This window comes from Pantoea sp. Cy-639 (assembly GCF_011752525.1).
Classification (GTDB): Bacteria; Pseudomonadota; Gammaproteobacteria; order Pseudomonadales; family Pseudomonadaceae; genus Aquipseudomonas.
The window spans coordinates 1-56590 of the sequence record NZ_VWXI01000014.1 but is presented as its reverse complement, the minus strand read 5'-3'; the positions used below and the strand labels follow the sequence as shown (position 1 = coordinate 56590).

At 65.9% G+C, this 56590-nt stretch carries 52 protein-coding genes (1 of these 52 cut by a window edge); 24 read left to right on the top strand and 28 right to left on the bottom strand.

What is annotated here, in order from left to right; genetic code table 11:
* A protein-coding gene (locus F3J43_RS17340; RefSeq protein WP_166889213.1) for an AraC family transcriptional regulator crosses the window boundary here: on the top strand, positions 1-144 show its 3' portion. 693 nt of this gene lie to the left of the window's left edge; 144 of the gene's 837 nt are visible here — the last part of the coding sequence; the start codon falls outside the window, past its left edge; its stop codon occupies positions 142-144.
* Here F3J43_RS17340 and F3J43_RS17335 read toward each other — a convergent pair.
* Complete coding sequence (locus F3J43_RS17335) at positions 101-910, bottom strand: AraC family transcriptional regulator (RefSeq protein WP_166889209.1); 810 nt, start codon at positions 908-910, stop codon at positions 101-103. The two genes, F3J43_RS17340 and F3J43_RS17335, sit on opposite strands and share 44 nt — an antisense overlap.
* Positions 911-1010: 100 nt before the next feature.
* On the opposite strand from F3J43_RS17335, the gene F3J43_RS17330 reads away from it, so the two are divergent.
* Together F3J43_RS17330 and F3J43_RS17325 are read left to right on the top strand one after the other, a co-directional pair.
* Positions 1011-2144: an MFS transporter gene (locus tag F3J43_RS17330; RefSeq protein ID WP_166889206.1), complete on the top strand. Its 1134-nt coding sequence runs from the start codon at positions 1011-1013 to the stop codon at positions 2142-2144.
* Positions 2145-2222: 78 nt separating this feature from the next.
* Positions 2223-2450, top strand: coding sequence for a hypothetical protein (locus F3J43_RS17325; RefSeq protein ID WP_166889203.1), 228 nt, complete (start codon positions 2223-2225; stop codon positions 2448-2450).
* A 96-nt stretch (positions 2451-2546) separates the two neighbouring features.
* Here F3J43_RS17325 and F3J43_RS17320 read toward each other — a convergent pair whose 3' ends face one another.
* The 5 genes from F3J43_RS17320 to F3J43_RS17300 form a co-directional block, all read right to left on the bottom strand.
* Entirely contained in the window at positions 2547-3029 is a 483-nt protein-coding gene (locus F3J43_RS17320) for a copper chaperone PCu(A)C (protein WP_166889200.1), read from the bottom strand.
* Entirely contained in the window at positions 3030-3638 is a 609-nt protein-coding gene (locus F3J43_RS17315; RefSeq protein ID WP_166889197.1) for an SCO family protein, read from the bottom strand.
* Positions 3639-3931: 293 nt separating this feature from the next.
* On the bottom strand, positions 3932-4516 hold the full coding sequence (gene nfuA / locus F3J43_RS17310; RefSeq protein ID WP_134691968.1) for a Fe-S biogenesis protein NfuA: 585 nt from the start codon (positions 4514-4516) through the stop codon (positions 3932-3934).
* Between the two features lie 57 nt (positions 4517-4573).
* Positions 4574-5608 carry an acyltransferase family protein gene (locus tag F3J43_RS17305; RefSeq protein ID WP_166889194.1) on the bottom strand — a complete coding sequence of 345 codons (1035 nt, stop codon included), beginning with the start codon at positions 5606-5608 and terminating at the stop codon, positions 4574-4576.
* Between the two features lie 141 nt (positions 5609-5749).
* Positions 5750-8050, bottom strand: coding sequence for a fatty acid cis/trans isomerase (locus F3J43_RS17300; RefSeq protein ID WP_166889191.1), 2301 nt, complete (start codon positions 8048-8050; stop codon positions 5750-5752).
* Between the two features lie 188 nt (positions 8051-8238).
* Here F3J43_RS17300 and metH point away from each other — a divergent pair, with 188 nt between their 5' ends.
* Both metH and F3J43_RS17290 read left to right on the top strand, forming a co-directional pair.
* Complete coding sequence (metH, locus tag F3J43_RS17295; protein ID WP_166889187.1) at positions 8239-11946, top strand: methionine synthase; 3708 nt, start codon at positions 8239-8241, stop codon at positions 11944-11946.
* A 189-nt stretch (positions 11947-12135) separates the two neighbouring features.
* A complete protein-coding gene (locus F3J43_RS17290; RefSeq protein ID WP_166889183.1) occupies positions 12136-12756 on the top strand; it encodes a TetR/AcrR family transcriptional regulator in 621 nt (206 codons plus the stop codon).
* Here the strand turns inward: F3J43_RS17290 and F3J43_RS17285 are convergent, their stop codons facing one another.
* Positions 12757-13686 (bottom strand): LysR family transcriptional regulator, encoded by a 930-nt coding sequence (locus F3J43_RS17285; protein ID WP_166889180.1) that lies wholly within the window; start codon positions 13684-13686, stop codon positions 12757-12759.
* A 90-nt stretch (positions 13687-13776) separates the two neighbouring features.
* Here F3J43_RS17285 and F3J43_RS17280 point away from each other — a divergent pair, with 90 nt between their 5' ends.
* Both F3J43_RS17280 and F3J43_RS17275 read left to right on the top strand, forming a co-directional pair.
* On the top strand, positions 13777-15132 hold the full coding sequence (locus F3J43_RS17280; protein WP_166889176.1) for an MFS transporter: 1356 nt from the start codon (positions 13777-13779) through the stop codon (positions 15130-15132).
* The gene (locus F3J43_RS17275; RefSeq protein WP_166889173.1) at positions 15125-15529 is read left to right on the top strand and encodes a DUF4440 domain-containing protein; all 405 of its coding nucleotides are present in this window, start codon (positions 15125-15127) and stop codon (positions 15527-15529) included. The genes F3J43_RS17280 and F3J43_RS17275 overlap by 8 nt, the downstream gene beginning before the upstream one ends.
* Before the next feature lie 65 nt (positions 15530-15594).
* Here F3J43_RS17275 and preA read toward each other — a convergent pair whose 3' ends face one another.
* From preA to hydA, 3 genes are all read right to left on the bottom strand, one after another.
* On the bottom strand, positions 15595-16869 hold the full coding sequence (gene preA, locus F3J43_RS17270) for an NAD-dependent dihydropyrimidine dehydrogenase subunit PreA (RefSeq protein WP_166889170.1): 1275 nt from the start codon (positions 16867-16869) through the stop codon (positions 15595-15597).
* Positions 16870-18237 carry an NAD(P)-dependent oxidoreductase gene (locus F3J43_RS17265; RefSeq protein WP_166889167.1) on the bottom strand — a complete coding sequence of 456 codons (1368 nt, stop codon included), beginning with the start codon at positions 18235-18237 and terminating at the stop codon, positions 16870-16872.
* Positions 18238-18386: 149 nt separating this feature from the next.
* The gene (gene hydA, locus F3J43_RS17260) at positions 18387-19826 is read right to left on the bottom strand and encodes a dihydropyrimidinase (RefSeq protein WP_166889164.1); all 1440 of its coding nucleotides are present in this window, start codon (positions 19824-19826) and stop codon (positions 18387-18389) included.
* Positions 19827-20243: 417 nt separating this feature from the next.
* On the opposite strand from hydA, the gene F3J43_RS17255 reads away from it, so the two are divergent.
* The 3 genes from F3J43_RS17255 to F3J43_RS17245 all read left to right on the top strand — a co-directional run bounded on the left by F3J43_RS17255 (position 20244) and on the right by F3J43_RS17245 (position 23519).
* Positions 20244-21734 (top strand): NCS1 family nucleobase:cation symporter-1, encoded by a 1491-nt coding sequence (locus F3J43_RS17255; protein ID WP_166889161.1) that lies wholly within the window; start codon positions 20244-20246, stop codon positions 21732-21734.
* A gap of 70 nt (positions 21735-21804) precedes the next feature.
* Entirely contained in the window at positions 21805-23091 is a 1287-nt protein-coding gene (locus F3J43_RS17250; protein WP_166889158.1) for a Zn-dependent hydrolase, read from the top strand.
* 143 nt (positions 23092-23234) lie between these two features.
* Positions 23235-23519: a hypothetical protein gene (locus F3J43_RS17245; RefSeq protein ID WP_286184716.1), complete on the top strand. Its 285-nt coding sequence runs from the start codon at positions 23235-23237 to the stop codon at positions 23517-23519.
* Here the strand turns inward: F3J43_RS17245 and F3J43_RS17240 are convergent.
* On the bottom strand, positions 23461-24003 hold the full coding sequence (locus tag F3J43_RS17240; RefSeq protein WP_166889155.1) for a P-loop NTPase family protein: 543 nt from the start codon (positions 24001-24003) through the stop codon (positions 23461-23463). The two genes, F3J43_RS17245 and F3J43_RS17240, sit on opposite strands and share 59 nt — an antisense overlap.
* A gap of 110 nt (positions 24004-24113) precedes the next feature.
* Here F3J43_RS17240 and F3J43_RS17235 point away from each other — a divergent pair, with 110 nt between their 5' ends.
* From F3J43_RS17235 to F3J43_RS17225, 3 genes are all read left to right on the top strand, one after another.
* A complete protein-coding gene (locus F3J43_RS17235; RefSeq protein ID WP_166889151.1) occupies positions 24114-24593 on the top strand; it encodes a cysteine hydrolase family protein in 480 nt (159 codons plus the stop codon).
* A 435-nt stretch (positions 24594-25028) separates the two neighbouring features.
* Positions 25029-26537 (top strand): MDR family MFS transporter, encoded by a 1509-nt coding sequence (locus tag F3J43_RS17230; RefSeq protein WP_166889149.1) that lies wholly within the window; start codon positions 25029-25031, stop codon positions 26535-26537.
* Between the two features lie 101 nt (positions 26538-26638).
* Entirely contained in the window at positions 26639-27553 is a 915-nt protein-coding gene (locus tag F3J43_RS17225; RefSeq protein ID WP_166889146.1) for a YncE family protein, read from the top strand.
* Positions 27554-27559: 6 nt separating this feature from the next.
* Here F3J43_RS17225 and F3J43_RS17220 read toward each other — a convergent pair whose 3' ends face one another.
* The 4 genes from F3J43_RS17220 to F3J43_RS17210 all read right to left on the bottom strand — a co-directional run bounded on the left by F3J43_RS17220 (position 27560) and on the right by F3J43_RS17210 (position 33344).
* A complete protein-coding gene (locus F3J43_RS17220) occupies positions 27560-30340 on the bottom strand; it encodes an amino acid adenylation domain-containing protein (RefSeq protein ID WP_166889142.1) in 2781 nt (926 codons plus the stop codon).
* A 230-nt stretch (positions 30341-30570) separates the two neighbouring features.
* Entirely contained in the window at positions 30571-30696 is a 126-nt protein-coding gene (locus tag F3J43_RS24450; RefSeq protein WP_502706618.1) for a PA0050 family protein, read from the bottom strand.
* Positions 30697-30751: 55 nt separating this feature from the next.
* Positions 30752-30895: a PA0050 family protein gene (locus tag F3J43_RS17215; RefSeq protein ID WP_166889139.1), complete on the bottom strand. Its 144-nt coding sequence runs from the start codon at positions 30893-30895 to the stop codon at positions 30752-30754.
* Positions 30896-31145: 250 nt separating this feature from the next.
* Positions 31146-33344, bottom strand: coding sequence for an OsmC domain/YcaO domain-containing protein (locus F3J43_RS17210; RefSeq protein WP_166889135.1), 2199 nt, complete (start codon positions 33342-33344; stop codon positions 31146-31148).
* 193 nt (positions 33345-33537) lie between these two features.
* On the opposite strand from F3J43_RS17210, the gene F3J43_RS17205 reads away from it, so the two are divergent.
* The gene (locus F3J43_RS17205) at positions 33538-33825 is read left to right on the top strand and encodes a hypothetical protein (RefSeq protein WP_166889132.1); all 288 of its coding nucleotides are present in this window, start codon (positions 33538-33540) and stop codon (positions 33823-33825) included.
* 34 nt (positions 33826-33859) lie between these two features.
* Here F3J43_RS17205 and F3J43_RS17200 read toward each other — a convergent pair whose 3' ends face one another.
* Positions 33860-34120 (bottom strand): DUF1652 domain-containing protein, encoded by a 261-nt coding sequence (locus F3J43_RS17200; protein WP_166889130.1) that lies wholly within the window; start codon positions 34118-34120, stop codon positions 33860-33862.
* Positions 34121-34419: 299 nt separating this feature from the next.
* Between F3J43_RS17200 and F3J43_RS17195 the strand changes: the two genes are divergently transcribed.
* Positions 34420-34647 (top strand): DUF6555 family protein, encoded by a 228-nt coding sequence (locus tag F3J43_RS17195; protein ID WP_166889127.1) that lies wholly within the window; start codon positions 34420-34422, stop codon positions 34645-34647.
* On the opposite strand, the gene F3J43_RS17190 is transcribed toward F3J43_RS17195, so the two are convergent.
* The 10 genes from F3J43_RS17190 to F3J43_RS17145 all read right to left on the bottom strand — a co-directional run bounded on the left by F3J43_RS17190 (position 34616) and on the right by F3J43_RS17145 (position 43344).
* Positions 34616-35557: a DNA-3-methyladenine glycosylase family protein gene (locus F3J43_RS17190; protein ID WP_166889124.1), complete on the bottom strand. Its 942-nt coding sequence runs from the start codon at positions 35555-35557 to the stop codon at positions 34616-34618. The two genes, F3J43_RS17195 and F3J43_RS17190, sit on opposite strands and share 32 nt — an antisense overlap.
* 33 nt (positions 35558-35590) lie before the next feature.
* A complete protein-coding gene (locus F3J43_RS17185; RefSeq protein WP_166889121.1) occupies positions 35591-36496 on the bottom strand; it encodes a LysR family transcriptional regulator in 906 nt (301 codons plus the stop codon).
* Between the two features lie 1243 nt (positions 36497-37739).
* On the bottom strand, positions 37740-38366 hold the full coding sequence (gene ureG / locus F3J43_RS17180; protein ID WP_166889118.1) for an urease accessory protein UreG: 627 nt from the start codon (positions 38364-38366) through the stop codon (positions 37740-37742).
* Between the two features lie 11 nt (positions 38367-38377).
* A complete protein-coding gene (locus tag F3J43_RS17175) occupies positions 38378-39052 on the bottom strand; it encodes an urease accessory protein UreF (RefSeq protein WP_166889115.1) in 675 nt (224 codons plus the stop codon).
* Positions 39052-39597: a HupE/UreJ family protein gene (locus F3J43_RS17170; RefSeq protein WP_166889112.1), complete on the bottom strand. Its 546-nt coding sequence runs from the start codon at positions 39595-39597 to the stop codon at positions 39052-39054. Before F3J43_RS17170 ends, F3J43_RS17175 begins: the two co-directional genes overlap by 1 nt.
* Positions 39598-39612: 15 nt before the next feature.
* Entirely contained in the window at positions 39613-40092 is a 480-nt protein-coding gene (gene ureE / locus F3J43_RS17165; protein ID WP_166889109.1) for an urease accessory protein UreE, read from the bottom strand.
* Between the two features lie 78 nt (positions 40093-40170).
* Positions 40171-41874 (bottom strand): urease subunit alpha, encoded by a 1704-nt coding sequence (ureC, locus tag F3J43_RS17160; protein WP_166889105.1) that lies wholly within the window; start codon positions 41872-41874, stop codon positions 40171-40173.
* The gene (locus F3J43_RS17155) at positions 41871-42188 is read right to left on the bottom strand and encodes an urease subunit beta (protein WP_166889513.1); all 318 of its coding nucleotides are present in this window, start codon (positions 42186-42188) and stop codon (positions 41871-41873) included. The genes ureC and F3J43_RS17155 overlap by 4 nt, the downstream gene beginning before the upstream one ends.
* Before the next feature lie 10 nt (positions 42189-42198).
* A complete protein-coding gene (locus F3J43_RS17150) occupies positions 42199-42501 on the bottom strand; it encodes an urease subunit gamma (protein WP_166889100.1) in 303 nt (100 codons plus the stop codon).
* A gap of 9 nt (positions 42502-42510) precedes the next feature.
* Positions 42511-43344 (bottom strand): urease accessory protein UreD, encoded by an 834-nt coding sequence (locus tag F3J43_RS17145; protein ID WP_166889097.1) that lies wholly within the window; start codon positions 43342-43344, stop codon positions 42511-42513.
* 285 nt (positions 43345-43629) lie between these two features.
* Here F3J43_RS17145 and F3J43_RS17140 point away from each other — a divergent pair, with 285 nt between their 5' ends.
* The 9 genes from F3J43_RS17140 (at position 43630) to F3J43_RS17100 (ending at position 53251) form a co-directional block, all read left to right on the top strand.
* Positions 43630-44001: a glyoxalase superfamily protein gene (locus F3J43_RS17140; RefSeq protein WP_166889094.1), complete on the top strand. Its 372-nt coding sequence runs from the start codon at positions 43630-43632 to the stop codon at positions 43999-44001.
* A complete protein-coding gene (locus F3J43_RS17135; RefSeq protein ID WP_205297932.1) occupies positions 44001-44351 on the top strand; it encodes a hypothetical protein in 351 nt (116 codons plus the stop codon). Before F3J43_RS17140 ends, F3J43_RS17135 begins: the two co-directional genes overlap by 1 nt.
* 208 nt (positions 44352-44559) lie before the next feature.
* Positions 44560-46140 (top strand): ATP-binding cassette domain-containing protein, encoded by a 1581-nt coding sequence (locus F3J43_RS17130; RefSeq protein WP_166889091.1) that lies wholly within the window; start codon positions 44560-44562, stop codon positions 46138-46140.
* Between the two features lie 122 nt (positions 46141-46262).
* Positions 46263-47312, top strand: a complete 1050-nt coding sequence (locus F3J43_RS17125) for a branched-chain amino acid aminotransferase (protein ID WP_353618241.1) — start codon at positions 46263-46265, stop codon at positions 47310-47312.
* Between the two features lie 301 nt (positions 47313-47613).
* Complete coding sequence (locus F3J43_RS17120; protein WP_166889085.1) at positions 47614-48294, top strand: response regulator transcription factor; 681 nt, start codon at positions 47614-47616, stop codon at positions 48292-48294.
* Positions 48272-49663 (top strand): sensor histidine kinase, encoded by a 1392-nt coding sequence (locus tag F3J43_RS17115; protein WP_166889082.1) that lies wholly within the window; start codon positions 48272-48274, stop codon positions 49661-49663. Before F3J43_RS17120 ends, F3J43_RS17115 begins: the two co-directional genes overlap by 23 nt.
* An 86-nt stretch (positions 49664-49749) precedes the next feature.
* Positions 49750-50526 carry a ParA family protein gene (locus tag F3J43_RS17110; protein WP_166889079.1) on the top strand — a complete coding sequence of 259 codons (777 nt, stop codon included), beginning with the start codon at positions 49750-49752 and terminating at the stop codon, positions 50524-50526.
* A 94-nt stretch (positions 50527-50620) separates the two neighbouring features.
* On the top strand, positions 50621-51028 hold the full coding sequence (locus F3J43_RS17105) for a DUF2946 family protein (protein ID WP_166889076.1): 408 nt from the start codon (positions 50621-50623) through the stop codon (positions 51026-51028).
* A 51-nt stretch (positions 51029-51079) separates the two neighbouring features.
* The gene (locus F3J43_RS17100; RefSeq protein ID WP_205297931.1) at positions 51080-53251 is read left to right on the top strand and encodes a TonB-dependent receptor; all 2172 of its coding nucleotides are present in this window, start codon (positions 51080-51082) and stop codon (positions 53249-53251) included.
* A gap of 18 nt (positions 53252-53269) precedes the next feature.
* Here F3J43_RS17100 and F3J43_RS17095 read toward each other — a convergent pair whose 3' ends face one another.
* Together F3J43_RS17095 and F3J43_RS17090 are read right to left on the bottom strand one after the other, a co-directional pair.
* Complete coding sequence (locus F3J43_RS17095; RefSeq protein ID WP_166889075.1) at positions 53270-55429, bottom strand: ATP-binding protein; 2160 nt, start codon at positions 55427-55429, stop codon at positions 53270-53272.
* A gap of 96 nt (positions 55430-55525) precedes the next feature.
* On the bottom strand, positions 55526-56155 hold the full coding sequence (locus tag F3J43_RS17090; RefSeq protein WP_166889071.1) for a LysE family translocator: 630 nt from the start codon (positions 56153-56155) through the stop codon (positions 55526-55528).
* Positions 56156-56590 lie beyond the last annotated feature (435 nt).

Sequence of the window (56590 nt, the reverse complement as noted above, 5' to 3'; positions counted from 1 at the left end):
GAGTTGCTCAAGCGCGGCCTGCCGGCACTGGAGGTTGCCCTGCACCTGGGCTTCGCCGATCAGAGCCACCTCAATCGACAGTTCAAGCAAGCCTACGGCGTCACCCCGGGCGCCTATCGCCAGGCCTGCCTGAACCTGGCGTAGCACTGCGCCCCCAAGCCCCGGGCGTCACCCCGGTCATGCCACGAAAGAACGCGATGAAGGCGCTGTCCGTGGCAAAGCCCAGGGTCTCGGCGATTTCCCCCTGCGGGCGCTGCAAAGCCAGTTGCTCCACGGCACGCAGCAGGCGCCATTGTTGCCGCCATTGCTGGTAGGACATGCCCGTGTCCCGCCGCAGCACACGGCTGATGGTCCGTTCGCTGGCCCCGACATGCCGCGCCAGCTCGCCCAGGGCAGGCGGCAGGCGCTCCAGGCTTTGCACCAGGCCCTGCAGGCGCCGGTCCTCAGGCAACGGCAGGAACAACGGCTGACGTGGCGCCTGGCCCAACTCACTCAGGCACAAGGCCAGCAGATGGGCGCTCGCGCCTTCCTGCCAATGGCAATCGAAGGGCGCCTCGGCCATCCGCTCGAGCAACGCGCGCAGCAATGGATTGACGCCGAGGATGGTGATCTCGACAGGCAATGCAGCGCTCAGCGCCGGGCTGAAATACAGCGAACGGTAGTCGACGGTTTCGCGCATCCGCGCCCGATGCATCAGGCCTGCCGGAATCCAGGCCGCCTGGGTCGGCGGCAACAGGCACAGACGACCGGGCGCCTCGATGCGCACGCAGCCCTGACGAGTGAACAGCAACTGGCCACGCGCATGCCGGTGCGAGCCGGAGTCATGATCGCCCAATGCCGAGCAGATGCCGACCACCGGCGCACTGAAACTGTCCGGATCAAAACGCGCGTCAGGTTCGAGCCATGCCATGCTTGTCCTATTTCGACGATAAATGAACACAATCGCGATAATACGCACTTCCAGCGACTGTCTACCATGGCGCCCTTTCGCTTACCTGGGCTCCATCACCATGCTTTCACGCTCCTGGCTGGCGCTGGCCACCGCCCTGCTGATATTTCCTCAAGTGGCCGAAACCCTCTACAGCCCTGCCCTGGTATCGATCGCCGAGGCTTTTTCGATCAGCGCGGCCGATGCCTCGCTGACCCTCTCCCTGTACTTCGTCGCCTTCGCTGTCGGTGTGTTGGCCTGGGGGCGCCTGAGCGATCTCCGGGGGCGGCGTGCGGCGATGCTGGCTGGCTTGCTGCTGTACAGCATCGCAGCGCTGGCCGCCCTGCTGGTGACGGACTTCGTCCAGTTGCTGACCGCGCGGGTGGTCGCGGCGTTCGCGGCGGCCGTCGGCTCGGTGGTGACGCAGACCGCCCTGCGTGATCGCCACCATGGCGCGCAGCTTGCCCAGGTGTTCTCGTTGATCGGCGCCTGCCTTGCACTGAGCCCGGCACTGGGGTTGGCCAGTGGCGCCTGGCTGGATCAGGCATTCGGCTATCGGGGGGTGCTGGCCGGGCAATTGGCGATGGCATTGCTCCTGCTTGCCTGGGCCTGGTTCGGCCTGGCGGAAAGCCGTCCTGCCTTTCAGGCCGCGCGCCCCCTCAGCCACATCCTGGGGCGCCTGCTGCGCGACCGACGCGTGCACCTGGCCAGCGCCCTGGTCGCAGTGTTCAACATCAGCGTCTTCAGTTGGTACAGCCTGGCGCCGTTCATCTTCGAGCGCCTGGGTCTGGGCACATGGATGGGCTACTCGGGGCTGGCGCTGGCCGCAGGCTCACTCCTGGGTGCGCGTCTGAACGCCTGCCTGCTGCGCCACGGCTCAGCGCCCGGCCGACTGCTGGCACTGGCCTGCGCGATCGACCTGCTGGCCACGCTGGGCATGCTGGTGATGGATGAAGGCATCTGGCTGGTGGTGGGCATGACACTGGTCATGCTGGCATTCGCCATGGCCATCCCGGTGCTGCTGAGCAGCGCATTGGTGGAATATGCCGAATGTCGCGGCACCGCCGGGGCGCTGTTCGGCCTTTACTACTACCTGCTGATCGGCCTGGGGTTGCTGCTGGTGGGGGCCGGCCAGGCCCTGAGACCAACCTTGGCTGGCTGCGCCGTGATCGCTTGTGGATTGGCGCTGGGCTACCGGAGGGGGCTCAAGCCCTGACGGCAGGGTGCGGCTTTCGGTCCCGGGCAGCCGACCGGGGCACTGCTACACTCAAGTGGCTGAACGGAGGATACCGCCATGTCCGAACGAGAGCTCACCACCCTCCTGTCGCTGATGAGCCAGCGCCAAGCCTGCCTGAGCAGTGCCTGCAAGGAGATCGCCGACTGGATCGACCGCCAGGGCGACGTGCCTGCGGCCGGCAAGATCCGCGCCAGCCTCAAGGCGTTGGAAGCCGACGAGGCCCAAGTCCGCAAGACCCTGACGTCGCTGAACATCGAGCGGCCGCTACCCAGGTTTCGTAGCTGACCACTAGCAGGCCAGCCCGCCCCGCCACTTCAATCCACGCCAACCGCGGCGCCTGGGCAGGACGGCTGCCTGCACAAGCCCCGCGACGGCCTCGGATCAATGGTTCATGTGCATGTGATCATGCCCACCGCCGGCCTCGGCGTTGAGCGCACGCACCGGTGCCTGGACCTGCAGGGTTTCCTGGGTGCCCTTGGCATCCTCGATGGTCAGGGTCAGCGGCACTTGCTCGCCTTCCTTCACCTGTTGCTTCAGGCCCATCAGCATCACGTGGAAGCCGTTCGGATCCAGGGTCACCGCCTTGCCGGCCGGCAGTTCGACAGCCTTGACTTCACGCATGCCCATCACGTCGCCGTTCATGGTCATCTCGTGTACCTGCACGGTCTTGGCCACCGGCGAGGCGACGCTGACCAGCTTGCTGTCGCTGCTGGCGGTCAGGGTCATGAAGGCACCGGTAGCTTGCTGGTGCGGTACGCTGGCGCGAACCCAGGCGTCGCTCACGGTGGTCTGGGCGAAGGCCGGCAGGGCCATGCCCAGCAGCGCCAGGGCGGCCAGGCCGCGTTTGATCGGTTGCATCGACATTCAGCAGATCTCCATCAGGGTGACCAGGTCTTCGGCGCATTCCTTGGCGTTCAGGGAATGGCCCAGGCTCAGGCGCAGGGTGCCACGTGTATCGTAGACGTAGCTGGTGGACGAGTGAGAGATAGTGTAGGTGTCGCCGGCCGGGACCTTCTCGTAGAACACCTTGAACTCCCGGGCCACCTCGGCGATTTCCTCGGGCGTGCCGGTCAGGGCGACGATCGACGGGTCGAAGGCCTTGACGTAGGCGTCGAGCACCTCGGGGGTGTCGCGCTCCGGGTCGAGGGTGATGAACACCGGCTGGAACAGGTCACGGTCACGGCCACGGAGGATCTTGCGGATCTGCGCCACCCGCGCCATGGCGGTCGGGCAAACGGCCGGGCACTGGGTGAAACCGAAGAAGATCATCGGCATCGAGCCGTAGAAGCTCGACAGGGTGCGTTCGTTGCCCCGGGTGTCCTTGAGCTTGAACTTGCGCCCGAGGATCTCGTTACTCATGTTCTTGCCGTACTTGAAGTCCAGGCCTCGTGCCGGGCTGCAGCCCGCCAGCAGGCCAAGCCCCAGTACGCCCATCCCGGCGACGACCGCGCGCCGGGTCAACAGATCATTCATGGAACCATCCTTTACAGGGAAGGTGCCGACCCCTGGGATGGGCCGACGAGAAAACCGGGGCATTCTGTCACGCCCCCCCCTGCACCATCCACCCGACAGATGGCCAATCGGTCTGCAGCCCTTTGAATACGGGGCGCGACCGGTTGTCGCAGGGGTTGAATCCGTAACATTTTATTGCTAGGGATCAATACGCGAAGCCTGAAAAGCATCGCGGGGCAAGCCCGCTCCCACGCCTTGGCACGAATGCAGTACAGGCGTGGGAGCGGGCTTGCCCCGCGATGGAGAAACGCGCCTTAGTAGTAGGCGTTTTCCTTGTTGCTGTGGTCAGTCACGTCACGCACGCCCTTGAGCTCGGGAATGCGCTCGAGCAGGGTACGCTCGATGCCTTCCTTCAGGGTCACGTCGGCCTGGCCGCAGCCCTGGCAGCCGCCGCCGAACTGCAGCACGGCGATGCCGTCGTCGACCACATCCACCAGACTCACGGCGCCGCCGTGGCTGGCCAGACCCGGGTTGATCTCGGTCTGCAGGTAGTAGTTGATCCGCTCGTTGATCGGGCTGTCTTCGTTGACCATCGGCACCTTGGCGTTCGGCGCCTTAATAGTCAGCTGGCCGCCCATGCGGTCGGTGGCGTAGTCCACCAGCGCGTCTTCGAGGAACGGCACGCTGACGGCATCCAGGTAGGCGGTGAAGCTCTTCAGGCCCACCGGCTCGTCGTCGGGTTTCTCTTCGCCCGGCTTGCAGTAGGCGATGCAGGTCTCGGCGTACTGGGTACCCGGCTGGGTGATGAAAATACGGATGCCGATGCCAGGCGTGTTCTGCTTGGAGAGCAGATCGGCCAGGTAATCATGGGCGGCGTCGGTAATGGTTATAGCGCTCATGGAAGTTCCTCACAGACTTGCCGGCAGTGTACGCCAACCCGGCCTTCGAACAAAGTCCTAGCATTTGACTCGGGATAGCGCCAGCGGCGATGCCTGAGCCTCGCGCGCCGCGAACACAGCCTTGAACCAGGCATACAGGCCGCGCTCGAGCCATCGGTAGCTGAGCCACGACATTAGTCCGATTGACGGCACGCAGATAGCGAACACCAGGTACGGGCTCAAGCGCAGGCGCTGGCTGACGAACAGGCCGGCGTACAGCACCAGCACATGCACCAGGTACACCGAATAGGAACAGTCGCCGAGCGCCTTGAGCACCCGGTTGCCCTCGAAATACGGCTCCAGGGCGATGAACGCCAGCACCACCAGTGCACTGGGCAGCCCCCAATGCAACAGACGTTGCGAGGCGTCCAGGTGATAAAGCGCCAGGCCCGCCAGGGCCAGCAAGCCCAGCGGCAGCCACAGCCCCTGGCGAATCAGGCCGCGCCGGTACAGCACGCCCAGCCCGATGCCGAGCAGGAACTCGTAGACGATGTCGTTGTTGTAGAAACGACTGAGCACGCCCAGGCGCCCCAACAACTCGCTGACCAGCAGCAACACCGCGGTGACCAGCAACAGGTGGTGGCGCTGGCGTACCAGGAACGCCAGGCCGAACAGCAGGTAGAAGAACATCTCGAAGTTCAGCGTCCAGCCGACGTTGAGGGTCGGGTACAGCCCGTAGCCACCAGGATTCTCCGCCGGGATGAACAGCAGCGACAGCAGCAGGTGCCGCGCGTCGAACACCTGATGCGGCATCCAGCGACTGGCGACCAGCATCAGCGCCGCCATCAGCAGGCTGTAGAACCAGTAGGCAGGGACAATGCGCAAGGCGCGATTGAGCAGGAACTGCCCGGGAGCGATGTCCTTGTCGCGGGTCGACAGGTAGATCACCAGCCCGCTGATCACGAAGAAGATATCCACCCCCACGGCCCCGCGGTCGCTGAGCAGCTGGCCGATGGGGCCAGTGGCGTGGAAGTCGAAGAAGATCTGCATGAAGTGGTGGCAGACCACCACCCAGGCGGCGAACGCCCGGAGAGCCTGAAGCGAATACAGCATGGAATACCCTGCGCTTGCCGGTGCGTTGAGGCATCGGCGATCAGGCCCGGCGATGCACGCCGGACCCTCTCGACCGAAACCGCTCACCGGTTCCGACCGCAGGATGCCGGGAAAGGTCAGGCGCCCTTCCCGGCCGGCCGATCAGAGGTTCTCGTAGCGGTTCATGTCGAGCACGCCCGCTTCGACCGGATCGGTTTCCTGGATGTAGCGGTCAAGGTCATGGAAGTAGCGCCAGAACTCGGGGTGGCTGCGCCGCACGCCCCAACGCTCGACGATGACCTCGAACTTCGCGGTGTCATCGCGCGCAGCCTCCATGTCCTCGACGAACTCCGGCACTTCGGCCGCCGGGATGTTGAAGATGAAGTTGGGGTAGCTGCTGAGCACGCCCGGGTACAGCGTCAGGCTGTCCAGCCCCGGCTGGTAGCGGTAGGCCTCGCCGAGCAGGAAGGCCACGTTGCTGTGGGCATGGTTGCGCAGCAGGCTGTAGACCTGGCGCTTGCCGTCCCGGCCCTCGATGCGCAGCATGGTCGCCTCGGGCAACTGGCCGATCACCTTGAGCCCTGCGGCCGGACGCGACACCAGACGGCTCAGCGACTGCTCGGCATCACGGAACTCCACCGGCATCTGCGCGCGGGAACAATGCGCGCCCTTGCAGCGGTTGATCGGATCGGGCGCGGCGTTGAGGCTGCCGGTGCGCTGCAAAAGCTTCAGGCCGAAGTCGCGGGTAGGATCGCGCCGGTCCAGCTTCAGGCCGCTGGCGGTACTGGTGTCGATGTCCTCATAGTCCATCCACATCTTCACCTTGCCGCTGTTCTGGTACCAGTTGCCGAGGATCTCGCCGCGCTGGGCGGCAGGCATCAGGCGCAGGAAGTTGATTTCGGCGCCGTTGCGGATCAGGTCGAAGTAAAGGCGGGTCTGCAACTGGTGCGAGACATTGCCGAACACATCGAAGTTGACCGCCAGCTGGTAGTAGGTGCGCTCGAACAGCGGGTAGTCGAACAGCCACATGGTCAACGGCACATCGCCAATCAGGCCCTTGGTCACCGAGGCGCTGTCGAAGTGGCGGAAGATGCTCAACAGGGCGTTGTCGTTGCCCGCCCACAGCGTCGACCAGCTCGGTGCCGGCTGCGCGGCATAGGCTTCGCGGCGCAGCACCTCGTAGTCGTTGCGCTTGTCACGGTAGGCATGCCACAGGCTCAGCACGCTGCCGACATCGTCGATCTGCCCCGGCATCGCCAGCAGCGGCGTGGCCTCGCCACGGTACTGGGCGTCGGTGACGTAGAGATCGTGGGCCGGCTCCTGGAACAACGCCCAGAAGTGGTCGCGGATCACATCGGTGGCGATCTGTCCGCGGCACACCGGGCCACGGATGAAGGTACGCACGAAGTACTCGGCGTTATCCAGCATGAACTGATAGCGGGCCACCGCCGGGATCGCCTCGAAGGTCTCGAACGGGTTGGCCCGGTGGCGCGGGCCATAGCCCGGCAAGGCGGTGGCGTGCCAGTCGCCGCTGTAGAACAGCTGCTTGACCCGCTTGAGCTTCTGCGGCCCCATCGGGTAGGTGATGTGGGTCTTGTGGACGATCACGCCCTGGACCGGGATCAACCGGTAGTAGAAGTCGGTGCCCGGCGGATCGTTCGGCCGGCGGGTAGCGATCAGGTCGACCGGCTGGCCGCTTGGCGTGCGCGAACGCACCCACTGGAAGAAGTGGCCCTGCTCGCCACCGACGAAGTAGATGTGGGCGAGGAACAGGTGCTCGTACAACCAGCGGCCAACCAGCGCCTCGGTCGAACCCGGACGGTTGAGCAGTTCTTCCCATTCGGCAATCTGCGAAGCCTCCACCGCACTGGGCTGGATCGCGGCCTTCTCCACCGGCGCGCCAGCGTCCAGCCAGCGCCGCAGGGTCTGGTACTCCTGGTCGGTCAGGCCGGTCACCGCCAGCGGCATGCCCTCTTTCGGGTGGGCACCGGCATAGGCGTCGAACTCGTGGGGCAACGGGCACATGTTGTTGCGGTTCAGGCCCAGGACGATCTCCTCGGGCAGCTTGGCGTTGGGGGTCAGCGGGGTCTTGTGGCCCAGTTCGAGCATACGCGCCATCAGCGCGGCCTGGCTGCCCTGCTTGTCCAGCACCGAGTAGAAACCCTGCTTGCGCCAGCCAGCCTCGTCACGGGCGTCGTAGAACAGCCGCGTGGTGGGCACCGCCTGGCTGCGTTCGCCCTGGTAGACCGGCACCTTGGAGGCGCCGCGCTCGGCGCCCTCGGCGCTGCCCAGGTTGAGCTGGCAGGCAGCGTCGTTGCAGGCGTGGCACGCCACGCACTTCTCGGTGAAGATCGGTTGGATGTCCCGGGTATATGAAATCGTCGGGCTCGATTGGGGGGCCTGCGCGAACGCCACGCCGCTGATCAGCAGAGCGAAGGCGCTGGCAAGTATGCGATACAGCATGTGCCGAATGTCCTGGTTACTTGAAGCCATCACGATGTTGCCTGGCGGGTTCGAGGTGTGGGATAGCGATAAACCGCGGCGCGGCGCCAACATGAGCCAAATTCATGAAAAGCGGCGACACCCCTAAAATCCATACAGCTTTGTTATTATTCGGCACCTTCTGATATTTGCCCGACCAGGTAGTTCCTATGTCCGACCGCAGCGCTCGTTTCCAAGCACTCCAGCACGCACTCAAAGAGCGCATTCTGATCCTCGACGGCGGCATGGGTACTATGATCCAGAGTTACCGCCTCGAGGAACACGACTATCGTGGCACGCGTTTCGCCGATTGGCCAAGCGATGTGAAAGGCAACAACGACCTGCTGCTGCTCAGCCGCCCGGATGTGATCGCCGCCATCGAGAAAGCCTACCTCGATGCCGGGGCCGATATTCTCGAGACCAACACCTTCAACGCCACGCAGATTTCCCAGGCCGACTACGGCATGGAATCGCTGGTGTACGAGCTCAACGTCCAGGGCGCCCGCGTGGCGCGCCAGGTGGCCGACGCCAAGACCCTGGAGACCCCGGACAAGCCGCGTTTCGTCGCCGGCGTGCTCGGCCCCACCAGCCGCACCTGCTCGATTTCCCCCGACGTCAACGACCCGGGCTACCGCAACGTCACTTTCGACGAGCTGGTAGAGAACTACACCGAGGCCACCCGTGGCCTGATCGAAGGCGGTGCCGACCTGCTGCTGATCGAGACCATCTTCGACACCCTCAACGCCAAGGCGGCGATCTTCGCCGTGCAGCAGGTATTCGAGGAAGACGACGTCGAGTTGCCGATCATGATCTCCGGCACCATCACCGACGCCTCCGGGCGTACCTTGTCCGGGCAGACCACCGAGGCGTTCTGGAACTCGGTGCGCCACGCCAAGCCGATCTCCGTTGGCCTGAACTGCGCCCTCGGCGCCAAGGACCTGCGTCCGTACCTGGAAGAGCTGGCGACCAAGGCCGACACCCACGTGTCCGCCCACCCCAACGCCGGCCTGCCCAACGCTTTCGGCGAGTATGACGAGACCCCCGCCGAAATGGCCGCGGTGGTCGAGGAGTTCGCCGCCAGCGGTTTTCTCAACATCATCGGTGGCTGCTGCGGTACCACCCCGGGCCATATCCAGGCCATCGCCGAGGCCGTGGCCAAGTACCCGCCACGGGCGATCCCGGACATTCCCAAGGCTTGCCGCCTGTCGGGCCTGGAACCGTTCACCATCGATCGCCAGTCACTGTTCGTCAACGTCGGCGAGCGCACCAACATCACCGGCTCCGCCAAGTTCGCCCGGCTGATCCGCGAGGAAAACTACACCGAAGCGCTGGAAGTCGCCCTGCAGCAGGTCGAGGCCGGCGCCCAGGTGATCGACATCAACATGGACGAAGGGATGCTCGACTCCCAGGCCGCCATGGTCCGCTTCCTCAACCTGATCGCCGGCGAGCCGGACATCTCCCGCGTGCCGATCATGATCGACTCCTCCAAGTGGGAAGTGATCGAGGCGGGCCTCAAGTGCATCCAGGGCAAGGGCATCGTCAACTCGATCTCGATGAAGGAAGGCGTCGAGCAGTTCAAGCACCATGCCCGCCTGTGCAAGCGCTACGGCGCCGCCGTGGTGGTGATGGCCTTCGACGAGGTCGGCCAGGCCGACACCGCCGCGCGCAAGAAAGAGATCTGCCAGCGCAGCTACGAGATCCTGGTCAATGAAGTCGGCTTCCCGCCGGAAGACATCATCTTCGACCCGAACATCTTCGCCGTCGCCACCGGCATCGAGGAACACAACAACTACGCCGTGGACTTCATCGAAGCCTGCGCCTACATCCGCGACCACCTGCCCCACGCCCTGTCGAGCGGCGGCGTGTCCAACGTGTCGTTCTCGTTCCGCGGCAACAACCCGGTGCGCGAGGCGATCCACTCGGTGTTCCTCTACCACGCCATCCGCAACGGCCTGACCATGGGCATCGTCAACGCCGGGCAGTTGGAGATCTACGACGAGATCCCCGCCGCCTTGCGCGACAAGGTCGAGGACGTGGTGCTCAACCGCACCCCGCACGGCACCGACGCGCTGCTGGCCATCGCCGACGACTACAAGGGCGGCGGCGCGACCAAGGAAGTGGAAAACGAAGAGTGGCGCTCGCTGCCGGTGGAAAAACGCCTGGAGCACGCCCTGGTCAAAGGCATCACCGCATTCATCGTCGAGGACACCGAAGCCTGCCGCCAGCAGTGCGCGCGACCGATCGAAGTCATCGAAGGCCCGCTGATGAATGGCATGAACGTGGTCGGCGACCTGTTCGGCGCCGGCAAGATGTTCCTGCCCCAGGTGGTCAAGTCCGCTCGGGTGATGAAGCAGGCGGTGGCCCACCTGATTCCGTTCATCGAGGCCGAGAAAGGCGACAAGCCCGAGGCCAAGGGCAAGATCCTCATGGCCACGGTCAAGGGCGACGTGCACGACATCGGCAAGAACATCGTCGGCGTGGTGCTCGGCTGCAACGGCTACGACATCGTCGACCTCGGCGTGATGGTGCCGGCCGAGAAGATCCTGCAGACCGCCCGCGAGCAGAAGTGCGACATCATCGGCCTGTCCGGGTTGATCACCCCGTCGCTCGACGAGATGGTCCATGTCGCCCGCGAGATGCAGCGCCAGGACTTCCAGCTGCCGTTGATGATCGGTGGCGCCACCACCTCCAAGGCGCACACCGCGGTGAAGATCGAGCCGAAGTACAGCAATGACGCCGTGGTCTATGTCACCGACGCCTCGCGCGCGGTAGGCGTGGCCACCCAGTTGCTGTCCAGGGAACTCAAGCCCGGCTTCGTCGAGAAGACCCGCGCCGAGTACGTCGAGGTGCGCGAACGCACCGCCAACCGCAGCGCCCGCACCGAACGCCTGAGCTATGCCCAGGCCATCGCCGCCAAGCCGCAGTACGACTGGGCCGGCTACCAGGCCGCAGTGCCCTCCTTCACCGGCGTGAAGGTGCTGGACGATATCGACCTGCGCGAACTGGCCGAGTACATCGACTGGACGCCGTTCTTCATCTCCTGGGACCTGGCCGGCAAGTTCCCGCGCATCCTCACCGACGAGGTGGTCGGCGAAGCGGCCACGGCGCTGTACAAGGATGCCCGCGAGATGCTCGACAAGCTGATCGACGAGCAGCTGATCAGCGCCCGCGCGGTGTTCGGTTTCTGGCCGGCCAATCAGGTCGCCGATGACGACATCGAGATCTATGGCGACGACGGCCAGCCCCTGGCCACCCTGCACCACCTGCGCCAGCAGACCATCAAGCCGGACGGCAAGCCGAACTGGTCGCTGGCCGACTTCGTCGCGCCAAAGGACAGCGGCGTGACCGACTACGTCGGCGGGTTCATCACCACCGCCGGCATCGGCGCCGAGGAAGTGGCCAAGGCTTACCAGGACAAGGGCGACGACTACAGCTCGATCATGGTCAAGGCCCTGGCCGACCGCCTGGCCGAGGCCTGCGCCGAATGGCTGCACGAGCGGGTGCGCAAGGACTACTGGGGCTACGCCAAGGACGAGCAACTCGACAACGAGGCACTGATCAAGGAGCAGTACCGTGGTATCCGCCCGGCCCCGGGCTACCCGGCCTGCCCGGATCATACCGAGAAGGCCACGCTGTTCCGCCTGCTCGACGGCAGCGCCATCGGCGAGACCGGCCCGAGTGGGGTGTTCCTCACCGAGCATTTCGCCATGTTCCCGGCTGCAGCGGTCAGCGGCTGGTACTTCGCCCATCCACAGGCCCAGTATTTCGCCGTGGGCAAGGTCGACAAGGATCAGGTCGAGCAGTACAGCGCACGCAAGGGCCAGGCACTGAGCGTGAGCGAACGCTGGCTGGCGCCGAACCTCGGCTACGAGGGCTGAGCCCCTCATCGCGGGGCAAGCCCGCTCCCGCAGGATTTCGCCCAGCGCGGCGATTTCCTGCAGGAGCCGGCCTTGCCTGCGAACATCGGCGCAGGACGGATAAAGGCTCGCTCGATCCTTGCGCAAAGGCTTTACCCCGCCCTTGGCAAAGCTGTTAGCCTTGCCGGACCAGGTCAACACGGACAGCCCATGGCCAACCACAAGATCGAGATCCGCCGGCGCAACATCGAAAAGATCCTCCAGGCCGCCGAGCAGGTGTTCGCCGAGAAAGGCTACGGCGGCACCTCCATGGGCGACATCGCCGAACAGGCGCGACTGCCACGCTCCAACCTGCATTACTACTTCAATACCAAGGACGAACTGTACCGCGCGGTACTGCAGGACCTGCTCGACGTCTGGAAGCAGGATGCCCAGTGTTTCGAGCGTTTCGACGACCCGCGAGTGGTGCTGACCAGCTACATCCGCGCCAAGATGGGCCACTCGCGCTCCCGCCCGCTGGGCTCGAAGATCTGGGCCGAGGAAATCCTCCACGGCGCACCGCTGCTGGGCGCGAACCTGGACGACACGCTGGTGCCCTGGGCCCAGCTCAAGCAAGCGAAGATTCGTGGCTGGGTGCAAGACAAGCGCATCCTGCCTGTAGAGCCGTCGGCACTGTTGTACATGATCTGGGCGGCGACCCAGCACTATGCCGACTTCGGCTACCAGGTGACTTTGCTCAACGACGGCCAGCCCTTGTCCGACCTGGCTTTCGAAAACGCCGTACAGACGGTGACCAGCGTCATCCTGCGCGGTATCGGGCTCGAGCCTTGATCAGGCGGACAGTCTCAGCTCGCCTGCCTGGTTGTCCAGGCACTCGCAAAGAAAGTCGATGAACACCCGGGTCTTGTACGGCATATGGCTTGCGTTGGGGTACACCACGCTGACGGGCTGTGCCGGCAGGCTGTAGCCGGGCAGCAGCCGGCGCAACGCGCCACAGGCCAGGTCGGCCTCGATCAGCCAGGCCGGCAACACGGCGACCCCCAGACCGGCAAGGGCCATCGCCCGGATGGCATGGGCGGCATTGGCGTGAAAGGCAGCGCTGCCGCTGATGCTCACGGCCTTCGCCTGCGCGTCGTGGAGGGTCCAGTCGGTGGGGCTGCGCAGGTTGCTGTTGGCGATCCACGGCAACCTGGCCAGGTCCGCTGGCTGTTCGACCGGCTGGCGCGCCAGCAGCGCCGGCGCGGCCACCAGCACGATGTCATAGTCGGCCAGCTTGCGGCTGCGCAGGTTCGAGTCCACCAGGGTCCCCAGGCGCACGACCAGGTCGAGTCGCTCGGCTATCAGGTCACTGAGCGAGGAGTCGACCTGATAGTTGATCGACAACGCAGGATAGCGCGCGGTAAAAGCCGGGAGCAGCGGCAGGATGAAGCGTTCGCCGTATTCGGCCGTGGTGCTCAGGCGCAAGGTACCGGCCACCCCGTTGTGACGGCGCATGACACTGTCGAACGCCCCTTCGACGTCACCGACGATCCCTTTGAAGTCCGTATAGAACGCCTGCCCGATTTCGCTAACGGCAATGGCGCGGGTGGTGCGCACCAGCAGCGTGACGCCCAGCGCCTGCTCCAGCGCCCTGACGTGCTGGCTGGCCATGGCCTTGCTGATGCCGAGAAACGCGGCGGCCTTGGTGAACGAGCCGAAATCGACCACCGCCAGAAAGGTCTGCACCCGGTTGAGCTGGGCGTGGAGGGCCGTGCGCGGCATTGTTCACTTCCATCAAACAGAGTTTCAAGGGTAGCGGCATCGACAGGGACAGTCCATGCCACCTAGGCTGCGCGCTGCAAAGGAGGAGCGATGACGTTTCGATACCGTGTGGCCGCCGTGTTCCTGACCGGCTTTTTCATCGACTGCGTGAACATTTTCATGCCTGCCGTGGCCCTGCCGCGCATCAGCGCCGAACTGGCGGTCAGCGCCGCCAGCAGCGCCTGGGTGAGCAACGCCTACATCCTCGGGCTGACCCTGGTGATGCCGCTGAGCACCTGGCTGGCTGGGCGCTGGGGCGCGCGCGCCCTGCTGACTCTCTCGATGCTGGTGTTCGCCCTGGCCGCCTGGGGTTGCGGCCAGGCCGGCAGCTTCGCCGCGCTGGTCGCCTGGCGCTTCGTCCAGGGTCTTGCGGGTGGCCTGTTGATTCCGGTCGGCCAGGCCCTGACCTTCAACCTGTTCCAGGGGGCCGAACGGACCCGCGTCTCGACCCTGGTAATGGCCGTAGCCTTGCTGGCCCCTGCCCTCTCGCCCAGCCTGGGCGGGATGATCGTCGATCACGGCCGCTGGCCGTGGGTGTTCCAGGCCAGCGTGCCGCTGGCCCTGCTGGCAGCCGCGATGGCCTGCTGCTGGCTGGGCGCGACACCACGCCTGGCGCGGCCGCGCCCGGACCTCAAGGGCCTGGTGCTGGTAGCCGGCGCCCTCGCCTGCCTGCTGCTGGGCCTGTCGGCCTACGGCGCGGGATACAGCGCCGGCGTTGCCCTGACCTGGCTGGCGGCCGGCTTGATCTGTGGCCTCGGCTACCGCGCCCACTACAAGCGCACCGGCCATGGCGTGCTCGAGCTGAGTCTGCTCGCCAGCGCCCGCTTGCGTGTCGCGATGCTGGTCTACCAGGCAGTGCCCGGGGTGTTCACCGGCGTCAACCTGCTCAACCTCTTCTACCTGCAGGAAGAGCTGCACCTGAGCGCCGGGGCCAGCGGCCTGTGCATGCTGGTCTATGCCGGCGGCGCCTTCGCCGCCATGCTGCTGGGTGGACGCGCCTTCAACCGCGTCGGCGCCCGTCGCCTGCTGCTGCTTGCGCTACTGCTGCACAGCCTGGGTATCGCCTTGCTGGTACAGGTCGACAGCGCACTGGACAGCCTGCTGCTGATCGCCGCCTACGGCCTGATGGGCTGCGGTGGCGGCCTGGCGGCCAATACCGCGCAGACCACCGCGCTGCTCGACTTCGAAGGCGAGCGCACACAGCAGGCCAGCGTGCTGTGGAACATCAACCGGCAGATGGCCTTCAGCGTGGGCGCCGCGCTGTTCCTGATGCTGTTCAACCTGCTGCACCAACACCTGGACACTGCCCGCGCCTACCACCTGACCTTCGCCCTGGCGGCGCTGTGTGGCCTGCTGCCAGTACTGCGCCTGACCACCCTGCCCAAGGAACATACCTGCCATGCCTGACACCCCGATTACCCGTGCCATCCACAGCGTGCACCACGTCCATGCGCTGATCAATGCCGTGTTCACCCGCCCGGCAGACACCTGTACAGCCGAACTGGAGGAACTGCTGGCAGCATTCGCCGATGACTTCAGCATGGTCGGCGTGGCAGGGGCGCTGATCGATCGCCAGCAGGTGGAACAGTTGTTCCGCCGTGCCGCAGGTGCCCGACCCGGACTGCAGATCGAGGTCGACGCGTTCGATGTGGTCTGGCAGGTCGGGGCGCATGTGGCGCTGCGCTACCGCGAAGTCCATCGCCAGGCGGGGGTGGTCACGACACGCTGGTCGCTGGCGCTGCTCGAGTGCGATACCGAGGCTGTGGTGTGGCGGTGCCTGCAGGAAACCGCGACACCACACTGAACCGCGTCCCCCCTCCCTGCCGCTGGCCTCGCCAGCGCCCGCGAGGACACTGGCGAGCGCTTGCATCAACTGGCTTCGCGGTAGGGATTGCGAGGGTCTTGAGTCCAGTTCAGGTAGGGCTTGCCAGTGTCCTGCGCGACCATCTCGATGCAGTTCTCCACCGGGCAGGTGATCTGGCACAGGTTGCAACCCACGCACTCATCCTCGATCACGCTGTAGGCGTGGGTGCCGTCGGCCTGCAGCGTACTGGCGATGGCCTGGTGCGAGGTGTCCTCGCAGGCGATGTGGCAGCGGCCGCAGCCAATACAGGCGGCCTGGTCGATCTGCGCCACCGATTTGTAGTTGATGTCCAGGTACTTCCAGTCGGTGGTATGGCCCACCGCCTGGCCACGGAATGCCTCCAGGCTGCGATGCCCGTGCTGGTCCATCCAGCGCGCCAGGCCATCCTGCATGTCCTCGACGATACGGAACCCATGCAGCATCGCCGCCGTGCATACCTGCACCGCGCCACTGCCCAGGGCGATGAACTCGGCCGCGTCGCGCCAGTTGCCGATGCCCCCGATGCCGCAGATCGGCAGGCCACGGGTCTCGGGGTCGCGGGCAATCTCGGCGACCATGTTCAGGGCAATCGGCTTGACTGCCGAGCCGCAGTAGCCACCGTGGGTGCTCTGCTCGCCGACGATCGGGTGGGCGACCATGCGTTCGAGGTCGACGCTGGTGATCGAGTTGATGGTGTTGATCAGCGACACCGCGTCCGCCCCGCCACGATGGGCTGCCCGCGCCGACTGGCGGATATCGGTGATGTTAGGGGTGAGCTTGACGATCACCGGCAGCGAGCAGTGCTGCTTGCACCAGCGGGTGACCATCTCCACGTACTCGGGCACCTGGCCGACCGCCGCGCCCATGCCGCGCTCGGGCATACCGTGGGGGCAGCCGAAGTTGAGCTCGATGCCATCGGCGCCGGTGGCCTCCACCAGCGGCAGGATGAACTGCCAGGACGCCTCGACGCACGGCACCATCAGCGACACGATCAGCGCGCGGTCGGGCCAGTCCCTCTTCACCTGGGTGATTTCGCGCAGGTTGATCTCCAGCGAGCGGTCGGTGATCAGCTCGATATTGTTGATCCCCTGCACCAGGCGGTTGGCGCCGTAGTGCGCCGAGTAGCGCGACGACACGTTGACCGCCGCCGGGTCCTCGCCCAGGGTCTTCCACACCACCCCACCCCAGCCGGCCTCGAAGGCACGGACCACGTTGTAGGCCTTGTCGGTGGGGGGCGCCGAGGCCAGCCAGAACGGATTGGGCGCCTTGATACCGGCGAACACGATGGACAGATCGGCCATTTACGCAGCCTCCACATTGAGCGTGAGTTGGGCATGGATGGCTTCGGCGGCCAGCTTGCCGTGCTGTACGGCCTGGACCGTGAGGTCCTGGCCCAGGGCAGTGCAGTCGCCACCGGCGTAGATGCCCGGCAGTGACGTGCGCATTTGCCCGTCGACGCGAATGCGCTCGCCGTCACGGGCCAGTTGCGCAGCCAGTGGATCGGCCAGGCTGGCCTCGTCGAAGCGTTGGCCGATGGCCTTGAAGATCGCATCGGCGGCCAGCTCGAAGCACTCGCCGGTATCCTCCAGGCGCCCGGCCAGTCGTTGCGTGCGCATGAAGCGCATGCCGCGCACACGCCCCTGCTCATCCAGCAGCACCGCATCGGGCCGCGCCCAGGTGTGCAGGTGTACCTGGTTGTGCAGGGCGATTTCCTGTTCATGGCCGGTGGCGCCCATGTCGGCCTGGCCGCGCCGGTAGATCAGATGGACCTCGCGGGCACCCAGGCGGCTCATCTGCACGGCCATGTCGATCGCGGTGTTGCCGGCGCCGAGCACCAGGCAACGGTCGGCCAGTGGCAGTTGGCCAAGGTCGTCGGCCTGGCGCAGTTCGCGGATGTACTCGGTGGCGGCCAGCAGGCCCGGCGCGTCTTCGTCCGGTAAGCCCAGGTGGCGCACGGCGTCCAGCCCGAGTCCCAGGAACACCGCGTCGTATTGGCTGTGCAGCTCGCCCAGGCCGAGGTTGTCGCCCAGGCGCTGGCCATGACGGATCTCGATACCGCCAATGCCAAGCAGGAACTGCACTTCGCGCTGGGCGTAGTCGTCCACCAGCTTGTAGCGGGCGATGCCGTATTCGTTGAGGCCGCCGGCCTTGTCCCGCGCCTCGAAGATCACCACGTCATGGCCATGCATGGCCAGGCGATGTGCGCAGGACAGCCCGGCCGGCCCGGCGCCGACCACGGCGATGCGCTTGCCGGTGGCCGGCGAGCGCTGGAACGGATGCCCGGTGAAACCGGCATGGTCCACGGCATAGCGCTGCAACTGGCCGATCAGCACGGGAGCGCACTCCTGGGCGTTGTTGCGCACGCAGGCCTGCTGGCAGAGGATTTCGGTCGGGCACACCCGGGCACAACTGCCGCCGAGGATATTGGCCGAAAGGATGCGCTCGGCGGCGCCCTGCAGGTTGTCGTCGGCGATACGGCGGATGAACGACGGGATGTCGATCTCGCTGGGGCAGGCGTTGACGCACGGGGCGTCGTAGCAGTACAGGCAGCGCGCGCTCTCGACGATGGCCTGGCGGGCGGTGAGTGGTGGCGCGAGGTCGCTGAAGGCCTCGGCCAGTTGGTCGGCACCGGCGCGGGGGCGCGGCAAGTGGTTCAGGGCATCGATCACGGTAGGAGCCTCTCTTTTTTATAGACCCAGGCAACGGAAGTCGCGCAGGGTGCGGGAGGTTGCGACACGAGCCCACGCCAGCCAGGAGTCGCCGACGCCTGCAGGAGCGGCCTTGTGTCGCGACGGGCTGCGCGGCAGCCCTAATGAACTCAGCGCTTGACCGGTGCCGGCCGCTGCCGCTCGGCGCGGCGCTCCAGCACTTCGTACACCGAGGGATACGCCGGGCGCTCCACATAGCGCCCGACGCCCGGCTCGGCACGCAGGTCGCCATCGGCCCAGCGCACCTCGCCCTGGCTGATGGTGTGACTGGGCACGCCACGCACGGTGCGGCCTTCGAAGATGTTGAAGTCGACCTGCTGGTGGTGGGTACGGGCGCTGATGGTGCGCGTGCCCTGCGGATCCCACAGCACCAGGTCGGCATCGGCGCCGACGCGGATCGCGCCCTTGCGTGGGAACAAGTTGAAGATCTTCGCCGTGTTGGTCGAGGTAAGGGCGACGAACTCGTGCATCGACAGGCGCCCAGTGTTCACCCCGGCATCCCACAGCACCGCCATGCGGTCCTCGATACCGGCGGTGCCGTTGGGGATGCGGCTGAAGTCATCGCGCCCCATGGCCTTCTGCTCGGCGCAGAAACAGCAGTGGTCGGTGGCGGTGGTATGCAGGTTGCCCGACTGCAGCCCGCGCCACAGTGCCTCCTGGTGCTCGCGCGGACGGAACGGCGGGCTCATCACGTAGCCGGCGGCGGTGGCCCAGTCCGGGTCGCGGTAGACACTGTCGTCGAGCAGCAGGTGGCCCGGCAGCACCTCGCCGTACACCGGCTGGCCCTTGGCCCGGGCGTAGGTAATCTCGTCCAGCGCCTCGCGGCTGGAAATGTGCACCAGGTACAGCGGCGTGCCCAGGGTCTCGGCAATGCGGATGGCGCGGCTGGCGGCCTCGCCCTCGACCTGCGCCGGGCGTGACAGCGGATGCGCCTCGGGACCGGTCAGCCCTTGGGCCAGCAGCTTTTTCTGCAGGTGATAGACCAGCTCGCCGTTCTCGGCATGCACCGTCGGCACCGCGCCCAGTTGCAGGCAGCGCTCGAAGCTGGCGACCAGGGTGTCGTCGGCGGCCATGATCGCGTTCTTGTAGGCCATGAAATGCTTGAAGCTGTTCACCCCGTGACGGCTGACCAGCTCGCCCATTTCCTCGGCGACCTGCTCGCTCCACCAGGTGATGGCGACGTGGAAGCCGTAGTCCGCCGCGCTCTTCTGCGCCCAGCCGCGCCAGGTGTGGAAGGCCTCGAGCAGCGACTGCTGCGGGTTGGGAATGACGAAGTCGATGATCGAGGTGGTGCCGCCGGCCAGCCCCGCGGCGGTACCGCTGAAGAAGTCCTCGCTGGCCACGGTGCCCATGAACGGCAGTTGCATGTGGGTGTGCGGGTCGATGCCGCCGGGCATCAGGTACTGGCCGCTGCCGTCCAGTACCTGGCAGCCGGTGGGGGGTTCGAGATGCTCGCCGATGGCGCGGATCAGGCCATCGGCACACAGGACATCGGCGGGGTAACGTTCTTCGTGGGTGACCACGGTGGCGCCACGGATCAACAGGGACATGCCGTTTTCCTCGCAGGCTGACCGGTCTGCTCTGGCCGGTTCTTGGAATTGTGCTGGGCCGGGTCGAGGGAGGTTTTTCAATCCTGTCAGACCTGACAAGAATCGAGGCTAGTAGCTGAACATGGATTGAGCAAGAAAAAATAAATGCAAATATCTTATTTTCTATCTATCTGTTTTATAAGGATTTTTATACAAAACATCAGCGGTTTCGACCTTCCATGGCATTTTGACTACCTTGACAGGAAGAAAAAATGATCAAGATTTTCTACGCAACTTCAACTGCCTGGAATCCATCAAAAAAGCACCGGTCACCTGCGCCAGGCCGGAACGCAGGCGCAGTACTGGAAAAGCGTGTGTACTCCGGCCATCGCATCAGCCCGATGAGCAGACAACAACAAGAAAAACCTGGAGAGCCCCATGCAGCAGAGCAGATCGCAAGTGATCGAGCGGCACGGCCTGTACGAGCTCGACGCCGGCAGCGACGTCCTCGACAGCCCGCGCTACAACCACGACATCGCCCCGACCAAGGTCCACCAGCGCACCTGGAACAAGTGGCACATCACCGCGCTGTGGGTGGGGATGTCCATCTGCGTACCCACCTACACCCTTGGCGGGGTGCTCACCGCCTACTTCGGCCTGAGTGTCGGCGAAGCGCTGCTGGCGATCCTGCTGGCCAACCTGATCGTGCTTGTCCCGCTGACCCTGAACGCCTTCCCCGGCACCCAGTACGGCATTCCCTTCCCGGTGCTGTTGCGCTCGTCGTTCGGCATCCTCGGCTCCAACGTGCCGTGCCTGATCCGTGCCGTGGTGGCCTGCGGCTGGTTCGGCATCCAGACGTTGTTCGGCGGGCTGGCCATCCACTTGCTGCTGGGCTCGCTGTTCGAGGGCTGGAAATCCCTCGGCGGCACCGGCGAGGTGATCGGGTTCATGCTGTTCTGGTCGCTGAACCTGTGGGTGGTGCTGCGCGGCGCCGAGTCGATCAAGCTGCTCGAAACCCTCGCCGCGCCGTTGCTGGTGGCAGTGGGCCTGGGTCTGCTGTTCTGGGCGCTGCCGCACATGTCGATGAGCGAGCTGCTGGCGCAACCGCCCAAGCGTCCGGAGGGCGCCAGCGTGGTCGGCTACTTCTGCGCCGGCCTCACCGCCATGGTCGGTTTCTGGGCCACCCTGTCGCTGAACATCCCCGACTTCAGCCGCTACGCGAAGAGCCAGAAAGACCAGGTGCTCGGACAGATCTACGGCCTGCCGCTGACCATGTTCCTGTTCGCCGCCCTCGGGGTGATCATGACCGCGGCCTCGGCGTCGCTGGTGGGCGAGACGGTGTCCGACCCGGTCAGCCTGATCGGCAGGATCCAGAGCCCCGGCTGGGTTGCCGTGGCGATGACCTTGATCGTGCTCGCCACCCTGGCCACCAACACTGCGGCAAACATCGTCTCGCCCACCAACGACTTCCAGAACATCGCCCCGCGCCTGATCGGACGTAACCGTGCAGTCTGGCTGACCGGGCTGATCGGCCTGGCGCTGATGGCCCACGAACTGTTCAAGAAGCTTGGCTGGATCGTCTCGGACCTGAGCCTGGAGGCGGTCTACTCCAACTGGCTGCTGGGCTACTCGAGCCTGCTCGGGCCGATCGCCGGGATCATGGTGGTGGACTACTTCCTGGTCCGCCGCCAGCGCCTGGACCTGGCCGGGCTGTACCGCGACGACGTGTACCCGGCATGGAACCTGGCCGGCTTCGCCGCCTTCGGCGTGCCGGTGGTGCTGACCGTGATGGCCATCGGCAACAGCAGCTTCAGCTGGTTCTACGACTACGGCTGGTTCACCGGCTCGCTGCTGGGCGGTGGCCTGTACTACGCCCTCGGTGGCGTGGCGGTACGCGGCCCGGCGCGGCTGGCCAAGCCGTTGCCCTGAACTGTGGGCGCGGGCGTGTCCCGCGCTGGGAACGACAGCCTGATAAAAACGACTGCCTGAGGAGACAACCATGACCACGCCCACCCAGAACGTCCTGCAATCGACCGACCAGCACATCGACAGCGCCCGCCTGTGGCAGTCGCTGATGGACCTCGCCCGCCTCGGCGCCACGCCCAAGGGTGGAGTCTGCCGCCTGGCGCTGACCGACCTCGACCGCCAGGCCCGCGACTTGTTCGTGCAGTGGTGCGAGGACGCCGGCTGCGACGTCAGCATCGACGCTGTCGGCAACCTCTTCGCCCGCCGTCCCGGGCGCAATCCCAAGCTGCCGCCGGTGATGACCGGCAGCCATATCGATACCCAGCCGACCGGCGGCAAGTTCGACGGCTGCTTCGGCGTGATGGCCGGGCTCGAGGTGATCCGCACCCTCAACGACCTCGGCGTGGAGACCGAGGCACCGCTGGAAGTGGTGGTCTGGACCAACGAAGAAGGCTCGCGTTTCGCCCCGTGCATGATGGGTTCGGGGGTATTCGCCGGCAAGTTCACCCTGGAGCAGACCCTGGCCAAGCGCGACGCCGACGGCATCAGCGTCGGCGAAGCGCTCGACGCCATCGGCTATGCCGGCCCCCGCGCCGTGCTCGGCCATGCGGTAGGCGCGTATTTCGAGGCGCACATCGAACAGGGCCCGATACTCGAAGACCAGGGCAAGACCATCGGCGTGGTGCTCGGCGCCCTCGGCCAGAAATGGTTCGACCTGACCCTGCGCGGCGTCGAGGCCCATGCCGGACCGACGCCGATGCACCTGCGCAAGGATGCCCTGGTCGGTGCCGCCGCCGTGGTCGAGGCGGTCAACCGCACGGCCCTCGCCCACCAGCCCCATGCCTGCGGCACGGTCGGCTGCCTGCAGGCCTACCCTGGCTCGCGCAACGTGATTCCCGGCGAAGTGCGCATGACTCTGGACTTGCGTCACCTCGAAGGCGACCGACTGGACGCGATGATCGCCGAGGTACGCGCGGTGATCGAAGCCACCGTGGCGAAACACGGCCTGAGCTACGAGCTGGTGCCCACTGCCGACTTCCCCGCGCTGTACTTCGACCGGGGCTGTGTCGAGGCGGTGCGCGAGTCGGCGCAGGCCCTGGGCCTGGGGCACATGGACATCGTCAGCGGCGCCGGGCATGACGCGATCTTCCTCGCCGAGCTAGGCCCGGCAGGGATGATCTTCGTGCCCTGCGAGGGTGGGATCAGCCACAACGAGATCGAGAACGCCGCGCCCCAGGATCTGGCCGCGGGTTGCGCCGTGCTGCTGCGGGCGATGCTGGCGGCGTCGGCAGCGATCGCCAGCGGGCGCTTGGCGGCCTAGGCGCCTGGCGCGAGCGCGCGGCTTTTGCAGGGGCTGCTGCGCAGCCCATCGCTGGCTGCGCCAGCTCCCACAGGTACACAGGCCTGGCTGCCACAGGGCTGTAGAAACTGACGGATCTGTGGACCTGTGGAATCTGTGGATCTGTGGATCTGTGGGATCTGTGGGAGCTGTGGGAGCTGTGGGATCTGTGGGAGCTGTGGGAGCTGTGGAATCTGTGGGAGCTGTGGGAGCTGTGGGAGCTGTGGGAGCTGTGGGAGCTGTGGGAGCTGTGGGAGCTGTGGGAGCTGTGGGAGCTGTGGAATCTGTGGGAGCTGTGGGAGCTGTGGGAGCTGGCGCAGCCAGCGATAGGCCGCAAGGCGGCCTCCGGCATCAACAGGCTCCCCCCGGCGCCACCGCCGCCCCCGCCAGCTGATCCAGAAACGCCGTGACCTGGCGCCGTCCCTTCAGGTGCACCACCGGCACCTGTGGCCCCAGCGCCAGGCGCATCGCCTCGATCCCACGCCGGTAGGCATGGTCGAAGGTCCAGACAAACTTCAGGAACTCCAGAAACTCCCGGTTCAGCCGCTCGCTGCAACCATCGGGCAGGTCGGGCCGTGGCCGCTTGCCCAGGGAGCGCAGGATCACCCGTTTCATGCACACCGCCCGCGGCGTGTCCAGCCACACCACCAGGTCGGCTCGCGGCAGACGCAGGTCGAAGGTGCGCCGCGAGTAGTTGCCCTCCGACACCCAGGCATCGCCCGCCAACGCGTACCGTACGCGCTCGCGAAATACCTCGGCGTCCGGTTCCTCCCAGCCGGGCTCCCAGAACAGGCGGTCCAGGTGCACTACCGCCAGCCCAAGACGCTCGCCAATGGCCCGGGCCAGGGTCGACTTGCCGCTACCTGCATTACCCAATATGACGATGCGCTGCATATGCAATCCCTTGCCGCAAAAAAGCCAGCGAGCGTATAGCCACCCCGCGTCCCTGTACAGCGCCAGCGGCGTTATACTCGCGCCCTTCCCATCCGGCCCGGAACCCTGTCATGCGGCAAGTCCTGCTCATCGTCGACGTGCAATCCACATTCAGCCCCTCGGAAAAACTGGTGGACGGCATCCGTGCCCTGTCGGCGTACATCCCCACTGTCGCCTCGGTGGAGCTGCACGACGAGTCGATCACCCCGTTCCAGCGCCAGCTTGGCTGGCATCCGGCCCGCGACGACATGGCGCTGGTGGAGGCCGACAAGGTGTTCGTCAAGCACGGCTACGGGCAAACCACCGAAACCCTCGACTACCTCAAGGGCCTGGGGGTAGAGCGGGTGCTGGTGTGCGGTCTGCAGACCGAAACCTGCGTGCTGGCCGCCGGCTTCGCCCTGTTCGACGCCGGACTCAACCCGACCCTGGTCACCGACCTGACCCTGGGCTCGTCGCTGGACCGCTCCGGGCAGTTGGGCATCGACCTGTGGCGTCACCATTTCGGCCAGCTCACCACCGCCGCCGAAGTGATCGCCGGGCTCGCTCGCTGACGCAGAGCGCCTTCGGGCGCCTGGCACGCCCCAAAGCATAGCCTTCCGGCATCAGCCAGCCGTCCTTGGCCATGACCTCTCGTCGCCTCTCATTAAACTTAAATTGCATTTAACATTTGCAGGAATCAAGCTCCGTCCACGTCCTGTCGCCAGGCTCTGTACGTGGAATTTCGTGGGCGCGGGCTTGCCCCGCGATGAAGTGCGAAGCGCTCCTGCAGCCGATATCACATAGCGGCAAAGACGCCGTGAACGCCGGCTTTGCTGCCCCGTGCGGCAGATCGCGGGGCAAGTCGCATCGGTGCACCGCCACTCCCACGACAATGGACGACCATACTTTTCGTACAAAACCTGATGGTGCCCCTGGCATGTCCATCACCTCCGTCATCGACCCGCCACGACACCGACCCCGCTACCCTTACCGCCCAGGCCTGCCCCATGCAAACACCGACTCTTCCCGCCGAACGCGATGCGCATCCGCCCATCCCGCTGTTGCTCGGCGCCTTGCTGCTGGTGATGTTCCTCGCCGCGCTGGACCAGACCATCGTCTCCACCGCGTTGCCGACCATCGTCAGCGACCTTGGCGGCCTGCGCTGGCTGTCCTGGGTGGTCACCGCCTACCTGCTGGCCTCCACCGTGGTGGTGCCGCTGTACGGCAAGTTCGGCGACCTCTATGGCCGCAAGCGCGTGCTGCAGATCGCCATCGTCCTGTTCCTGCTCGGGTCGGTGTTGTGCGGCATGGCCCAGAACATGACCGAGCTGGTGCTGCTGCGCGCCCTCCAGGGCCTGGGCGGTGGCGGCCTGATGGTGGTGGCGATGGCCGCCATCGGCGACGTCATCCCACCGGCCGAGCGTGGCCGCTACCAGGGCTTGTTCGGCGGCGTATTCGGCCTGGCCACGGTGGTCGGACCGTTGATCGGCGGTTTTCTGGTCGAACACCTGTCGTGGCGCTGGATCTTCTACATCAACCTGCCTCTGGGCCTGCTCGCGCTGCTGGTGATCGGCAGCGTGTTCCGTCCCCACGTGGCCTCGGTGAAGCACGTGATCGACTACCTCGGCGCGGGCTTTCTCACCCTGACCCTGGCCTGCGTGGTGCTGATCACCAGCCTGGGCGGCAACCTGCTGCCCTGGGATTCGCTGGACATCCTCTGCCTGTCGCTGTTCGCCCTGATCGGCCTGGTCGGCTTCATCCATGAGCAACGCCGGGCCGCCGAGCCGATCATGCCACTGCACCTGTTCGGCCACCGCACCTTCGTGCTGGCCGGGCTGATCGGCTTCATCGTCGGAGTCTCGCTGTTCGGCGCGGTGACGTTCCTGCCGATGTACCTGCAGGTGGTGAAGAATGCCACGCCGACCAGTGCCGGAATGCAAATGCTGCCATTGATGGGTGGACTGTTGGTGGTCTCGGCCATCACCGGCCGGCTGATCAGCCGCTGGGGGCGCTACCGGGTGTTCCCGATCCTCGGCACCCTGCTCCAGGCCATTGCCCTGGCCCTGCTCAGCCGCCTCGAGCTGGACACCCCGCTGGCGTTGATGAACCTGTACATGGGCCTGCTCGGCGCCGGCCTGGGCATGGTGATGCAGGTCCTGATCCTGGCCGTGCAGAACAGTGTCGAACCGCGCCACATGGGCGTGGCCACCTCGGGGGCGACGCTGTTCCGTTCGATCGGGGGCGCCATCGGCGTGTCGGTGTTCGGCGCGCTGTTCTCCCATGATCTGCTGCAACGCCTGGCCGCGACGTACCCGGCCGACAGCAACCCGCCGACCACCTTGTCGCCCAGCGAGGTGCACGCCCTCGCCGCGCCGCTGAAACAGGCCTACCTGGAGGCCTTCGCCGGCGCCATGCACGGGGTGTTCCTGACCGCCTGCGTGGTCACCAGCGTGGCCTTCGCCCTGAGCTGGCTGCTGCGCGAAGTGCCGCTGCGCAAGGCGGGCAGCCGCGCCTGAAGACCACCCGCGGGGTGCGCAGACCCTAGCACTTCCCCTATCGCGCCCGGGGCTTTATCCTGCCGCCCTTCGCCGGGGTGTCCGGTTGCCCAGGAGTCTCCATGTACATTGACGTACCCCGCGCCCTGGTGTTCTTCGACCAGCGCGACAACGCCCCCTGCCTGCTCCAGTACCAGCCACGCAGCGGTGTCCTGCAGGCCCCCAGCGGCGCTCGTGCGGACGATACGGTCTGCCATGTGTCCGCCGAGGGTCGCCTGGCACTGCGCTCGCTCGAGCCGATCACCGTGCGCGGCGCCCGGCGTTCACGCCTGGGCTTCACCTGCGGCGCCACCTTGCTGCACGAAACGACCCAGTACCTGTCGTTCTGGTCGCGCTTCGCCCCCAGCGGGCGCCATGTCCTGGTCAGTGCCGTCAATGGCAAGAAACGCCCCGTGGTCATCGACCTCGACAGCGGCGCCCATGGCGCACCGATCGCGCGCGACCTCGATGCCCGCTTCGGCGACATCGACCCGCTGCAAGGCCATCTCTGGGCACCGGACGAACGCACGCGCAACCGCTTGCTGAAAGTGGACTGTGCCAGCGGCGAAGTCACCTCGGTCAGCCTGGCGATGGGTGACAAGATCCAGAACCTGCGCTTCGCCCGCGATGGCCAGCACCTGTTCGCCGTTGGCTGCAACAGCCGTCTGCTGTGCTGCGACCGCGACGGTGCGACCGTATGGTCCGTGGACCTGAGCGAGTACGGGCACCTCGGTGCCGGACAGCTCTTCTACAACGAATCGGCCAGCCACCTGTGCCTCCCAGTGTCTTCGACACCACGCAGCAACTGGGGCGAGGACCTGATCATCGCCACCGCCAACGGCCATCTGGAAAACACGGTAGTCCGGCACAAGGGCCCGCCTTCGCGCCTGGCCGCGGACTGGTTCGGCGACCGTCTGCTGACTCATGGGGCCGAGGTGGTGGACTTCTTCACGGGCGAGGTACTGGATCAGCTTCGCCTGACGCCTGCACCGGCCTGACCATCCTCAGGCCACTGGCTCCACCGCATCCGCTTCGCGTTTTTTCCTGCCCCGTCCCCAGCGCGCCAGCACCAGGCGCAACGCCCTGTTCCAGCAGTAACCCACCAGCACGCCGCCGGTGATGGCAAGTGCCACCGCCACCAGCGGCTGGCCCGAGACGCGCCGGGCCACGGACTGGAACTGGAAATGCGTCAGGTAGATGAACAGGGTCGACGAGGCGATCACCGCCCCCACCTTGGCCAGCAACGCCGGCACCGGCACCGCGCGGATCCAGATCAGCGCCAGTACCGCCGGCAGGGCGAGGTCGACATGCCGCCTGCTCGCCAGTGCCTGCCAGTCCATCTCCAGCAGGCCCATGATGTCGATCTCGGCGATCACCAGCACCGCCAGCCCGCTGACCAGCCACTTGCGTCTCGGCGAATCGGCGAAGTGCACCGCCATGCCCAGCACCATGATGGCCAGGAAGTGCTGTGGCACCCGGTTGAACAACGGTCTGGCGTCGTATATCCACAGGGTGATGACGATGTCCGCCAGCAACAACGCACCGGCAGCCAAGGCCAGGTTGCGAAACGGATTGCCCAGCAGGCGCCGGCACAACGGCGGCACCGACAGCACCAGGCCGATGATCAGGATCATCTGCACCAGCACTTCGATGTACCAGTAGTTGAAATAGCCCACCTGCTCGGTAGGGAACCAGTTGGAAACCAGCAGCAGCGACTGCCAGTGGAAGTGGTCGAACAGCACCTGGATCAGCAGGGTGTAGAGCACGGTCGGCAGCGCGATACCAGCCACCGAACGCAGCAGCATGCGCGCATCGCCGCGCGCCTCGATGGCCTTGAGCTGGAACCTGGCCAGGCTGATGCCGGAGATCAGGAACAACGTGCTGGTCTCTCCGGTGACCACCCAGCGGGAGAACAGCCCGAAATGCCCGACCACGATCAGGATGATCGCCAGCATGCGCAGCAGCACCGGCATCTCCAGGGCCGGCCGCGGCCGCTGCGCCACGGTGCCCTGCTCGACCAGCTCGCGCACCGGGACCAGCTCCCAGCGCTGTGGCAGGTGGCCGATCAGTTGCTGCAACACCATCGACGCCTGGACGAAGGACATCGAGTCCCCCCCGTGCTCGACGAAACTCAAGTCAGGATCGATCGCCGGCACCTGGAGTATCCGCGCCCAGGCCTCGCCCAGCCGCACACCGAGTGGCGACAGGTCCTGCCCGGCAACGGCATTGAAGGCCGGTGCCGGCAGCGCGCGCTTGTCGATCTTGCCGTTGGGCGTCAGCGGGATGGCCGGCAGGAATACATACACCGCCGGCACCATGTAGTCCGGCAACTGTTCGCCGAGCGCCTGGCGCAGCATGGCGGTCGACGGCGGTTGAGCGGCGACGCAGTAAGCGACCAGCTTCACATTCGTACTGTCGCGGTTGGCCAATACCACGCACTGCTTGATCCCGGGCTGACGGACGATGGCCTGCTCGATCTCGCCCAGTTCCACACGGTGGCCACGGACCTTGACCTGGCCGTCGGCGCGCCCGAGAAAGTCGACACTGCCATCGGCCAGGTAGGTGCCCAGGTCGCCGGTGCGATAGCAGCGGTCGGCCACTTCTGCGCTGAACGGGTTGGCCACGAACTTCTGCGCGCTCAATGCCGGGTCGCGCCAGTACCCCAACGACAGGTACGGACTGCGGATCAGGATCTCCCCCTCCTCGCCCTCGGCCACCAGACGCCCGGCGCTGTTCACCACCAGCAGTTGCGCGTCATCGATCCCCTTGCCCAGCGCGAACCGTTGTCGCCCGTGCACCTCCTCGAGCAGTTGGAAAGCCATGGCCTGGGGGGTTTCGGTGGTGCCATAGAAGTTCACGCCCCGGGCATTGGGCGCAATCACCTGCATTTGCCGGTACAAGGCCAGGCTCAGTGCATCTCCCCCCCAGAACAGATAGCGCAGACGCTCGAGCACTTGCCCGCTCATGCTGGCGCCGGTTTCGATCAACTTGCCCAGCGGCGGCGTGAGGTGCATGACCGTCACGCCTTGGCGCCCAATCCAGCTGGCGAGGGCAGCCGGATCGGTCAGGGTCGCCCGGCTGGGGCAGACAACCCGTGCGCCGATCGACAGCGGCGTGAAGAGATCGCGATACACCGGATCGTGGCCCAGGCCCGACACCAGGGAGAAACGCTCAGCGCAGGTAAACCCGTGGCGCCTGACATGCCATTCGACGAAATGCACCAATGGCGCATGGTGGGTCACGACGCCCTTGGGTTCTCCCGTGCTGCCGGAGGTGAAAGTGATATACGCAGGTTGTTGCGGATCGACCACGGGCAACGGCAACGGCTCGCCGGCGAACTGTCCCAGAGCCTCGGCTGGCGCGTCCGCAACCCGCAGGACAGGAATCTTCCGGCTTTCGAGCGTGACCTGCGCCGCGCCGCACACCAGGATGCAGGCTGGCGCCAGCACCTCGACGATCTGCTCGATGCGGGCCGGCGGGTAGGCAACGTCGGCCACGCTGAACACCAGACCCGCGCGGGAGGCGCCGAGCACTGCGTGGATCAGCCCGACGCTACGGTCGCTGACGATCACCACCCGGTCCCCGGCACGCGCGCCCAGCTCCAGCAGGTGCCTGGCAAGCGATCGGCTGACCTGCTCGAGTTGCTGATAACTGCAGGTCAGCGAATCAGCGACGACCGCGATGGCCTCGGGTGTACGCGCAGCCTGCCGGACGAAAGCCTCGAAGATCGGCTGCTCGGCACGATACGACAGGCCCTGGCTCGGGTTCGGACGCAGATCCGGCATGATCTCCGTTGGCTCCGCGTGGTGGGTAGGTCACTGGCAGCCCGAACAGGCAGAGGCTCAAGACCCAGGCTGCATGGCTAAACGCTAGTGCACGCCGGCAAACGCCGCCAGCGCCAGGCACTACCGCTCGGCGCCAGGCGCGCACGGGCCAGACGTACGCCAAGTCCGGCAGGCAGACAGCAAAAAGGGCCGCCAAGCGGCCCTTCCAGCACAGAGCATGCGTCCCCGTATCAAGGGCACTCGCAGGTCGATGGCCCGAATACCGGACCTGCGCATGGGTCCTTGGACGGCCCGAACACCGGGCACGAAGCCTGGGCGGTCACGGAGAAGCCCCACATCAGCAATACCGCGAACATCATCTTTTTCAAAGTAACCTCCTGTTGATCTATCGATCCCTGTCAATTGGGTGTTTCAGCGCTCACATACGCAAGTGGTAGGCCCCAGCACCGCGCCAGCGCACGGGTCTTCCCAAGGCCCCAGCACCGCGCAATCGGCCTGCGCCGCCAACGAATACAGCCACAGCAGCAGTGAAACCGCCAACCCTCTGGTTTTCATCATGACCTCCTTGGTCGTGCAGCGATAACGGTCCGTGTCCTGACGAAGGCGCGGCTCCCTCCCCGGCGTGACCCGCAAGTCAGCCATGGGCCCGCACATCAAAGACCAACGCCAGCATTTGCGCCAGTGTGACCTGGCGTCGCGCTCATGCGGATAGCATCATCTCCACTGCTCATCCAAATGCGCAATTCCAGCAAAAACGAAAGGGCCGCAAAGCGGCCCTTTCGTCACGACAACGTCACAGCGGCGCTCAGATCGAGATCCCAGCCGCCCGTGCCCGTGCCGCATGCAGCTTCTTGTAGCTCTCGACCAGGCGCAGATGGCGGTCCAGCCCTTCGAGTTTCAGGCTGGTCGGCGTCAGCCCATGGAAGCGCACGCTGCCCTCGACCGAGCCAAGTACCGCGTCCATCCGTTCGTTGCCGAACATGCGACGGAAGTTGAACTCGTAGTCGGCCATCTCCAGATCGTCGTCCAGCACCACTTCCAGCACCACGTTCAGCGCCTGGTAGAACAGCCCGCGCTCGACCGTGTTGTCGTTGAACTGCAAGAACGCCTCGACCAGTTCCTTGGCCTCGTCGAAGCGCTGCAACGCCAGGTTGATCAGCAGCTTCAACTCAAGAATGGTCAGTTGCCCCCATACGGTGTTGTCGTCGAACTCGACGCCGATCAACGTGGTGATGGTGGTGTAATCGTCCACCTCGCAGTTGTCCAGACGCTTGAGCAGCATCTTCAGTGCACGCGGCTCGAGGCTATGCAGGTTGAGGATATCGGCGCGGAAGGTCAGCGCGCGGTTGGTGTTGTCCCAGATCAGGTCCTCCACCGGGTAGATCTCCGAGTAGCCCGGCACCAGGATGCGGCAGGCGGTGGCGCCGAGATCGTCGTACACCGCCATGTACACTTCCTTGTCCAGCGCCTCGAGGATGCCGAACAGGGTCTGCGCCTCCTGTACGTTGGAGTCCTGGCCATGACCCGAGAAGTCCCACTCGACGAACTCGAAGTCGGCCTTGGCGCTGAAGAAACGCCACGACACCACGCCGCTGGAGTCGATGAAGTGCTCGACGAAGTTGTTCGGTTCGGTCAGCGCGTGGCTTTCGAAGGTCGGCTGCGGCAGGTCGTTCAGACCCTCGAAGCTACGGCCCTGGAGCAGTTCGGTCAGGCTGCGCTCCAGCGCCACCTCGAAGCTTGGGTGGGCGCCGAACGAGGCGAACACGCCGCCGGTACGCGGGTTCATCAGGGTCACGCACATCACCGGGAACTCGCCGCCCAGCGACGCGTCCTTGACCAGTACCGGGAAGCCTTGCTCCTCCAGGCCCTGGATACCGGCGACGATGCCCGGGTACTTGGCCAGCACCTCCTGGGGCACGTCCGGCAGGCACAGCTCGCCTTCTAGAATCTCGCGCTTGACCGCCCGCTCGAAGATCTCCGACAGGCACTGCACCTGCGCCTCGGCCAGGGTGTTGCCGGCGCTCATGCCGTTGCTCAGGAACAGGTTCTCGATCAGGTTGGACGGGAAGTACACCGTCTCACCGTCCGACTGGCGCACGAACGGCAGCGAACAGATGCCCCGCGCGGTGTTGCCCGAGTTGGTGTCGTACAGGTGCGAACCGCGCAGTTCGCCATCCGGGTTGTAGATCTCCAGGCAGTACGGATCGAGGATCTCGTCCGGCAGCGCATCCTTGGCGCCCGGCTTGAACCACTGCTCGTCCGGGTAATGCACGAACGGCGCGTTGGCCAGCTCCTCGCCCCAGAACTGGTCGTTGTAGAAGAAGTTGCAGTTCAGGCGCTCGATGAACTCGCCCAGCGCCGAGGCCAGCGCGGCCTCCTTGGTCGCGCCCTTGCCGTTGGTGAAGCACATCGGCGACTGCGCGTCGCGCACATGCAGCGACCAGACATTGGGCACGATGTTGCGCCACGAGGCGATCTCGATCTTCATCCCCAGCCCGGCGAGAATCGCCGACATGTTGGCGATGGTCTGCTCCAGCGGCAGGTCCTTGCCGGGGATGCAGGTGCTGCTGTCCGACACCGGCATCAGCAGCGCCTGGGCGTCGGCATCGAGGTTGTCGACCTGCTCGATGACGAACTCGGGGCCGGTCTGCACCACCTTTTTCACCGTGCAGCGGTCGATGGAGCGCAGGATGCCCTGGCGGTCCTTCTCGCTGATGTCTTCCGGCAGCTCGACCTGGATCTTGAAGATCTGGTTGTAGCGATTCTCCGGGTCGACGATGTTGTTCTGCGACAGGCGGATGTTCTCGGTGGGGATGTCGCGGGTCTGGCAGTACAGCTTGACGAAGTACGCCGCGCACAATGCCGAGGACGCCAGGAAGTAGTCGAACGGCCCCGGGGCCGAGCCGTCGCCCTTGTAGCGGATCGGCTGGTCGGCGATCACCGTGAAGTCGTCGAACTTGGCCTCGAGACGGAGGTTGTCGAGAAAATTGACCTTGATTTCCATGCGCAGGGGTACCAGAAACGGGCGGGAACGAAGAAATGGCCGGCATTATCCGGGATTTTTACCGGGAAGTGTTGGCTGGCCTGCCGTCGGGGCCGGCGGCATGCCGAAATGGCATTGAAATAATATGAACGCAATCGGCCTGTAGGCTTCCAATGATTGACAACCCTCCACCCCGCACGCCTGGAGCCTTCCCATGCGCATGTCATGCCGCGCGCCCTGCGCCTGCCTGGAGCTGGACTTCGTCCGTGACACCCTGTTCGGCCCCGTGGCCCAGCGTGCCGAATGCCTGGTCCAGCTCGCCGCGCTCAGCCTGCAGGGCCGCCCGGCCCTGCGTCTGCATATCGAGCCACCCTTGCCCGGCAAGGTGGACCGCGCCCACAGCGTTGCCTTCACCTGGGAGGGACGCAGCTATCAGGGGGTCGTGCGCGACCACGTCAAATGCGGCGACGGCGGCATCAACCTGCTGCTCGAACTGCAGTGAATCGCTCGGCGCCGCCCTGGCCTGGCGACAACCTTCAGGCGATCGCCTTGAGCACGCTGGGCAGGGCGTGACGCTGCTCCTTGAGCTGCGCCACCAGCCCCACGAGGTCGCGGCAACTGTTGAGGCTGGCGAGCGGGACGCCGGTCACGGTCAGGCATTCATCCAACGTCTGGCCCTGGCCGAGGCGGATGGTGAGGCTTTCGCCATCCGCACAACTGACCTCGCAACGATCCGGCAGGCAGGCCTGCTCTATCATCTGCCGCATCTCCAGCAGCGAAACACCTATCAACGACATGGTATGACCCTCTCTTTCCTGGATGGCCTGTCATGGGTGATTACGCCCTTGCAGGGCACGGTGCCAATTGATATTGCCCATGCCTGGGCGCCAGTCCATTCGCCTGGGCAATCACGGGGAATACCCATGGCACCTTAGCTGAAGACCCGTTCGCGGCGAGGGCTGTTCGACTGGCGACACCACTGCGCCGACCAATGGTCTAAACCAGGCCGCAGATCCCCTGTCGCGCATTTTTTTCAAACTTTTCCCGCCCCGCACCACTCCCATCCACATGTCATGTTCAAGGATGCGAGGACTGCATGATCGACGCCAAACTCTACGTGATCGACTACGCGCTGCATGGCCAGCCCAAGTCGTTCATCATTCGTGCCGAGCGCATGGACAACGCCGAAGCCTGGCACTGGGCCAGCTGCGATGCCGGTGTCGGCCGTATCGGCCGCTACGGACGCGAGCACGTGCGCAAGATGAGCAAGCCGATGGCCGAGCGTTATGGCATCAGCGAGGTGAGCTGGCGCCAGTCGGGCTGAGATCGGCCAGCGAGGCCCACAGGTGCTGCGCGGCATAGGCACGCCATGGCCGCCAGGCCAGTGAACGTTCGGCCAGTTGCACCTCTGGCCCCTCCAGCAGGCGCAGGGCCTTGACCAGCGCCACATCGCCCAGCGGCAGCGCGTCACCGGCACCGAGCTGGCGCAAGGCCAGGTATTGCGCGCTCCAGGGACCGATGCCCTTGAGCCCGCATAGCCGTGTCAGGGCCTGGGCCAAGGGTTGGCCTGGGCGCAGCAGGTCCGGTTGCTCGAGCAATGCCCGGGCCAGGGTCGACAAGGTCGCCGCCCGGGCGCGGGGCATGCCCAGCCCCTGCAACTCGGCCTCGGCCAGCACTGCAGCCTGGGGAAACACATGCATCAGGGGCGCGGCGTCCAGGCCCAGCGCCTGGCCATGGCGCGCCACCAGGCGGCCTGCCAGGGTCATCGCCCCAGCCACGCTGATCTGTTGGCCGAGCACCGTGCGCATGGCCTGCTCGCAGGCCTCCCAACCCTGTGGCACGCGCAAGCCCGGACGGGCCTGGAGCAAACGTGCCATCAGCGGATCGCGTGCCAGCGCCGCAGCGATCAAGGCCGGCTGGGCATCCAGGTCGAAGACCCGGCGCAACCGTGCGATCAGGCCAGGCAGAGCATGGGCAGGCAGGCCGCGCACACGCACCTGTAGCCAGCTTTCCCGGACTGGCCGGGCCGACAATACGCCGTGATGCCCAGCGAACACCACGCTGCGCCGGTAAGTGCCGTCCACACAGGTTTCGAGACCGGGGATACACCGTGCGGCGAGAAAGGCCAGGGTCGAGGGCCAATGGCAAGGCGTCTGGCAGCGCAGCCACAACAGCTGTTCGCCGTCAGCGCGCAGGCCGCGGCGCAAGGCGCTCAGGGAAGATAAGCGGGTCATGGCCGGCATCATGCCGGGACAGCGGCGGCAGGTCTACAGGCGCGCCAGTTCCTCCCGGCAGAACTCCACGAACAGCTGCGCCGGCTTGGTCAACTGCACCCGCCGCAGGTGCGCTGCCGCCAGCCCCGACAGTGCCACCGGCTCGGCGATGTCGAGCATCGCCAGGCGCTGGCCATCGTAGGTGTATGGGGAATGAGGCCGGGTGACCAGCAGCGAGAAGCCGAAGCCCTGGCCAACCATGCCACGCACCATCTCGATCGACGGCGAGCTGAAGACGATGTTCGGGGTCAGCCCCAGTTCGTTGAACAGGCTGACGAAATAGGTACGGCTCGGCGCCACGTCGAGCAGGATCATTGGCTCCGGGCACAGGTCGCGCAGCGACACCTGGGCCTGACCGGCGAAGCGGTGTTTCTCCGGCAGCAACACGTAGGGTTTCTGCGCCGGCATCAGCGGCTCGGTCTCGATGGTGCCATCCAGGTCATGGTCATACAGGAACGCCAGGTCGAAGGTGCCGGCGGTCAGGCCCTGGATCAGTTCCTGCTGCTCGCCGTCACGCAAGCGGATGTCGACCCCGGGGTAACGCTCGCGAAAGCCGGCGATCAGGCGTGGCAGGTACAGCGGGGCGACAGTCTCGAAGCAACCGATATCGATCTGCCCAGCCACGGTGTCGTTGTCGGCCAGGGCGTTCTGCTCGAACTCGTGGCTCATCTGCAGCAGCGCCTTGGTCTTGGCGTAGAACCGCTTGCCACTAGGGGTCAGCGACACACCCTGGGCATGATGGCGAATGAACAGTTGCACGCCGAAGCTCTCCTCCAGGCTCTTGATCGCCGTGGAGATCGAGGGCTGGGCGATGTACAGCTGGCGCGAAGCCTCGGCGACGCTACCGGCTTCGACGGTGGTGACGAAGTACTTGAGTTGACGCAGGGTGTAGGAAGCCACGGACACCTCGTTGGCGCTGCTTGCGGCGCCTTGCAGTTTTTCCGTCACTTTACCTTGACATGGGAGTACGCGGCGGCTGCTTGAATGAGGATTTGCCTATGGCCTGGGTATATTTTTCCTGTTGTACGCCCCTTATGCAGCATGCCCTTCAGCCATAGGCTGAGGGCATGTATGTCGCCGTTGAAGCGAACGACTAGGCGATCATTAATATTCCCATTCTGGCTGACACTGTTCGAACATATCCAGAATAGTGCCCTCAGGGCAAGTGACGCGAGGAACTTCACAGATCCACCAGCACAACGGAGCGGCCTGAGCCGCGCCTGTAGCGGCCAATAGAGCAATCAGAACAAACTTCTTCATTTATCTTTCCTCGAGTGTATTTCTGTATTTACTGCGACAGGAGATTTGTCCTCCCCCTGCTCGCAGCTCGAAGAACTCTACAAATATATTCAAATGAGTTAACCAGCCAAAAGCCGACCACCCAGAAGGATGTATTCATCAGATGCGTACGAAACCGCCTCCAATGCACGCCCGCGTACCACTGTTCTTACAAGTCGGCCATGAGGCGCCGCATCAGCATGTGCCTAGGCATAGGACTCCTCTTGCCTGACGCCTCCTGCATAACCCGTTCTCGACTCGGGAATAGCTTGATCCCCCCTATCCCCGCGCTCACACCAGCGCTGGAACCCTGCACACAGATACCGCAGCAGAAGCTGCCTGCGAGGCCAAACGAAGATCAGTCAAAATCAAAGTACGGCTGACAATGCCCGACTGGTGTTCGAAACGTATCATCCGGACAGTCCACCGGAGCCACCCCGCCCCAGTGCCCTACTCCCGCGATCTGCCGGGCATCAACCGGTGAGGGCCCGGGCCGGACGAACGGTGAAGTGCGACCGGCTACGATGCCGCCTGCCTCGGCCAATTCATTACCCTCGGTTATCTGGAATGAACTTGCCACCACCAACAACGTGCCCAATGCAATCCTTTTCATACGTGCGTCCTTCATGAGTTGTCTGGATCAGGTAGGTAGCCGAGATCGTCGAAAACGAAGCCCCCCAGCAGAGGAACCGGCCACGCCGATTCCTGTAGGAGCGCCCTGCCTTCTGCCCGTTCAGCCTCTGACTCGAAACGGCCAGTCACCCAACTCACTGTATGCCGCAACTCAATCACGGGCCTGGGCAGAGGTCCGTACGGCACTCGAAAATACGCGTCTGCTGCTGAATGAAAGCGGATGCCCCTGCATTTAGCGGCGCTCCACACCCAGCATCCCACGCTCGACGATGAAGTCGATCACCGCCTGCAACCCCTCGCCCTTTTTCAAATTGCTGAACGTCCACGGTCGCTCCGGCCGCATGCGCCGGGTGTCGCGTTCCATCACCTCGAGCGAGGCGCCGACATAGGGCGCCAGATCGGTCTTGTTGATCACCAGGAAGTCCGACTTGGTGATGCCCGGGCCGCCTTTGCGCGGGATCTTCTCGCCCTCGGCGACATCGATCACATAGATGGTCAGGTCGGCCAGTTCCGGGCTGAAGGTGGCGCTGAGGTTGTCGCCACCGCTCTCGACGAAGATCACCTCCAGGTTGCCGAACTTGCGCGCCAGGGCCTCGACCGCGGCCAGGTTCATCGAGGCGTCCTCGCGGATCGCCGTGTGCGGGCAGCCGCCCGTCTCCACGCCGACAATGCGTTCCGGCTCCAGGGCCCCGGCCTCGGTGAGGATGCGCTGGTCCTCCTTGGTGTAGATGTCGTTGGTCACCACGGCGATCTGGTAGTGATCGCGCATGGCCTTGCACAGCGCCTCGAGCAGGGCGGTCTTGCCGGAGCCAACCGGGCCGCCGACGCCGACACGCAGGGGTTGTTGATAGCTTTGCATCAGGGCAATCCTCAGGAACGGAACAAACGGGTGTATTGGGTTTCGTGACGCATCGAGGCGATCGCCAGCAGCGGCAGGCCACCGCCGATCTGTTCGTCGTCCAGCGCCAGGGCATGATCGAGCACCGCCGGCAGTGCCTCGCCGAGGTCGCGGAGCAGGGTCTGCGCAGCCTGCTGGCCGAACGGCACCAGCTTGACCCCAGCCATCACCGCCCCTTCCAGCCAGGCAAAGCCATGGCCCAGGGCCAGCTGGCGCAGCGGGATCGACCAGTGCGCACCGAGCCAGGCCATGCCACCCAACTGGCTGAGCTCCAGGCTTGCGCGCCAGGCCGGGTGCTGACCCAGTTGCCAGCCATCGAGCAGGCGCGCCAGGGCGCTGCCGCGCTGTTGCTCCTCGAGGCGCAGTTCGGCGGTTTCGCGGTTGGCCAGCAGCCACTGGTTCCAGCGCCCGAAGGCTTCGGCGTCATCGGCCTGGCAGGCGTGGTACAACCGCGCCAGCAGGGGCCAGTCGAGATGGCCGAGGGTGTCGAGCAATTGCTCGCGCTGCCAGGCGGCGAAGCTCTCTGCGTTCGTCACCCAGCCGGCCTCGACTGCCCACTCCAGCCCCTGCGAGTAGGTAAAGCCCCCCACCGGCAAGCCAGGGCTGGCCAGTTGCAACAGGCGCAGCAGCGCCAGGTCGCTGTCCATCAACCGGCCAGGACCAGCGCGGCGCCCGCCAGCAGGCCGCCACCGAAGGCTTTCTGCAGGCCGGTATGCCGACGCAGCAGGCAACCGACGCCGAAGCCCACCGCCAGCAACAGGCCGCTGACCGTGACGAAGCCGGCGCTGAACAGCCAGAACGCGCTGGGCGTGGCCTCCACGCCATGGGCCCAGCCATGGAACAGGGCGAACACCGGCATGATCAGCGACAGCAACAACTGGCGGCTGGGCAGCAGCATGGCGGCGGCGGCCACCAGCAGCGAACCGACGATCATCTGCTCCATGCCCAGTACATCGCCGAACAGATGGCCGCACACCGCGCCACCGAACATTGCCGCCAGGGTCGCCAGCGGTAGGGTCAGGTTGCGCCGGGTCAGCGCCGCCAGCACACCGGTGCCGATCAGCATCAGCAGGTGGTCGAGGCCGGTCAGCGGATGCAGCAGGCCATCCTGCAACGGATTGCCGTCGTGACCGGGGTGGGCGAAAGCCGGCAGGGCCACCAGCAGCAGGACAAGGGCGAAAGTCTTTTTCATGGAACGCTCCAGGGGTCAGGAATGGTTAGGCAAGCGCACGAAAGGATGGCCGTGGCCATGGCTGTGGGGCGCGCTCTGATAGGCGCCGGACTCGGGCTCGAACGGTGCCTGCTCGGCGTCCACGGTCAGGCCCAGGCCACGCAGCATGTCGTCGAGCACATGGTCATGCTGGTAACGCAGCAGGCCAGGTTCGATCTGCAGCGGCACATGGCGGTTGCCCAGGTGATAGGCGGCGCGGGCCAGCAGGTGCGGATCGGCGCAGCGCACCGTGGACACTGCCTCGGGGGCGGCCAGTACCCGGATCACCTGGCCGCCGTCGGCATCGGCGAGCAGTTCACCGCCACGCAGCAAGTGGCCGCGCTCGAGCATCAGCCCGGCTTCGCGACCATCGTCGAGGGTAACGCGCAGGCGGCTCTTGATCCGGCTGTCGACACTCAGGGTGACGCTGCCGGTCACCGTGGCGGCGCCACTGAGCCTTCGGGTAAGTACGATCATGTTCACTCCTTCAAACGAACCAGAACGCGCTGCCTGGATCGGCAGCGCTGGGGCAGGCGATACCTCGCACCTGCACCTTCAGAACAGGAAGTAACGCTGGGCCAGCGGCAGTTCGCTGGCCGGCTCGCATACCAGCAACTCACCGTCGGCGCGCACCTGGTAGGTTTGCGCATCGACTTCGATCAGCGGCTGCAGGCCGTTGTGCAGCATGTCGGCCTTGCGCACCCGGCGACAGCCGTGGGCCACGCCGATCAGGCTGCGCAGCCCCAATTCCTCGGCCAGCCCTCGGTCCATGGCGGCCTGGGGCAGGAACGTCATGCGCGTGGCATGCCGCGCCGCGCCCAGGGCAGCGAACATCGGCCGGTAGTGCACGGGTTGCGGCGTGGGGATCGAGCCGTTGATGTCGCCCATGGGCGCGGTGACGATCATCCCGCCCTTGAGCACCAGCGCCGGCTTGACCGCGAAGAACGCCGGCGACCACAGCACCAGGTCGGCGAGCTTGCCCACCTCCACCGAGCCGACCTCGTGGGCGATGCCATGGGTCAGCGCCGGGTTGATCGTGTACTTGGCGATGTAGCGCTTGACCCGGAAGTTGTCGCTGTAGTCGCTGTCCGGCGCCAATGGCCCGCGGCGCAGCTTCATCTGGTGCGCCACCTGCCAGGTGCGCAGCACCACCTCGCCGACCCGGCCCATGGCCTGGGAGTCGGACGAGGTCATGGCGAAGGCGCCAAGATCATGGAGGATGTCCTCGGCGGCGATGGTCTCGCGGCGGATGCGCGACTCGGCGAAGGCCACGTCCTCGGCGATGCTCGGGTCCAGGTGGTGGCAGACCATGAGCATGTCCAGGTGCTCGTCGACGGTGTTGACCGTGTACGGCAGGGTCGGGTTGGTCGACGACGGCAGCACGTTGGCCTGGCCGGCCGCACGGATGATGTCCGGCGCATGGCCACCACCGGCGCCCTCGGTGTGAAAGGTGTGGATGGTGCGCTCGCCGATGGCGGCCAGGGTGTCCTCGATGCAGCCCGATTCGTTGAGGGTGTCGGTATGGATCGCCACCTGGATGTCCATCTCTTCGGCCACGCCCAGGCAGCAGTCGATGGCTGCCGGGGTCGAGCCCCAGTCCTCGTGCAGCTTCAGGCCCACGGCACCGGCGGCGATCTGCTCGCGCAGCGCCTCGGGCCGCGAGGCGTTGCCCTTGCCGAGCAGGCCGATGTTGATCGGCAGGCAGTCGGCGGCCTGGAGCATGCGCGCCAGGTACCAGGGACCTGGGGTGCAGGTGGTGGCATTGGTACCGGTGGCAGGCCCGGTGCCGCCGCCGATGAAGGTGGTGACACCGCTGGTCAGCGCCTCGTCCACCTGCTGCGGGCAGATGAAGTGGATATGCGAGTCGATGCCGCCGGCGGTGACGATCTTGCCCTCGGCGGCGATCACCTCGGTGCCCGGCCCCACCGGGATCGTCACCCCGGGCTGCACATCAGGGTTGCCGGCCTTGCCGATCGCCACGATGCGTCCGTGACGCACACCGATATCGGCCTTGACGATGCCCCAGTGGTCGATGATCAACGCGTTGGTCAGCACCAGGTCCATGGCCTGGTCGGCGAGCATCTGGCCCTGGCCCATGCCGTCGCGGATCACCTTGCCGCCGCCGAACTTGACTTCCTCGCCATAGATCGTGAAGTCCTTCTCGACCTCCACCCACAGCGCGGTATCGGCCAGGCGCACGCGATCGCCGACGGTGGGGCCGAACATGTCGGCATAGGCCTGGCGGGAAATACGACTCATGCCTGATCCTCCAGCGCGCCCATCACCTTGCCCTGGAAGCCGTACACCTCGCGCTTGCCGGCATAGGCCACCAACTGCACCGTGCGTGCCTGGCCCGGCTCGAAACGCACCGCGGTGCCGGCCGGGATGTCCAGGCGAAAGCCCCGGGTCGGCGCACGCTCGAACACCAGGGCATCGTTGACTTCGTAGAAGTGGTAGTGCGAGCCGACCTGCACCGGGCGATCGCCATGGTTGGCCACGCTGACGCTGCACGTCTGGCGGCCGACGTTGAGTTCGATGTCGCCGGCGGCGACCTGGACTTCTCCGGGAATCATGGGCAGCACCTCAGACGATGGGATCATGCACGGTCACCAGCTTGGTGCCGTCGGGAAACGTGGCTTCGACCTGAACGTCGTGGAGCATCTCAGGCACACCGTCCATGACCTGCTCGCGCCCCAGCACTTCACGCCCCAGGCTCATCAGCTCGGCGACCGTGCGGCCATCGCGGGCGCCTTCGAGCACCGCAGCGCTGATCAGCGCCACCGCCTCCGGGTAGTTGAGCTTCAGGCCACGGGCCAGGCGCCGCTCGGCCAGCAGCGCGGCGGTGAACAGCAGCAGTTTGTCTTTCTCTCTCGGGGTCAGCTCCATGGCGCTCTCTCAGGTGGCCCAGATGCGCGGCGGGCACGGCGCCAGGCCGAGCACGGCCGGACGCAGCAGGTGCCAGAGGCGCTGCAGGGTGTGTTGCAGGTGTTGGTTGTCGTGGTCGAGCAGGCGGATCACCAGCAGTGGACCGAGCAGGGTCGCACCGGCAGGCGTGGCCAGCGGCGCGAGCAGTTGGCGGACCTGCTCCAGCAGTGTCTGGTCGGCCGGCGTGGCGCAGAAGGTCGCCAGCAGCGGGTGGCCGCCGAGCTTGGCCAGTTGCCCGCCCTCGACTCGCAGACGCTCGTGCAGGCCGGGATCGCCAGGCAAGGTCACGCGCAGGCGGCTGTCCAGCGCGCCCTGCGTGAAACGCTCGTTCATCACCGGTCGGCCCAGGCACACGGTTTCCCAGGCCAGCAGGCGGGCACCGGGCTCGAGCTGGAAGCGGCTGTCGAGGCTGGCGCGGGCACCGCTGAAGAAGATGCTGTCCTGGGGCAACCATTCCAGGGTGCTGCCAGTGGCCAAGTGAAAGCGTTGCTCCAGCCGCGCGGTCGGGCCGATGCTGCGATAGAACTTGCTGGCGCCGGGCATGGTCAGCAAGGCATGGCTGCCGGCCTCGAGGTGGACGTCCAGCGCCAGACGGTCGCCGGCGACGATGCCACCTGGAGGATGCAGCACGTACACATGGCACGGCGCACCTTCCGGGTGAAAGGGCCGTTGCACCAAAAGAGGACCGACATGACGCCGCGCACCAAGGCGGGTCACGCCGTCGCGCTGAATGAAGCGCAACTGCAGGTGGGCGCTCCAGCCCGGGTCTGCCTGCGGTGGTTCGATCTGTTGCGCCAACGACATCCTGGAGCCCCTGCAATCCATGGCCTGACGGCCGTCTGGAGGGTCATGCGCCAGCCGCGCTCAGGCGGGCCAGGCTGACCACTCGATCAAATTTCGCTGGCTGGATATAGCAGGTAGCGGGCCAACTGCGCAGGTGAACGAAGATGAAACTTTCGGCCCGGCGGTCATCGTGCATAGGCCCGTGCCAGAGCGGCTGCGGCCTGCAGGTGGATTGACGGTGCCCGCCACCGGGCGCAACTGCGATACAGTGGCACCCTGCCCTTTTGCCAGCCATGGACGCCCCCGATGCAGCTATCCCCCGCCATCCCGATCCTGCGGATCTTCTCGGTCGACAAGGCCCGCGAGTTCTACCTCGACTTCCTCGGTTTCCAGGTCGACTGGGAGCACCGTTTCGCCCCGGACCTGCCGCTGTACCTGCAAATCCACCGCGACGACCTGGTACTGCACCTGTCCGAGCATCACGGCGATGCCACGCCGGGTGCCGCGTTGTTCATCCGCGTCGACGACCTCAAGACCCTGGAGGCCGAGCTGCTGGCCAAGTGTTACGGCTATGCCCGCCCCCAGGCAGAGACAGTGGATTGGGGACTGGAACTGCAGGTGACCGATCCGTTCGGCAACCGCCTGCGCTTCTGCCAGCAGATCGACGGTGACGCCTGATGGCCAGCGACAAGCGTGCGCTGGCGCGCCTGGAGCGAGAAATGGTCGCCTGCCTGACCGAGGCCTGCGCCACGGCCCAGGCCGAGATCGTCGGTTTTGCCTGGCTCACCCACCGCATCGACTTCGACAACTTCCCGGCCAGTCTGCGCATCATCTGGGTGTTCAGCGACGATACCGACAAGGCCCGCGCCCTGGCTGGCGCGGACAAGGCGCGGATGATCGCGCTCAGCGCCCAGGCCCTGGCCGCTGCCGGCATCCGCCTGGACCATGTCGCCTGGCATGTGCGCTTCGACAGCGAAGAAGCCTGCTGGCGTGACCAGGGTGGCGACTGGAACCGGCGCTTGCGCTGAAGCACATGGGCCCCGCGGCCCCATGCGAACGCCGGACAGACGCACCGACCCGAGGTGGTTGTCACGCCAGCCACGCTGCTCTAATCTTGGCCACCTTCCCTTCTCGAGGTATTCGTCCAATGCGCCATTGATGCCGCCGTCACCTCGACGGCCAGTCTTCACCCTTCGGCTTCGCGCCGGGGATGTCGCGGCATGTATGGAGCTTCCCATGACGAATACGTCGATCCTGACGCTGGACAGCGTCACCTTCGCCTTGCCCGATGGCAGGCAGTTGTTTTCCGACCTGAGCCTGGACCTCGACCTGCGCCGCACCGGCCTGGTCGGTCGCAATGGCGTGGGCAAGAGCGTGCTGGCACGGATCCTCGCCGGACACCTGATGCCCAGCGCCGGTCGCTGCCTGCGCCATGGCCGGGTGCATTACCTCGAGCAGCAGACGATCACCGCCAGCGCGACCCTCGCCGAACTGGCCCGGGTCGACCAGGTGATCGCCGCGCTGGCGCGTATCGAAGCCGGCAGTTGCGACCCAGCCGACTTCGACACCGTGGGCGAGCGCTGGGACGTGCGAGAACGCCTGCAAGCCTGGCTCGAACGCCACGGCCTGCCCGCCGTCGATCTCGAACGCCCGGCCGCCAGCCTCAGTGGCGGCCAGGCCATGGCCGTGGCGCTGGCCGGCGCCTGGGCCAGCGACGCCGACTACCTGATCCTCGACGAGCCAAGCAACCACCTCGATAGCACGGCCCGCCGGCAGCTGCTGGACATGCTCGAGCAGTGGCCGCGCGGCGTGCTGGTGATCAGCCACGACCGCGCCTTGCTCGAGCATATGCAACGCATCGTCGAGCTGACACCTCGCGCCCTGCACAGCCACGGCGGCAACTACAGCCTGTACGCCCGACACACGGCCAAGGCGCGCGAAGCTGCCGAGGCGCAACTGGCCCGTCTCAAGCAGCAACGCCGCCAACAGGCCCAGGCGCAGCAACAGCAGCGCGAGAACCTCGAGCGCCACCAGGCCCGGGCCACCCGCCAGGCCCGCAGCGCCAACCAGGCGCCGATCCTGCTCGACCGCCAGCAGCAACGCAGCCAGGCCACCGCCGGCAAGCAACGCCGCGAACAGCAGGTAGCGCAGCGAGCGCTGGATAGCCAGGTACGCGAGGCGGCCCTGCGCCTGGAAACGGACGACCCGGTCATGCTCCATGCCCCCGTTACCCGACGCCCCGCCGGCCACGAAGTACTCTGCCTGGAAGGCCTGCGCTTGCCACATGGCACCCGCCGCCCCCTCGACCTGCGCCTGCGCCAGGGCGAGCGCCTGGGACTGGTGGGAGGCAACGGCAGCGGCAAGTCGACCTTGCTGCAGGTGCTGACCGGGCAACAGCAAGCCAGCTCCGGCACCGTGCGCACGCACGGCGAACTGGCCTTGCTCGACCAGCATTGCAGCCTGCTGCCCGCCGACCTGAGCGTGCTGGCGTTGCTGCGCCAGAGCAACCCGGCCCAGGCCACTGGCGCCCTGCGCACACGCCTGGCACAACTGGGGTTGGACGCGGCGCGGGTCGAGCTGCCTTGCGCCCTGCTCAGCGGCGGCGAACGCCTGAAAGCGGCCCTGGCCGCCCTGCTGTACCGCGAACGAGCAGTGGACCTGTTGCTGCTGGATGAACCGAACAACCACCTCGACCTGCCGTCACTGGCCGCGCTGGAGCAGATGCTCCGGCAATTTCCCGGCGCGTTGCTGGTGGCCTCGCATGACCCGGTGTTCCTCGACCAGTTGCAACTGGAGGGCCATCTGCGCCTGGATTGAAGGCCGCGAACAGCGGCCGGCCAGGCGATGAGCAGGCCCGAGACGGCATTTCGTGACTGGACGTTTCCGATCCGCGGCGGATGGTTTATGGTGGCGGGGTGCGCATATAAAAGCTGCCCGCCGTGTTCGGGCATAAAAGCAATGAGGGTGTCATGAGTAACGAAAGCATTAACTGGGACAAGCTGGGTTTCGACTACATCAAGACCGACAAGCGTTACCTGTCCGTATGGCGTAACGGCGAGTGGGACAAGGGCACCCTGACCGAAGACAACGTGCTGCACATCAGTGAAGGCTCCACTGCCCTGCACTATGGCCAGCAGTGCTTCGAGGGCCTGAAGGCCTATCGCTGCAAGGACGGCTCGATCAACCTGTTCCGTCCCGACCAGAATGCCGCGCGCATGCAGCGCAGCTGCGATCGCCTGCTGATGCCGCGCGTCTCGACCGAACAGTTCATCGAAGCCTGCAAGCAGGTGGTCAAGGCCAACGAAAAGTTCGTCCCGCCACACGGCAAGGGTGCCCTGTACCTGCGTCCGTTCGTGATCGGCACCGGTGACAACATCGGCGTGCGCACCGCTCCTGAGTTCATCTTCTCGGTCTTCGCCATCCCGGTCGGCTCGTACTTCAAGGGCGGCATGACCCCGCACAAGTTCCTGATCTCCGACTTCGACCGTGCCGCGCCGCAAGGCACTGGCGCAGCCAAGGTCGGCGGCAACTATGCTGCCAGCCTGCAGCCAGGCTACGAGGCCAAGAAAGCCGGCTTCGCCGACTGCATCTACCTCGACCCGCTGACCCACAAGAAGATCGAGGAAGTCGGCTCGGCCAACTTCTTCGGCATCACCGCCAACAACGAGTTCGTCACCCCGAAATCGATCTCGGTCCTGCCAGGCATCACGCGCCTGTCGTTGATGGAACTGGCCGCATCGCGCCTGGGCCTGAAGGTCATCGAAGGCGACGTGGAAATCGACAAGCTCGACCGCTTCATCGAAGCCGGTGCCTGCGGTACCGCCGCGGTGATCACCCCGATCGGCGGCATCCAGTACAACGGCAAGCTGCATGTGTTCCACAGCGAAACCGAAGTCGGCCCGGTCACCCAGAAGCTCTATGCCGAACTGACCGGCATCCAGAGCGGTGACGTCGAGGCGCCGGCCGGCTGGATCGTCAAGGTCGCCTGAGGTCCCCACCTGTAGCACTCCCGCAGTGTGCCAGCGATGGCATGCTGCGGGCTTGTCCCGCGCTGGCGCCAGGCGCTGTCGACAAATGTCCGCAAGGACGCTATCGCGGGGCAAGCCCGCGCCCGCGAAGCATGCGCCCACGAAACCGCGCCACGCCGCCGTCAAGAACGTCAGCGCCCTCTCCTATCAAGCCCACGCCCAGGCAATAACCGGTTCGCTTGATCCAGATGAATTTTTCTTAAATCGCCGTTTGTCTATTCTTTGGCACAATCAGGTCTCCATTCGCCGCCCAGGAACCAGCATGCCTCGCGTACTGACCATCGAAGACGACGCCGTCACCGCCCAGGAAATCGTCGCCGAACTGTCCAGCCACGGTCTGGAAGTCGATTGGGCCGACAATGGCCGCGAAGGCCTGGCCAAGGCCATCGCCGGCGGCTATGACCTGATCACCATGGACCGCATGCTGCCCGAGGTCGATGGCCTGACCATCGTCACCACCCTGCGCAGCCTGAAGATCGCCACGCCGATCCTGATGATCAGTGCCCTGTCCGATGTCGACGAACGCGTGCGCGGCCTGCGGGCCGGTGGCGACGACTACCTGACCAAGCCGTTCGCCTCCGACGAGATGGCCGCCCGGGTCGAAGTCCTGCTGCGGCGCAACAGCACGCCGATGACCCAGACCCGCCTGCAGGTCGCCGACCTCGAGCTGGACCTGATCAGCCACGAGGCACGCCGCGGCGAGCAGTCGCTGAACCTGCTGCCCACCGAATACAAGCTGCTGGAATACCTGATGCGCCATTCCGGCCAGGTGATCACCCGCATGATGATCTTCGAGGAAGTCTGGGGCTATCACTTCGACCCCGGCACCAACCTGATCGACGTGCACATCGGTCGCCTGCGCAAGAAGATCGACTCGCCCGGCCAGATGCCGCTGATCCGTACCGTACGGGGCTCCGGCTATGCCATTGCCGAACCCGTCTAAGGGCTGGAGCTCCTCCACCAGCCGCCTGCTGGCACTGTACAGTTTCCTGTTCGTGGCCTGGAGCAGCATCCTCATGGGGGTGCTGTACTTCGAGGTCACCAGCTACCTGAACAAGCTCACCCGCCACTCGATGCTGCAGCGCCAACACCTGTTCGCCCACATGAGCGGCAAACAGCTGGACGACGCCCTGGTAGCCAGCCAGACCTTCGAAGAACGCAGCTTCGACGCCTACGGCCTGTTCGATACCCAACTCAATCCCATCGGCGGACGTGTCCGCGCCATCCCGCCCGAACTGGGGCTGGACGGCAAGGTCCACGAGCTCAAGCGCTGCCTGGACGCCGACGACCCGCACCTGCCACGCGACAGCTGCGACGCGGTGGCGATCAAGGTCCAGGACGGTCGCTGGCTGGTGCTGGTACGTGACAACGGCTCGTTGTTCGTGGTCACCCGGATCATCCTCCATGCCCTGCTCTGGGGCATCTCGCTGACCCTGATTCCAGGTTTTGCCGGCTGGTACCTGCTGCGTCGGCGGCCACTCAAGCGCATCCGCGCGATCCAGGCCCAGGCCGACCTGATCGTCGCCGGCGACCTGACCCACCGCCTGCCGTTGTCGAGCCGGCGCGACGAGCTGGACATGCTGGCAGCCATCGTCAACGCCATGCTCGACCGCATCGAGCGCCTGATGCACGAGGTCAAGGGCGTCTGCGACAACATCGCCCACGACCTGCGTACCCCGCTGACCCGCCTGCGCGCCCAGCTCTACCGCATCCGCCAGCAGAGCGCGGCCGGTTCGGCCGAAGGCGAGGCGCTGGACCAGGCGATCGGCGAGACCGACACGCTGATGGCACGCTTTCGCGGCCTGCTGCGCATCAGTGAGCTGGAAGACCGCCGCCGCCGCGCCGGCTTCGTCCAGCTCGACCCTCATGCCCTGTTGCTGGAGCTGCATGACTTCTACCTGCCGCTGGCCGAAGATGGCGGCATTCGCCTGCACTTGCAGCAACCGGTACAACTGCCGGCGCTGCACGGCGACCGCGAGCTGCTGTTCGAGGCCCTGGCCAACCTGGTGGGCAATGCCATCAAGTTCACCCCCGAGGGCGGCCAGGTGCGGATGCACGCCCAGGTCGACCAGAACGGTGTGCACATCGCAGTGGAGGACAGTGGCCCCGGCATTCCCGAGGACGAGCGCGAGGCCGTGCTCAAGCGCTTCTACCGCAGCGAGGAAGGCCATCGTCACCCCGGTTTCGGTCTGGGATTGTCGATCGTCGCGGCGATCGTCGACCTGCATGGCTATGACCTGGAAGTCGGCGCCAGCGACCTGGGTGGAGCGAAGCTGGTGCTGCACTGCGCGGTGGCCAACGGTAATGCCTAGGTTGTGACAAGCCTTGTCTTAAAACTGTCATGTCGCGGTCATAGAATTGACCACGCTCCGACATTTTTCCTCAAGGATGACCAGCCATGCGTCGTGTCGTGTTCAACCAGAAAGGCGGTGTCGGCAAATCCAGCATCGCCTGCAACCTTGCCGCCGCCAGCGCTGCCGAAGGCTACCGGACCTTGCTGGTGGATCTCGACCCGCAGGCCAACGCCACCTACTACCTCACCGGCCTGACCGACGCCGCGATCCCCGCCGGGATCGCCGACTTCTTCCGCCAGACCCTGGCCCCCGCCCCGGCCACCGGCAAGAAGCACCGCGTCGCCATCACCGAGACGCGCTACGCCAACCTGCACCTGGTCACCGCCAGCCCGGACCTGGCCGAGCTGCAGGGCAAGCTGGAGAGCAAGTTCAAGATCAACAAGCTGCGCAAGCTGCTGGTCGAACTGTCGGCGGACTACGAACGGATCTACATCGACACCCCGCCGGCGCTCAACTTCTACACCTTCAGCGCGCTGGTGGCGGCCGAGCGCCTGCTGATCCCCTACGACTGCGACAGCTTCTCGCGCCAGGCCCTGCACAAGGTGATGGCCGAGGTCGAGGAACTGCGCCAGGACCACAACGCCGCCTTGCAGGTCGAAGGCATCGTGGTCAACCAGTTCGCCAGCCGCACTGCGCTGCACCAGACCCTGGTCGAGCAGTTGCGCGAAGAAGGGCTGCCGGTACTGCCGGTGTACCTGAGCAGCTCGATCAGGATGCGCGAATCCCACGAGGCCGCGGTGCCACTGGTGCACCTGGCGCCACGACACCGCCTGGCACAGGAGTTCGTCGAACTGCTCGACGTGCTCGAACTCGCGGCTTGAGCGCGGGCTTGCCGCCCCGCGAGCCGCTCCCTGCGACAATCCACCACACCATCGCGCACCCCGGCCCATCCATCCGGATGGTAGATTCGCGCCCATGAAAACCACCCGTCGGACACGCACGTTGACCGCCTGGGCGCTGTATGCCAGCGTCCTGTTCAGCCTGTTGCTGTGCGGCCTGCACCACGGCCAGATGAGCGGCCTGCGCCTGTCCGGCCTGGAGGGCGGTTTCTGCGCCAGCGACAGCGGCCACGGCGCTGCCATCGACCTCGACGGCAGTGCTGGCGACCAGCACATGGCCCAGCTCGACTGCCCGGTGTGTTCCTCGTTCGCCATGGCCGTACCGCTGTCCAGCAGTGTCTGGTCATTTGCCCGCGCCCAAGGCCAGGCGCCCGCACCAATCGTCGTGCGCAGCTGGGCCCAGCCACCGCCGCGCTACCTGCGCCACGCCATCAACCCCCGCGCCTCTCCGCCCGCCTTCCCCGCAGCAACGCCCCTCGCCTGACCTGGCGGATGCCCGCGTGCGTCCAGGGTCAGCCTTGGCCATGACCTTTGCGTGGAAACCTACAACATGATCCGCAACACCTCCCTGGTGCTCGTGATGAGCGCCACCTGCAGCTGTGCCTGGGCGCAGAACGCCCCGCTGGAACTGTCCGCCACCACCGTCGATGCCGACCGCGAAGCGCCCTCCGGCGTGCAACTGGACGAGCCGATCCGCACCGGCTCGCGCCTGGGCCTCACGGCCCGCGAGACACCCGCCTCGGTGAGCGTCTCCGACCGTCGGGTGATCGAGGCGCGCGACGCCAAGGACACCCAGGACGTGATCAACGCCATGACCGGCGTCAACGCCTCGGCCAACCCTGGCTATGGCGGCTTCGTCACCTACCGCGGCTTCACCCAGAACCAGGTCACCCAGCTCTACAACGGCATCAACCTCGGCTACAGCAGCGCCACCCGGCCGGTCGACGCCTGGGTCATCGACCGCGTCGAACTGCTGGGCGGACCGTCGTCGTTCCTGCACGGCGCCGGAGCCGTCGGCGGCTCGATCAACTACATCAGCAAGCTGGCCAACCGCGACGCGCAGACTCTCGACGGGCGCATCCGCTACGGCAGCTACGACGATGCCGAGTACGCCTTCGGCATCAACCAGGCACTGGCCGCCAATCCCGCCGATGCCCGCCACTTCGCCCGCCTGGACTTCAGTCACAGCCAGGGCAATGGCTACATCGACCGCAACCAGCGACGCACCGACAGCCTGGCGTTCTCCCTGCTCAGCGACCTGACCCCGGACCTGACCCACACCCTCGCCGTGGAATACCAGGAAGACAAGGAAGACAGCCCCTACTGGGGTTCGCCGATCCTGCCCGGGCGCAGCACCATGAAGATCGACAAAAGCCGGCGCTTCGAGAACTACAACGTCGCCGATGGCCGCTACGAGCAACGGGTACGCTGGTTGCGCTCGATGCTCGACTACCAGGCCAGCGACAGCACCAGCCTGCATAACACCCTCTACCACTACGCCGCCGAGCGGGACTACCGCAACGTCGAGAACTACCGCTACAACAGCGCCGGCAACGTGCTGCGCAGCAGCCCCTATCTGCAGCGCCACGAGCAGCGGGTGATCGGCGATCGCCTGGAACTGCGCCACGACAACCACTTGTTCGGCCTGGCCAGCCAGTGGGCGCTGGGCGCCGACTGGTCGCGCATGCGCCAGACCCTCTATCCCACCGCCAACGGCAGCTGGAGCAGTACCGTCGACCCCGATCACTTCGATCCCGGCAGCTTCGACGACATCCCGGTGGTCAACGCCGGCCTGACCAAGCAGCGCCATCACGAAATCACCAACCGCGCGCTGTTTGCCGAGAACCGCCTGGAACTCACCGATCGCCTGGCCCTGCTCACGGCCCTGCGCTACGACTACCTGGACATGGAGGTGACCAACTATGGCGCCGTGAGCCCGACCTCACCGGCCTTCTTCGAGCGGCGCTGGGAGCCGCTGTCCGGCCGCGTCGGCCTGACCTACGCGCTGACCCCGTCGGCCAGCCTGTACCTGCAGTACAGCACTGCCGCCGACCTGCCCGCCGGCTCGCTGGCCTCGGCGACCTACTCCAACGTCGGCCTGTTCGACCTGTCCAAGGGCGAGCAATGGGAGGCCGGCAGCAAGTTCGACTTCCTCGACGGTCGCGGCGCGGCGACGGTCGCGGTGTACCAAATCGTGCGCAAGGACTTTGCCGTGCGCGACTCCAGCAACCCCAACCTGACCGTCCAGGCCGGCCAGCAGACCTCCCGCGGCATCGAGCTGTCCGCACGCCTGCAAGTCACGCCGAAGTTGCTGGCCGAGGCCAACTACGCCTATGTCGACGCGCAGTACGACCGCTTCAACGAAGCGGTCAACGGCGTATCGGTGTCGCGCAAGGGCAACGCGCCGGTCAACGTGCCGGCCAACGTCGGCAACCTGTGGCTGACCTACAGTTTCACTCCCGACTGGTCGGCCGGTGTCGATGCGCGCTACGTCGACTCGGTGTACGCCGACAACGCCAACACTCTCAAGGCCCCCGCCTACACCCTGTTCGGCGCCTTCGCCCGCTACCGCCTGGATGAGCACACCACCCTCACCGGGCGGGTGCGCAACCTCACTGACGAGGTGTACGCCAAGCAGGCCTACGGCACCCAGTACTACATGGGCGCGCCGCGCACCTTCGAACTGGCCATGGACCTGCGTTTCTGAGCAGCGGCGGGCCGGGATTCAAGCCCGGTCCCGCAGCAGCCGCCCGAGGGCCTGGGCCAGTTCTTCCTGGCGGAACGGCTTGCGCAGCACCTCGAAGCCGTGCAGCTCGCGCGGCGTCAGGTTGGCATAGCCGGTGATGACCAGCACCGGCAGGCCGGCCAGGCGCTCGCGCACGCGCTGGGCCAGGCGCACACCGGTCATGCCAGCCATGACGTGGTCGGTCAGCAGCGCATCGGGGGCAAGGCCCTGGTCGAGCAGCGCCAGGGCCTGCCCAGGGCCATCGGCCTCGAACACGTCATAGCCCAGCTCGCGCAATTGCAGCACAGTCGCCTGACGCACCAGTGCTTCGTCGTCCACCAGCAGCACCCGGGTCGCCCGTTGCGCCCTGGGCACCTCGCGCGGGGTATCGGCCAGCGTCGCCCCTGCGTCGCCCTCAGGCAGCCACAGGGTCGCCTCGGTCCCGACGCCAAGCCGTGAGCCGATGACGAAGCCACCCCCCGATTGCAGCGCCAGCCCCTGCACCATCGACAACCCCAGCCCGGCTCCGGTGCCCACGCCCTTGGTCGAATAGAACGGTTCGACACAGTGCTCCAGCACCTCGTCGCTCATGCCGCAGCCACTGTCGGCCACCCGCAGCCACAGCAGCGCTCCCGGCGCCAGGCCCACGGGCCGCTGCGGGCCCTCGCCGTCACGGCCGGCGCTGATGCTCAGACGGCCGTTCTCGGGCATGGCGTCGCGGGCATTGACCACCAGGTTGAGCAAGGCCAACTGCAACTGGTTGGGGTCCACCATCACCCTCGGCAACGCCGGGTCGATATGGACTTCGAGGGCAATGGTCGGGCTCAGCGAGCGGGCGATCAGCTCGTGCATCTCGTCCACCAGCAGCGCCAGCGAAACCAGCCGCGGCTTGAGCGTCTGGCGCCGGGCGAAACTGAGCAGGCGGCCGACCAGGTCGCGGGTGCGTTCGGCGGCCTGCAGGCCGCCGTCGATCAGGCGCTCGGCGCGGGCCGGCTCGGGATGGCGGCGCAGCAGCTCCAGCGCGGCGATGATGGGCGTGAGCATGTTGTTGATGTCATGGGCGATGCCACCGGTGAGCTGGCCGACCAGTTCCATCTTGTGCGCCTCGTGCAGTTGCAGCAGGCTCGCCTCGCGCTGGGCGAGCATGCCGGCCACACGCTCCTCGAGGCTTTCATTGAGCATGTGCAAGGCATGTTCGGCGCGGGCATGGGCGATGGCCGCCCAGACCTGGCTGGCGGTCTCCTCCACCAGCAGGCATTCGTCCTCGAGAAACAGATGCGGGGCGTGGTAGTGCACGGCCAGTGTCGCCTCCAGGCGCTCGGCACGCAGCACCGGCACATGCAGCGTGGCGCACAGTTCCGGTGCCTGGGCCACATAGCTGCGTTGCACCCGCTGGCCGTCCAGCAACGCCGGATGCAGGGCCGGATCGTAGTGGGCGTACTGGTGCACACCCAGCATCGAGGGCACGCCATCGGCCCACTCGTGGGCAACGCTGAAGCCCTGGCTGTCGCCCAGGTCTTCGGCGAAGCACACCCGCGCCGCGCCCAGCTCCTCGCCCAGCCGGCGCGTGGCGTGCCGCTCTATTCCTTCGGCACCCTCCAGGCCGGGCAAGGCCTGACGCAGCTCCAGCAGGAACGCCTGGCGCCGCTGGTAGCGCACCCGATCGGTGGTATCGGTGACGATGCACAGCACCCCGCCCACGGCGCCATCGGCTTCGCGCACGGCGGAGTAGGACACGTCGAAAAAAGCGGTTTCGCCCAGGCCCTGGCGCTCGATGTAGAACGGCCGGTCACGGGCCGAGAAGGTCTGCCCGGTCTCGCGCACGCCACGCAACAAGGGCTCGAGGTCGGCCCACAGCTCGCTCCAGTTCTCCTGCCCGGGGCGCCCCAGCGCGCGGGGGTGCTTGTTGCCGATGCTCGGGCAGTAGGCATCGTTGTACAGGGCGACGTACTGCGGTCCCCAGAACAGCACGATCTGGGCCTGGGCCGGCAGCAAGGTGGTCATGGCCGTCTTCAGGCCAGCCGACCAGCCGTCCGGCTGGCCCAGTGGCGAGCTGTCCCAGTCCATGGCCTGCAACAGGCGGCTGACCGCGCCGCCATTGAGCAGGAAGGCCGGTGTCGATACGCGGTTGTGCTTGTCAGTGCCCCGGACTGATTTCATGGTGTGTGGTCCGTCTGTTTTGCCAGGCCGATTGCGCTCCATCACAGGATATGAAATCGGCCAGCGCCAGACGTTCCACTGGATTCGAACTGCGTTTCAGCGCCGCCCTTCGGCCAGCATGCGCAGGGCCAGGCCGGCCAGCACGGTGCCCATCAGCCAGCGCTGAGCCTGCTGCCACAAGGGGCGCCCGGCGAGGAAAACGGCGATGGATCCCGCCATCAGGGCAATCAACGCATTGACCGTGACGCTGATGGCGATCTGCGTGCTGCCCAGCGCCAGGGACTGGGCCAGCACGCTGTGGCCGGGCACGATGAACTGCGGCATCAGCGACAGGTACATGACGGCGATCTTGGGGTTGAGCAGGTTGGTCAGCAGGCCCATCATGAACAGCCGGCGCGGGCTGTCGGGCGGCAGCTCACGGACCTGGAACGGCGAGCGGCCACCGGGGCGCAGGGCCTGCCAGGCGAGGTACAGCAGGTACAAGGCCCCGCCGATACGCAGGGCATCGTAGGCGTAAGGCACGGCCATCACCAGCGCGGTGATGCCCAGTGCGGCGCAGAGCATGTAGAAGACGAAGCCCAGGGCCACCCCGCCCAGGGAAATCAGCCCGGCCACCCGGCCCTGGCAGATCGAGCGGGAAACCAGATAGATCATGTTCGGGCCAGGGGTCAGGACCATGCCCAGGGAGATCAGGGCGAAGGCCAGGAGGTTCGAGGGTTCGGGCATGACTCAGGTCTCAGCACAAGAAGAATCAGAGTCTAGCCGGACCCTGGCACTGGTGTGCAACCCATCGCTGGCTTCGCCAGCTCCCACAGACGCTTGTAGCCTCCCACAGGTGCTTGTGGGAGCTGGCGAAGCCAGCGATCGAGCGCAAAGCGCTCGCATGCTCGAGGTGGGTTCGACAAAAAGGCTCACACATTCGCCCTCTCCTGCGCACGCCAACCTTCTACCCTCTGCATTCACATTTCCGAGGAAGACGACGTGGACTTCCCCTCCTCTCATCGCTTGCGCCGGGGCCGTTTCTCCATATCGGAGCTTGTAGCCTCCCACAGGTGCTTGTGGGAGCTGGCGAAGCCAGCGATCGAGCGCAAAGCGCTCGCATGCTCGAGGTGGGTTCGACAAAAAGGCTCACACATTCGCCCTCTCCTGCGCACGCCAACC

Bases quoted from the DNA above. Each gene is read 5' to 3' on its own strand.
- F3J43_RS17200 (WP_166889130.1), bottom strand. From the start codon at position 34,120: ATGTCGTTGATAGGTGTTTCGCTGCTGGAGATGCGGCAGATGATAGAG.
- F3J43_RS17150 (WP_166889100.1), bottom strand. From the start codon at position 42,501: ATGGAGCTGACCCCGAGAGAGAAAGACAAACTGCTGCTGTTCACCGCC.
- preA (WP_166889170.1), bottom strand. From the start codon at position 16,869: ATGGCCGATCTGTCCATCGTGTTCGCCGGTATCAAGGCGCCCAATCCG.
- F3J43_RS17250 (WP_166889158.1), top strand. From the start codon at position 21,805: ATGACCACGCCCACCCAGAACGTCCTGCAATCGACCGACCAGCACATC.
- F3J43_RS17280 (WP_166889176.1), top strand. From the start codon at position 13,777: ATGACGTTTCGATACCGTGTGGCCGCCGTGTTCCTGACCGGCTTTTTC.
- F3J43_RS17110 (WP_166889079.1), top strand. From the start codon at position 49,750: ATGCGTCGTGTCGTGTTCAACCAGAAAGGCGGTGTCGGCAAATCCAGC.
- F3J43_RS17090 (WP_166889071.1), bottom strand. From the start codon at position 56,155: ATGCCCGAACCCTCGAACCTCCTGGCCTTCGCCCTGATCTCCCTGGGC.
- F3J43_RS24450 (WP_502706618.1), bottom strand. From the start codon at position 30,696: ATGTTCGCGGTATTGCTGATGTGGGGCTTCTCCGTGACCGCCCAGGCT.
- F3J43_RS17240 (WP_166889155.1), bottom strand. From the start codon at position 24,003: ATGCAGCGCATCGTCATATTGGGTAATGCAGGTAGCGGCAAGTCGACC.
- F3J43_RS17135 (WP_205297932.1), top strand. From the start codon at position 44,001: ATGGCCAGCGACAAGCGTGCGCTGGCGCGCCTGGAGCGAGAAATGGTC.
- F3J43_RS17320 (WP_166889200.1), bottom strand. From the start codon at position 3,029: ATGTCGATGCAACCGATCAAACGCGGCCTGGCCGCCCTGGCGCTGCTG.
- F3J43_RS17130 (WP_166889091.1), top strand. From the start codon at position 44,560: ATGACGAATACGTCGATCCTGACGCTGGACAGCGTCACCTTCGCCTTG.
- F3J43_RS17275 (WP_166889173.1), top strand. From the start codon at position 15,125: ATGCCTGACACCCCGATTACCCGTGCCATCCACAGCGTGCACCACGTC.
- F3J43_RS17315 (WP_166889197.1), bottom strand. From the start codon at position 3,638: ATGAATGATCTGTTGACCCGGCGCGCGGTCGTCGCCGGGATGGGCGTA.
- ureE (WP_166889109.1), bottom strand. From the start codon at position 40,092: ATGATCGTACTTACCCGAAGGCTCAGTGGCGCCGCCACGGTGACCGGC.
- F3J43_RS17300 (WP_166889191.1), bottom strand. From the start codon at position 8,050: ATGCTGTATCGCATACTTGCCAGCGCCTTCGCTCTGCTGATCAGCGGC.
- F3J43_RS17330 (WP_166889206.1), top strand. From the start codon at position 1,011: ATGCTTTCACGCTCCTGGCTGGCGCTGGCCACCGCCCTGCTGATATTT.
- F3J43_RS17105 (WP_166889076.1), top strand. From the start codon at position 50,621: ATGAAAACCACCCGTCGGACACGCACGTTGACCGCCTGGGCGCTGTAT.
- F3J43_RS17230 (WP_166889149.1), top strand. From the start codon at position 25,029: ATGCAAACACCGACTCTTCCCGCCGAACGCGATGCGCATCCGCCCATC.
- F3J43_RS17220 (WP_166889142.1), bottom strand. From the start codon at position 30,340: ATGCCGGATCTGCGTCCGAACCCGAGCCAGGGCCTGTCGTATCGTGCC.
- F3J43_RS17210 (WP_166889135.1), bottom strand. From the start codon at position 33,344: ATGGAAATCAAGGTCAATTTTCTCGACAACCTCCGTCTCGAGGCCAAG.
- F3J43_RS17225 (WP_166889146.1), top strand. From the start codon at position 26,639: ATGTACATTGACGTACCCCGCGCCCTGGTGTTCTTCGACCAGCGCGAC.
- F3J43_RS17335 (WP_166889209.1), bottom strand. From the start codon at position 910: ATGGCATGGCTCGAACCTGACGCGCGTTTTGATCCGGACAGTTTCAGT.
- hydA (WP_166889164.1), bottom strand. From the start codon at position 19,826: ATGTCCCTGTTGATCCGTGGCGCCACCGTGGTCACCCACGAAGAACGT.
- F3J43_RS17325 (WP_166889203.1), top strand. From the start codon at position 2,223: ATGTCCGAACGAGAGCTCACCACCCTCCTGTCGCTGATGAGCCAGCGC.
- F3J43_RS17205 (WP_166889132.1), top strand. From the start codon at position 33,538: ATGCGCATGTCATGCCGCGCGCCCTGCGCCTGCCTGGAGCTGGACTTC.
- metH (WP_166889187.1), top strand. From the start codon at position 8,239: ATGTCCGACCGCAGCGCTCGTTTCCAAGCACTCCAGCACGCACTCAAA.
- ureC (WP_166889105.1), bottom strand. From the start codon at position 41,874: ATGAGTCGTATTTCCCGCCAGGCCTATGCCGACATGTTCGGCCCCACC.
- F3J43_RS17155 (WP_166889513.1), bottom strand. From the start codon at position 42,188: ATGATTCCCGGAGAAGTCCAGGTCGCCGCCGGCGACATCGAACTCAAC.
- F3J43_RS17305 (WP_166889194.1), bottom strand. From the start codon at position 5,608: ATGCTGTATTCGCTTCAGGCTCTCCGGGCGTTCGCCGCCTGGGTGGTG.
- F3J43_RS17195 (WP_166889127.1), top strand. From the start codon at position 34,420: ATGATCGACGCCAAACTCTACGTGATCGACTACGCGCTGCATGGCCAG.
- F3J43_RS17175 (WP_166889115.1), bottom strand. From the start codon at position 39,052: ATGGACAGCGACCTGGCGCTGCTGCGCCTGTTGCAACTGGCCAGCCCT.
- F3J43_RS17235 (WP_166889151.1), top strand. From the start codon at position 24,114: ATGCGGCAAGTCCTGCTCATCGTCGACGTGCAATCCACATTCAGCCCC.
- F3J43_RS17255 (WP_166889161.1), top strand. From the start codon at position 20,244: ATGCAGCAGAGCAGATCGCAAGTGATCGAGCGGCACGGCCTGTACGAG.
- F3J43_RS17140 (WP_166889094.1), top strand. From the start codon at position 43,630: ATGCAGCTATCCCCCGCCATCCCGATCCTGCGGATCTTCTCGGTCGAC.
- F3J43_RS17215 (WP_166889139.1), bottom strand. From the start codon at position 30,895: ATGAAAACCAGAGGGTTGGCGGTTTCACTGCTGCTGTGGCTGTATTCG.
- ureG (WP_166889118.1), bottom strand. From the start codon at position 38,366: ATGCAAAGCTATCAACAACCCCTGCGTGTCGGCGTCGGCGGCCCGGTT.
- F3J43_RS17095 (WP_166889075.1), bottom strand. From the start codon at position 55,429: ATGAAATCAGTCCGGGGCACTGACAAGCACAACCGCGTATCGACACCG.
- F3J43_RS17190 (WP_166889124.1), bottom strand. From the start codon at position 35,557: ATGACCCGCTTATCTTCCCTGAGCGCCTTGCGCCGCGGCCTGCGCGCT.
- F3J43_RS17170 (WP_166889112.1), bottom strand. From the start codon at position 39,597: ATGAAAAAGACTTTCGCCCTTGTCCTGCTGCTGGTGGCCCTGCCGGCT.
- F3J43_RS17145 (WP_166889097.1), bottom strand. From the start codon at position 43,344: ATGTCGTTGGCGCAACAGATCGAACCACCGCAGGCAGACCCGGGCTGG.
- F3J43_RS17120 (WP_166889085.1), top strand. From the start codon at position 47,614: ATGCCTCGCGTACTGACCATCGAAGACGACGCCGTCACCGCCCAGGAA.
- nfuA (WP_134691968.1), bottom strand. From the start codon at position 4,516: ATGAGCGCTATAACCATTACCGACGCCGCCCATGATTACCTGGCCGAT.
- F3J43_RS17115 (WP_166889082.1), top strand. From the start codon at position 48,272: ATGCCATTGCCGAACCCGTCTAAGGGCTGGAGCTCCTCCACCAGCCGC.
- F3J43_RS17285 (WP_166889180.1), bottom strand. From the start codon at position 13,686: ATGCCGCGCACGGCCCTCCACGCCCAGCTCAACCGGGTGCAGACCTTT.
- F3J43_RS17290 (WP_166889183.1), top strand. From the start codon at position 12,136: ATGGCCAACCACAAGATCGAGATCCGCCGGCGCAACATCGAAAAGATC.